The sequence below is a fragment of the Pseudomonas sp. 43NM1 genome (assembly GCF_002836905.1).
GTDB lineage: Bacteria > Pseudomonadota > Gammaproteobacteria > Pseudomonadales > Pseudomonadaceae > Aquipseudomonas > Aquipseudomonas prosekii.
This window is the reverse complement of sequence record NZ_MKGS01000140.1, coordinates 54680-112350: the sequence shown is the minus strand read 5'-3', so window position 1 is coordinate 112350 and position 57671 is coordinate 54680. Positions and strand designations below refer to the sequence as shown.

The following is a 57671-nucleotide window of genomic DNA, read 5'->3' as shown; positions in this document are numbered from 1 at the left end:
GGGCTACGATATCACAGCGACCGCTACGGAACAGCGGCGCCCACAGACCAGGGAGGTGTTATGAGTATTCGTGATTGGCCGGCGGCGGAACGGCCGCGGGAGAAGCTACTTGAGCAGGGTTCGGCGAGTCTTTCGGATGCTGAGCTGCTGGCCATTTTTCTGCGCACTGGCGTCTTGGGCAAAAGCGCGGTGGATCTGGCCAGGCACCTGTTGAGTCAATTTGGCAGTTTGCGCACTTTGCTGGAGGCTGATCTGCGTACCTTCAGTGGGCATCTCGGCCTCGGCCCGGCGAAATTTGCGCAGCTGCAAGCGGTGCTCGAAATGGCCCGGCGACATTTGGCCGAGCGTTTGCGGCGGGATTCGGTGCTGGAGAGCCCAGTGGCCGTGCGTGATTATCTGAAATCCATGCTGCGCCACGAACCCCACGAGGTGTTCGGCTGCCTGTTTCTGGACTCCAAGCACCGCGTGCTGGCATTCGAAACGCTGTTTCGCGGCTCCATCGACACCACCAGCGTCTACCCGCGACAAGTGGTCAAGCGCGCATTGGCGCACAACGCCGCCGCGCTGATCCTGTGCCACAACCACCCCTCCGGTAACCCCGAGCCGAGTCAGGCCGACCGAATGCTCACCAGACGCCTGCAAGAGGCGCTGGAATTGATCGACGTGCGCGTGCTCGACCATTTCATCGTCGGCGACGGGGAACCGCTGTCGATGGCTGAGTACGGCTGGATGTAACGCAGGGACACCCCTGTAGGAGCGAGCCTGCTCGCGATTGCATTCTTTCAGTCACTGGATCGTTGACTGACACGGCGCCATCGCGAGCAGGCTCACTCCCACATGAGCTCTGCGGTAAACACAAAATCTGTGCCCAACCCATAACCCTTGTAGGAGTAAGCCTGCTCGCGATTGCATTCTTTCAGTCACTGGATCGTTGACTGACACGGCGCCATCGCGAGCAAGCTCACTCCTACAATTGATCTGCGGTAAACCAAAATCTGCGCCCAACCCGTAACCCTTGTAGGAGCGAGCCTGCTCGCGATTGCATTCTTTCAGGCACTGGATCGTTGACTGACACGGCGCCATCGCGAGCAGGCTCACTCCTACAATTGATCTGCGGTAAACGCGAAATCTGCGGCCAACTCATGGGGGCGAGCAGGCTCGCTCCCACAGGTTTTGTGTCGGGTCGGACTATTTGATGCTGACCTTGGAATAATCCTGGCGGCCGAACGGGCTGACTTGATAACCCTGCACGTCCTTGCGCGTCAGCGCGAACGCGGTCGGGTGCGCCAGCGGCAGCCACAATGCCTGTTGCTGGATCTGCGTTTGCGCCTGTTCGTAGAGTTTGGTGCGCACGCCTTGTTCGCTGGTGGTTTTGCCGGCGCTGATCAGCTTGTCCAGGTCCTGATTGCAATAGCGCGCGAAGTTGGTGCCGGACTTGACCGCCGCGCAGGAAAACTGCGGCGTGAGGAAGTTGTCCGGGTCGCCGTTATCGCCAGCCCAGCCCATGAACAACAAGTCATGCTCGCCAGCCTTGGCGCGACGAATCAACTCGCCCCACTCAATCACGCGGATCTCCGCTTGAATGCCGATGGCGGCCAGATCCGACTGCAACATCTGCGCGCCGAGGCTTGGGTTCGGGTTCAGCAAACTGCCGGAAGGGCGGGTCCAGATAGTCGTCTGGAAACCTTCCTTGAGCCCGGCCTTGGCCATCAATGCCTTGGCTTTTTCCACGTCATGCGCGTAGCCGGGCAGGTTTTTCGCGTAGCTCCAGGTGTTCGGCGGGTAAGGGCCGTTCGCCGGTTGGGCGGTGTCTTCGAACACGGCTTTGATGTAATTGGCCTTGTCGAACGCGAGGTTGATCGCCTGGCGCACTTCCGGTTTGTCCAGCGGCGGATGCTGGGTATTGATGCCGACGAATGCGGTCATGAACGCGTCAGTCTTTTCGACTTTCAGCGTCGGCTCTTTCAGCGCGGCTTGTACGTCGAGCGGCTTGGGCGAGAGCGCAATCTGGCATTCGTTGCGGCGCAATTTCTGCAAGCGCACGTTGGCGTCCGGCGTAATGGCGAAGATCAGCGGGTCGACTGACGGCTTGCCGCCGAAGTAATCGGGGTTGGCCTTGTAGCGAATCACCGCGTCTTTCTGGAACCGCGTAAACACGAACGGGCCGCTGCCGATCGGCTGGCTGTTGAGCTTTTCCGGTGTGCCGGCCTTCAACAGTTTGTCGGCGTATTCGGCGGAATAGATCGAGGCGAAACCCATGCTCAACGTCGCGAGGAAGGTCGAATCCGGGTGATCGAGGGTGAAGCGCACGGTCAGCGGGTCAAGCGCGTCGATCTTCTTGATCAGCGCCGGCAACTGCATTGACTGCGCGTGCGGGAAGCCGCTCTGGGCGACTTTGTGCCACGGGTGCGCCGGGTCGAGCATGCGGTCGAAGCTGAATTTGACGTCTTCGGCGCTCAACTCGCGGGTCGGGCTGAAGTAGTCGGTTTTTTGGAATTTGACCTTCGGATGCAGTTTGAATACGTAGGTCAGGCCGTCCGGCGAGACTTCCCAGCTGTCGGCGAGGCTGGCGACCACTTTGCCGCTGGCGGTATCGAAATCCACCAGGCGGTTCATCAGCACATCGGCCGAAGCATTAGTGGTGGTCAGCGAGTTGTATTGCACTACGTCGAAGCCTTCGGGGCTGGCCTCGGTGCAAACGGTCAGGGCCGCAGCGTGGGCCAGCGGGCTCAGCAGCAGAGGGGCGAGCAGCAGCGGTAAGGCAGCGAGGCGCATGGTCAGATTCCTTCACAGATCGATTGCCCATCTGCAAGTGCAGTCTGGAAAAGGCCTACCCTAGAGGGCTCTTTTGCAAATGACTATCCCCTTTTTCATTTTGGGGCGACTATAGGCGCCAGATTTTTGTGTGTGAGGGTTGGCAAGGGTCTTGAGTTGAGGTGTTGGTGGAGGCTCTGCGACGAGCGGTCGCCATCGACGATAGCCTTTATCCAAGGCGCTCACAGCCCGGAAAATGGGCTTTTTGTGAATTCTTCGCACACTGAATGTTGTTGCTTCGAGGTCTTTCTGGTATAAAGCAGCGCTCTTTTCTAGGGGCCCGGTTCCTTCACTGTAGGTGTAGCCGGTAAGACCTCTAAAGAAACGCGGCGCCTGGCGCCAAATGACTGAGAGATTAAGCGGCCAACCCATGCCGGGTTGGGCATGTGGTTTTAGAGGGCTGAGGCATGTCGAGAGTATGTCAAGTTACCGGTAAGGGTCCGGTGACTGGGAATAACATTTCCCACGCAAACAACAAAACCCGTCGTCGTTTCCTGCCGAACCTGCAGCATCACCGCTTCTGGGTTGAAGAAGAGAAACGTTTCGTGCGTCTGCGCGTATCTGCCAAAGGCATGCGTATCATCGACAAGCGTGGCATCACTGTCGTGCTGGCCGAAATCCGCAAAGCTGGCAAGATCTAAGGGAGCTAATCATGCGTGAATTGATTCGTTTGATTTCGAGCGCCGGTACTGGTCACTTCTACACTACCGACAAGAACAAGCGCACTACGCCGGACAAAATCGAGATCAAGAAATTTGATCCGGTTGTTCGCAAGCACGTGATCTACAAAGAAGGCAAAATCAAGTAATTGATTTTTCCGACTTACGAAAAAGGCCCGTATCGCGAGATACGGGCCTTTTTTGTTGCCTACGGGTTAGTGTTGCCTGTCAGAACGCCTTCGCGGGCAAGCCTCGCTCTTACAGGGATCGCGTCCGTCCTGTAGGAGCGAGCCTTGCCCGCGAAGAGGCCGGCCCAGACAACCAAAATCCCCAAATCCTCAGCCCTTCTGCTCAAACGCCACATAAATCTTGCGGCACGCTTCCAGCACTTCCCACGTACCGCGAAAACCCGCCGGAATCACGAAGCGATCGCCCGCGCGCACGGTTTTACCGTTGCCGTCGTTATCGCGCAGCACCGAAACGCCCTGCACGATCTCGCAATATTCATGTTCGGTGAAGTTCACCAGCCACTGGCCCACCGCGCCTTCCCAGACGCCGGCATTCAACTGGCCGCAAGGGCTGTTGTAGTGGTTGTAAACCACTTGTTCGGGATCGCCCTTGAGAATTTTCGCCTCGTCCGGTCGATAACGTTCCGGTTCGGTTTTGGCTTGGCTGAAGTCGACCACGTTCTCGATATTCATTGTTGTAATCCCCCGTGATTGCGGCGCGATAGCTGGAAAGGCCAAAGTCTATGTTTATTAAAATGAACACCGCAAGGCCGTTTACCTGCCTTATGTCAAATATATTGAAACAACCCCGGTCACTGGTTTAGGGTGGCGGGTGCCCTGAGCCGAAAGTCGGCTGGCCGGGCGGAATTCCTGAAAGCACTCGCGAACAAACGCGGGGCACTCGTATTCAACAAGAGGAGGACACCCGAATGACCACCCTGACTCGTGCCGATTGGGAGCAACGCGCTCGCGATCTGAAGATCGAAGGCCGCGCCTACATCAATGGCGAATACACCGACGCCGTCTCCAGCGAGACCTTCGAGTGCATCAGCCCGGTCGATGGCCGTCTGCTCGGCAAGATTGCCAGCTGTGACGCCGCCGACGCCCAGCGCGCTGTGGAAAACGCCCGCGCTACTTTCAATTCCGGCGTCTGGTCGCGCCTCGCTCCGGCCAAACGCAAAGCCGCGATGATCCGTTTCGCCGGCCTGCTCAAGCAGCACGCCGAAGAACTGGCGCTGCTCGAAACCCTGGACATGGGCAAGCCGATCAGCGATTCGCTGTACATCGACATTCCCGGCGCGGCGCAAGCGCTGAGCTGGAGCGGTGAGGCGATCGACAAGATTTATGACGAAGTCGCCGCGACTCCGCACGATCAACTGGGCCTGGTGACCCGCGAGCCGGTGGGCGTGGTTGGCGCCATCGTGCCGTGGAACTTCCCGTTGATGATGGCCTGCTGGAAACTCGGGCCGGCGCTGTCCACCGGTAACTCGGTGATTCTCAAGCCGTCGGAAAAATCGCCGCTGACCGCCATCCGCATCGCCGCGCTGGCGGTTGAGGCCGGTATTCCGAAAGGCGTGCTCAACGTCCTGCCGGGCTACGGCCACACCGTCGGCAAGGCTTTGGCCCTGCACAACGACGTCGACACCTTGGTGTTCACCGGTTCGACCAAGATCGCCAAGCAATTGCTGATCTATTCCGGCGAATCGAACATGAAACGCGTCTGGCTCGAAGCCGGCGGCAAGAGCCCGAACATCGTCTTTGCCGATGCGCCGGACCTGCAAGCCGCCGCCGAATCCGCCGCCAGCGCCATCGCCTTCAACCAGGGCGAAGTCTGCACCGCCGGTTCGCGCCTGCTGGTCGAGCGTTCGATCAAGGACACCTTCCTGCCGATGGTGATCGAAGCACTGAAAACCTGGAAGCCGGGCAACCCGCTGGACCCGGCGACCAACGTCGGCGCGCTGGTGGACACGCAGCAGATGAACACCGTGCTGTCCTACATCGAATCCGGCCACACCGACGGCGCCAAACTGGTCGCGGGCGGCAAGCGCATCTTGCAGGAAACCGGTGGCACCTACGTTGAGCCGACGATTTTCGACGGCGTGAACAACGCGATGAAAATCGCTCAGGAAGAAATCTTCGGCCCAGTGCTGTCGGTGATTGCTTTCGACTCCGCCGAAGAAGCCATCCAGATCGCCAACGACACGCCGTATGGCCTGGCCGCAGCGGTGTGGACCAAGGACATCTCCAAGGCGCACCTGACCGCCAAGGCACTGCGCGCCGGTAGCGTTTGGGTCAACCAGTACGACGGCGGCGACATGACCGCACCGTTCGGTGGCTTCAAGCAGTCGGGCAACGGTCGCGATAAATCGCTGCACGCGTTCGACAAATACACCGAACTGAAGGCGACCTGGATCAAGTTGTAAGCACCACACAACGAAGATCCCTTGTGGGAGCGAGCTTGCTCGCGATAGCGGTGTAACAGTCGACATCAGTGTTGAATGTGCAACCGCCATCGCGAGCAAGCTCGCTCCCACATTGTTTTGTGCTGAATATAAAAATATCCACAGGAGCGTGGAACATGCGTTGGGCGACTTATTTCGCCGTGTTGGCGTCTGTCTTGAGCGTTGGCCTGGCCCTCGGCGTGAGCATGCCGCTGGTGTCGTTTCGCCTCGAGAGCTGGGGTTATGGCTCATTCGCGATTGGCGTCATGGCCGCCATGCCGGCGATTGGAGTGTTGGTCGGGGCGAAGATCTCCAGCCATCTGGCGGCGCGTTTCGGCACCGCTAACCTGATGCGTTTGTGCCTGTGGGCCGGGGCGGTGTCCATCGGTTTGCTGGCGCTGTTGCCGAGTTACCCGATCTGGCTGCTGCTGCGGCTGATGATCGGCGTGATCCTTACGTTGGTGTTTATCCTTGGCGAAAGCTGGATCAATCAGTTGGTGGTCGAGCAGTGGCGTGGCCGTTTGGTGGCGCTGTACGGCAGCAGTTACGCGTTGAGCCAACTCGGCGGGCCGTTGTTGCTGGGGGCCTTGGGCACTGATCACGATTACGGTTTCTGGGTCGGCGTCGGTTTGCTGATTTCTGCGCCATTGCTGTTGCTCGGGCGCAGCGGCGCGCCGGCCAGTGAAGCGAGCAGCGTGACGTTCGGTGATTTGTGGACGTTCTGCCGAGGCTTGCCGGCGATTGCCTGGGCGGTGTCGCTGTTCGCCGCGTTCGAGGCGATGATCCTGACGCTACTGCCGGTGTATTGCCTGCGCCAGGGCTTCACTGCCGAGATTGCTTTGGCGATGGTCAGCACGGTGGTGGTCGGCGATGCGTTGCTGCAATTGCCGATTGGCGCGCTGGCGGATCGGGTGTCGCGGCGCAGTCTGTTCACCGCTTGCGCAGTCGTGCTGCTGGTGTCGAGCCTGGCGATTCCGCTGCTGCTCGACACGTTGCTGATCTGGCCGCTGTGGGTGTTGTTCGGCGCGAGCGCTGGTGGGTTGTTTACCTTGTCGCTGATCTTGATCGGTGAGCGCTACCGCGACGACGCGCTGGTGCGGGCCAATGCGCACATCGCGCAGCTGTGGGGCATCGGTTGCCTGATCGGGCCGTTGGCGGCCGGGGCGGGCAGCCAGTGGATCAGCGGACACGCGTTGCCCTTGCTGATGGCGGCGGGGGCGTTTGGGTTGGTGATATTGCTGATGCGCCAAGGTGCGTTTGGCGCAGTGGCCGAACCTGCCTGAAACTGAACACAAAACCTGTGGGAGCGAGCTTGTGTGGCGAGGGGGCTTGCCCCCGTTCGGCTGCGCAGCAGTCGTAAAACCATCCAACGCGACATAACGGGTAGATTCGTGTCGTCAACGTTGGGGCTGGTTCGCAGCCCAGCGGGGGCAAGCTCCCTCGCTACAATTGATCAGTAAAGCTTGACTACAGCATCCGCTCCAAGCCTACGGTGGTGCTGAACCACGCATTGAACCGCCGCCACAGACTGCCCGGCTCTTTGCTCAACGTGTGCATTTTGCCGTCGTCCTCGGTCACCCAAACCACTTTTCCATCCTGCAGTTTCGCCTCGTAACTGAGCGGCGGCGCCATGCCTTGCAGTGCCAGTTCACGCACGTGCGCGGCGAGTTCCGGGCTGTCCACGAGCACCCCGACTTCGGTATTCCACAGCACCGAACGCGGGTCGAAATTGAACGAGCCGATAAACGATTTCTTCTGGTCGAAAATCATCGCTTTGCTGTGCAAACTCGAATCCGAGCCTTGATACGCCGAGCGCCGGAACAGGTTCGGGCCACTGCCGCCACCTTCACCCGGCTGGCGACGCAACTCGAACAACTTCACCCCGTGCTCCAGCAACGCTTTGCGATACGGCGCATACCCGCCGTGCACCGCCGGCACGTCGGTGGCTTCCAGCGAATTGGTGAGCAAACTCACGGTGACGCCCGCGTCGGCGCGCCCGGTGAGGTAAACCAGCCCCGGTTGCCCCGGAACGAAATACGCCGAAATCATGATCAGCTCTTTGCTGACCCCGGTCAGTTCCGGTGCCAGTTGCGTGGTCAGCAGCAACTGCGGATCGGGTTCGCCCTTGGACAACACCTTGCTCGGCGCGTCCCACAGTGCCTGGTTCCAGGCCCAGATCAACTCGCTGCGCCAGATATCCAGGCGCGGGTGTTTGTCGTAAATCATCAACTGCTGATACAGCGCGTGGTTCTGTTTGCGCGTCTCTTGCAGAGACTGCTCCAGCCGCGCGCGGGTCTCTTGCAGGTCCTTGGCGGTTGGTTTGCTGCTGAGGAAATCGTCGATCGGCTTGCTCAGCGCACTGTTCCAGTACTGGTCGAAACTGTGCCCGAGCTGCTCGGCGACCGGGCCGACGCTGAGCATGTCGATGTCGGTGAAATTCAGGTTCGGCTCGGCGTCGAAATACTCATCGCCCAAGTTGCGTCCGCCGACGATGGCGACGCTGTTGTCGGCCAGCCACAGCTTGTTGTGCATGCGTCGATGTTGCAGCGACAGGTCAAACAAACGGCCCATGGCCCGCGTCACGCCGGTGGCGCGGCCCAGGTGCAATGGGTTGAACAGGCGAATCTGAATCTGCGGATGCGCGGCCAGCGTCGCAATGATCTGGTCGAGGCCGTCGCTGGTGGTGTCGTCGAGCAGGATGCGCACGCGCACGCCACGGTCGGCAGCCTTGAGCAATTCCTCGACGAGCATCCGCGTGCTGATGCCGTCGTGGACGATGTAGTACTGCAAGTCGAGGCTGGTCTGGGCGTTGCGGATCAACTCGGCGCGGGCCATGAAGGCTTCGGTGCTGTTGGACAACAGGCGAAACCCGGATTGCCCTTGATGCGGCGCCGCTTGGGCCTGGATCGAGCGGCCAAACGCCGAATCGGCTGCTGGCAGCGCTGAGCTCGGCTCGCGCGGGGCGCTGATGCTGGCGCAACCGCCAAGGAGCGCGGTGAGTAACAAAAGCACGTACAGCGGTGGTCTGGCTCTCACGTAGGATCGTTCCGAGTGGCGGCGGTTGTCGGCATAGGATGCCGGTTTTCCGAGAAAGGTCAGTCGGTGGTGAAATCTGTTTCGGCCAGCAACTTGATCGCCGCCGCGCCGACCTTGCGCACGGCGTCTTCGATCTGCGGCGTCGGTTTGGCAGCGTAGTTCATTCGCAGGCAATTGCGGTACTTGCCCGAGGCGGAAAAAATGCTCCCGACGGCAATCTGTACGCCTTGATCGTGCAGCGCCCGATTCAGTTTCAAGGTGTCGAAACCTTCCGGCAATTCGACCCACAACATGAAGCTGCCCTGCGGGCGACTGGCGCGTGTGCCGGCCGGGAAATAACGGCTGACCCAATCGATCATCAAGTCACGATTGCGCTGATATTGGCTGCGCATCCGCCGCAGATGCGGCTCGAAGTGGCCGCCCTTGAGGAATTCGGCAATCGCGATCTGCGGTTGCGGCGCGGTGGAGCCGGTGCTGATGTATTTCATGTGCAGCACCCGTTCCAGATAGCGGCCCGGCGCTACCCAGCCAATCCGTAGCCCTGGGGCCAGGGTTTTGGAAAACGAGCTGCAAAGCAGGACGCGGCCGTCTTCGTCGAAGGATTTGATCGTCCGTGGACGCGGGTAGTTGTAGGCCAATTCGCCATACACATCGTCCTCGATGATCGCCACGTCAAAACGCTGCGCCAGGTTCAGCAACGCGCGTTTGCGCCCCTCGGGCATGATGTAGCCCAGCGGGTTGTTGCAGTTGGGCGTCAGTTGAATGGCTTTGATCGGCCATTGTTCGAGCGCCAGTTCCAGTGCGTCGAGGCTGATGCCGGTGAGCGGGTCGGTGGGAATTTCCAGGGCTTTCATGCCCAGGCCCTTGAGGGTTTGCATGGCGCCGTGAAAGCTCGGCGAGTCCACCGCGACGATGTCGCCCGGCGCGCAAATCGAGCGAATGCTGGTGGACAGCGCTTCGTGGCAACCGGTGGTGATCACCAGGTCGGCGGCGCTCAATTGGCAGCCGGAATCGAGCATCAGCCGGGCGATCTGTTCGCGCAGGTCGAGGTTGCCGTGGATGTTGTCGTAATACAGACCGGGCATGTCCTGGCGCCGACTGATCTGCGCCAGCCCGCGCAGCAACGGTTTCATGGTCGGCGTGGTGATGTCCGGCATGCCCCGGCCCAGTTGCACCACGTCTTTGCGCGGCACCGCGCGGATCAATTCCAGCACCTGATCCCACTGCGAAATATCCACCGGGCGTTGCGCCGGGCGACCGATGGCGGGCAGCTCCGGCAACTCGCGGCCAACCGGCACGAAGTAGCCGGACTTGGGTTTCGGCGTCGCCAAGCCACTGTCTTCGAGCACCCGATAAGCCTGTTGCACGGTGCTCAGGCTGACCCCGTGTTCCACGCTCAAGGCCCGCACCGACGGCAGCCGGTCGCCGGGACGATAGAAGCCCTGTTCGATACGTGTGCCGAGCAATTCGGCGAGATTGACGTAGAGAGTCATGGTGCAGCCTCGGCGCGGGTGATGCGGTTAACCAGTACAGATCAGCTTTAAATACGCGATTCAGAGCCTTGAATGGTCAATCTGTATGGAATTAATACAGTTGCTTTGAATCTGTAATGCTTTTCAACGTCCGCGCATCATGAAAGCTCTGGCTACCCAAGTAAACAGGAGCAATCAAAATGAACGGCTTGAGCGATGTGCGGCTGACGTTACACAGTCAGGAACTGGCGGCAGGGCAGGAAAACGGCACCCGCGCGGCGGCGATGCGCAATGCGCCGTCCTGCCTGAGTCGCTGGCATCTGTTCTGGCGGCGTTTGCATACACGCAAGGCGTTGCTGAACCTGACGACCGAACAGTTGCGCGATGTTGGCTTGAGCCGGGAGCAAGCGCTGGAGGAGGGGCTGAAGCCGTTTTGGCGGATTTGAAGTCTGTGGTGTTCTTCAGGTCCATTCGCGGGCAAGCCTCGCTCCTAAAGGTTATGCGCTGGATACCTGTAGGAGCGAGGCTTGCCCGCGAAGGCGTCCTTACAAACGCCAAAAATCTCTCAAACCAACTCTTTCAACCGATGCCACAACATCCCCAACGCCAGCAACGGTGAGCGCAAATGCTTGCCGCCGGGGAAGGTGATGTGCGGCACCTGCGCAAACAAATCAAAGCCGCCGCTGTGCTGGCCGCTGATTGCTTCGGCGAGCAACTTGCCGGCCAGGTGCGTGGCATTCACCCCGTGCCCGGAATAGGCCTGGGCGTAATACACATTCGGCTGATCCTTGAGCCGGCCGATCTGCGGCAAGCGATTGGCGCCGATGCCAATCATCCCGCCCCACTGATAATCGATTTTCACCCCGGCCAGTTGCGGGAATACCTCGAGCATCTTCGGCCGCATGTACGCGGCGATGTCTTTCGGGTCGCGCCCCGAGTAATGGCAGGCGCCGCCGAACAGCAAACGTCGGTCCGCCGAGAGCCGGTAATAATCCAGCGCGACCCGTTGATCACACACCGCCATGTTCTGCGGCAACAGGTTATGCGCCTGTTCCTCGCTCAACGGCTCGGTGGCGATGATGTAACTGCCGGCCGGCAGCACTTTGCCGCTGAGTTCGGGGTTGAGGTCTTGCAGGTAAGCGTTGCAACCGAGTACCAACGTTTTAGCGCGCACCGAACCCTGGGCGGTCTGCACCGTCACTTCGCGGCCGTAATCGATGCGGGTGACCGCCGAGTGTTCAAACAGTTTGACCCCCAGTTGCTGCGCGGCCGCCGCTTCGCCGAGCGCCAGGTTCAGCGGGTGCAAATGCCCGGAACCCATGTCGATCAAACCGCCGACGTAACGATCCGAGCCCACCACCGAGTGCATTTCATGGGCTTGCAGCAAGCGCGTTTCGTAGCGATATCCGAGGCTGCGCAGTGCTTCGGCGTCCTCGGCGAAACCTTCGAGATCGCGGGGTTTGTTCGCCAGATCGCAATAACCCCAGGTCAGGTCGCACGATATCTGGAAACGCTCGACGCGCTGGCGGACGATTTCCACCGCTTCCAGGCCCATGAGTTTCATCTGCCGCACGCCGTCGGCGCCGATGACGTTGGCGAACTGATCGAGGCCATGGCCGACGCCGCGAATCAGCTGCCCGCCGTTGCGGCCGCTGGCGCCCCAGCCGATCTTGTGCGCTTCGAGCAACACTACGCTGAGGCCACGCTCGGCCAGTTCGAGCGCCGTGTTCAACCCGGAGAACCCGCCGCCGACCACGCACACATCGGCAATCAACTCGCCTTGCAGCACCGGGTGATCGGGCTGCGGCAGGCTGCTGGCGGCGTAATAAGAGGCGGTGTGCCGGGCAGGGGCATTCATGCGTGGGTTCCTGATTATCGTGTTTGAAAAAGTCGACGGAGGATAAGCCGGACCTTCCGGCGCGGGCAACATTGGTCGGTTGCGGCTGTATGGATCGCAGCTTATGCGTCAGAATCGCGTTCTATTTCGTTTGAGTCACCGCTTCGATGAGCTGTAACAGTCAGAAAATTCGCACCTTGCGCCAGCAGATCCCCTCGTTCGAGTGCGTGCCTGGCTGCCATGACTGCTGCGGCCCGGTGACCACCTCGCCGGAAGAAATGTCGCGCCTGCCGCGCAAGACCCGCGCCGAGCAGGACGCGGCGATGGATGAGCTGAACTGCGTACACCTGGGGCCAAACGGCTGCACCGTGTACGACGAGCGGCCGCTGATCTGCCGGTTGTTCGGCACCACCAAAACCCTGCCATGCCCCAACGGGCGCGGGCCGGTGGAGCTGATCCATCCGCGGGTGGAGAAGCAGATTCATGAGTACATGGCGTCGACGCGGCAGGTGTTGGTCTAACGGTCGCGTTCCTGCGGATTGACCGGGTCGATCCCATCGCGAGCAAGCTCGCTCCCACAGGTACCGCGCTGTCCTTGTGGGAGCTTGCTTGCTCGCGATGGCGTCCGCCCAGCCGACTTGATCTCAATCCGGGATCGGCAGGCACAGGCTCTCTTTGACTTCTTCCATCACGATATAGCTCTTCGATTCGCGCACATGCGGCAGTTTCAGCAGGATGTCGCCGAGCAATTTGCGGTAAGACGCCATCTCGGAAATCCGCGCTTTCACCAGATAGTCGAAATCCCCTGACACTAGATGGCACTCCAGCACGTGCGGCAGCTTCAGCACCGCGCGTCGGAACTCTTCGAAAGTGTCGCCGGATTTGTAGTCGAGACTGATCTCGACGAACACCAGCAAGCTACCCTTCAAATGCTGCGGATTGAGCCGGGCGTTGTAGCCCATGATGATCCCTTCGCGTTCCAGCCGACGCACGCGCTCGGTGCACGGCGTCGTCGAGAGGCCGACCTTTTCCCCCAGCTCGGTAAAGGAAATGCGCCCGTCCGCTTGCAGGATCCGCAGGATGTTGCGGTCGATCTTGTCCAGCTCACGTTTGGTCTGAGTGTTGGTACGCATAGGGGATGCGCCTCCGTGAAAAGGGTTTTTGCCGAGAATTGTCGCCAAATATAGGCACTTATATAGTGAAAAGCACTGGCTGATCTTTTTTAAACTGCGCACATCATCGGTTTGCTCACATTGATCTGCACAACACACGTCAGCGGTCCGCCGCGATGAGGGAAATAAAAATGCGCGTTATGGTCTTGGGTAGCGGCGTCATCGGTACCGCCAGTGCTTACTATCTGGCCCGTGCCGGATTTGAAGTGGTGGTCGTGGACCGGCAGCCGGCCGCTGCCATGGAGACCAGTTTCGCCAACGCCGGGCAGGTCTCGCCGGGTTACGCCTCGCCGTGGGCCGCGCCGGGCGTGCCGCTCAAAGCGATCAAATGGCTGCTGCAACGCCACGCGCCATTGGCGATCAAGGCCACTGCCGACATCGACCAATACCTGTGGATGGCGCAAATGCTGCGTAACTGCACCGCCAACCGCTATGCGGTAAACAAGGAGCGCATGGTCCGTCTGTCCGAGTACAGCCGCGACTGCCTCGACGAATTGCGCGCCGAAACCGGCATCGCCTACGAAGGCCGCAGCCTGGGGACCACGCAACTGTTCCGCACCCAGGCGCAGCTCGACAACGCCGCCAAAGACATTGCTGTACTGAAAGCTTCCGGGGTGCCGTTCGAACTGCTCGACCGCGCCGGTATTGCTCGCGTTGAACCGGCGCTGGCCAGCGTCACCGATATCCTCGCCGGCGCCTTGCGTCTGCCGAACGACCAGACCGGCGACTGCCAGATCTTCACCACGCGCCTGGCCGAAATGGCCGTGAAACTCGGCGTGGAATTCCGTTTCGACCAAGACATTCAGAAACTCGACTACGCCGGCGACCGCATCAACGGTGTGTGGATCGACGGCAAGCTCGAAACCGCTGACCGCTACGTCCTCGCGCTCGGCAGTTATTCGCCGCAACTGCTCAAGCCGCTGGGCATCAAAGCGCCGGTTTACCCGCTCAAGGGTTACTCGCTGACCGTGCCGATCACCAACCCGGCGATGGCCCCGACTTCGACCATTCTCGACGAGACCTACAAAGTCGCGATCACCCGTTTCGACAACCGCATTCGCGTTGGCGGCATGGCCGAGATCGCCGGTTTTGACCTGTCGCTGAACCCGCGTCGGCGCGAAACCCTGGAGATGATCGTCAACGACCTTTATCCTCAGGGCGGCGATCTGGCCCAGGCGAGTTTCTGGACCGGCCTGCGCCCGACCACCCCGGACGGCACGCCGATCGTTGGCGCGACGCCGTTCAGCAACCTGTTCCTGAACACTGGCCACGGCACGCTCGGTTGGACCATGGCCTGTGGTTCCGGGCGTTTGCTGGCGGATTTGATGGCGAAGAAAACCCCGCAGATCAGCGCCGAAGGCCTCGATATTTCCCGTTACGGCAGCAAAATCCAGGAGTCCGCAAAACATGGCAATCCAGCGCCAGCTCACCAATGAACGCATGAGTCAGATCGTCGCCCACAACGGTACGGTGTACTTGGCTGGGCAGGTTGGCGATGACCTGAGCGCCGGAATTGAACAGCAGACCCGCGAAACCCTGAGCAACATCGAGCGTTTGCTTGATCTGGCCGGCACCGACAAAAACCATTTGCTGTCGGTGACGATTTACCTGAAAGACATCGATGCAGATTTCGCCGGCATGAACGCGGTGTGGGACCAGTGGCTGCCAAAAGGCGTCGCCCCGGCCCGTGCCACCGTCGAATCGAAGCTGTGCGAACCGGAAATTCTGGTTGAGCTGTCAGTGGTTGCCGCACTGCCTTAACCGCTTGTAACGATCCCTCTCCCGGTGCTGTTGGCGGTTCACGCCGTCAGCCAGCGCCGGTTTTTATTCCCATGACCGCCTAGAAGTCTGCCGCCATGCGTCCTGCCCGTGCCCTGATCGACCTTCAAGCCCTGCGTCACAACTACCAAATCGCCCGTGAAGTCACGGCGGGGGCCAAGGCCCTCGCGGTGATCAAGGCTGATGCCTACGGCCACGGCGCGGTGCGTTGCGCCCAAGCGCTGGAAGCCGAGGCCGACGGCTTTGCGGTGGCGTGCATTGAAGAGGCGCTGGAGCTGCGCGCGGCGGGGATTCGCGCGCCGGTGTTGTTGCTCGAAGGCTTTTTTGAAGCTGAAGAGTTGGCGCTGATCGTCGAGCACGACTTCTGGTGCGTGGTGCATTCGCTGTGGCAACTCGAAGCGATCGAGCAAGCGGCGCTGAGCAAACCGATCACGGTGTGGCTCAAGCTCGATTCGGGCATGCACCGGGTCGGTTTGCATCCCAAGGACTACCAGACGGCTTATCAACGGCTGCTGGCCAGCGGCAAAGTGGCGAAAATCGTCTTGATGAGCCACTTTGCCCGCGCCGATGAATTGCACGCCCAGGCCAGCGCCGAGCAGGTCACGGTGTTTGAAGCGGCGCGTCAGGGCTTGGCCGCTGAGGTCAGCCTGCGCAACTCGCCAGCCGTGCTCGGTTGGCCGCAGATCCCCAGCGATTGGGTGCGCCCGGGGATCATGCTCTACGGCGCCACGCCGTTCGAAGAAGCCAACGCCGTGGCCTCGCGCCTGCAACCGGTGATGACCCTCGAATCAAAAGTGATCTGCGTGCGTGAACTGCCGGCCGGCGAGCCGGTGGGCTACGGCGCGAGATTCATCACGCAGAAGCCGATGCGTATCGGTGTGGTCGCCATGGGTTATGCCGACGGTTACCCGCGCCATGCACCGACCGGCACGCCGGTAATGGTCGCCGGCCAGCGCAGCCAACTGCTCGGGCGGGTGTCGATGGACATGCTCTGCATCGATTTGACCGATGTGCCGCACGCCGGCCTTGGGTCGACCGTCGAGTTGTGGGGCAAAAACGTGCTGGCCAGCGAAGTGGCGTTGGCCGCCGACACGATTCCTTATCAGATCTTCTGCAACCTGCGCCGGGTGCCGCTGCTCTATTCCGGGGCTTGAGGCAAAACAGGCCGCGCCGGAAGTCGCCTCGCTGAACAGGATTCAGGCCAAAGTGTTGTAAATACTGAACGCTGTCGCCATGATAACGCTCAAATTTTCTACAACCTGAATCCCTGGAGGCTCCAGCATTGGACGTCGGTGAACGACTGCAATCCATCCGTAAGCTCAAAGGTCTTTCGCAGCGTGAGCTCGCCAAACGCGCGGGTGTCACCAACAGCACCATTTCGATGATCGAGAAAAACAGCGTCAGCCCCTCGATCAGCTCGCTGCGCAAAGTGTTGGGCGGGATTCCCATGTCCATGGTCGAGTTCTTTTCCGAAGAAATCCTGCAGGAAAAACCGACTCAGATCGTCTACAAAGCTAACGAGCTGATCGATATTTCCGATGGCGCCGTGACCATGAAACTGGTCGGCCGGGCCCACCCGAGCCGGGCCATCGCGTTCCTCAATGAAATTTACCCGCCGGGCGCCGATACCGGCGACGAAATGCTTACGCATGAGGGCGAGGAAACCGGGATTCTGGTCGAAGGTCGGCTGGAACTGGTGGTCGGCGGCGAAACTTTTGTGCTCGAAGCCGGCGACAGCTACTACTTTGAAAGTACCAAGCCGCACCGTTTCCGGAATCCGTTCGATGCGCCGGCGCGACTAATCAGCGCAGCCACTCCAGCGAATTTCTGACAGAAGAGGCGCCCGGCCAGCATCGCGAAGGCGCCCGAAGGGTTTTACCCCACACAACAAGACCCCTTCGACTTTGGGGTTGTTTCAGTGTGGCGGGCTTGCCGTTATACTTGCGCCCGCCTGCGAACCGTGGCCGCGGGCGTGAATAGCCACCATTGAGGGTGAACGCGTGAACCTAATTATGAAAATGCTGGCTGCACCAGCAACCGTACTGGCCCTATGGGCTGTCAGCGCACAAGCTGCGACTACCGATGACATTGCCAAACGCCTTGCGCCTGTCGGCCAGGTCTGTGTAACGGGTCAAGAGTGCAAAGGGATGGAAGTGGCCGTTGCGGCCGGTGGCGGCGGCGCCAAAACGCCGAAAGATGTTATTGCAAAACATTGCAATGCTTGCCACGGCACTGGCCTGTTGGGCGCACCGAAAATCGGTGACACAGCGGCCTGGAAAGAACGCGCCGATCACCAGGGCGGCCTCGACGGCATCCTGGCCAAAGCCATTACCGGCATCAACGCGATGCCGCCAAAAGGCACCTGCGCCGATTGCTCCGATGACGAGCTCAAAGGCGCAATCAAAGAGATGTCCGGCCTGTAACACGCCCGCATCTGTCACGAAAAAGCCGCTCACCAGCGGCTTTTTTGTGCCTGCGATTCTGTTCAAAGCGCTGGGTCAGGCAACTTTGCTGGCGCCTGACACGGCCTCTTCGCGAGAAAGCTCGCTCCCACAGAGGGCCTCAGTGCTTGCATGATTTGGCGGCTGAGACTGTTCATTGCAGCAATTCCCCGGCAAGCTCGGTCCAACCCCCATTCACGCAATTCAAGGGAGGATCCGATGGTGCAGCTGTGTTCTATCGAGCAGGCGGTCGATGAGGTGCTGGCGCGGTTGCCGGCGCACATTCACATGGGCCTGCCGCTGGGGTTGGGCAAACCCAACCACTTCGTCAACGCGCTGTACCAACGCATCGCGCAATTGCCCGAGCGGCGGCTGACGGTCTACACCGCGCTGTGCCTGGGCCGACCGGCGCTGGGCGATGGCTTGCAGAAGCGCTTCATCGAACCGTTCGTGGAGCGCGTGTTCGGTGATTACCCGGAGCTGGATTTCCTCGCCGACCTGCAACGTGACGACCTGCCGCCGAACATCCAGGTCCAGCAATTTTTCATGCAGCCCGGCAGCCTGCTGAACAGCGCGCAGGCCCAGCAGGATTACGTCAGCAGCAATTACAGCCACGCCGCCCGCGACATCAATGGCGCCGGTTTGAATCTGGTGGCGCAGATGGTCGCCAGCCATCCCGAGCATCCGGATCGCCTGAGCCTGAGTTGCAACCCGGACATCACCCTCGACCTGTTGCCGATGATCGCCAAGCGCCGCGATGCCGGGGAAACCATCCTCGTGGTCGGCCAGGTACACAACGATTTGCCCTACATGCCGGGCGATGCGGAAGTCGGCATGGACGCCTTCGATCTGCTGATCGACGCCAAGGACAGCAGCACGCTGTTCTCGACGCCGAACATGCCGGTGGGTTTTCAGGATCACTTCATCGGCCTGCACGCCAGCACGCTGGTGCGCGATGGCGGCACGCTGCAAATCGGCATCGGCTCGATGGGCGATGCGCTGACCGCCGCGTTGCTTGCGCGTCAGGCCGATAACGCCGGTTACAAAGCCTTGCTCGCCGATTTGAACCTCAGCCAGTGGGCGCAGTTGATCGAGCGCGAGGGCGGCACCGATGCGTTCGCCAAAGGCCTTTACGGTTGCAGCGAAATGTTCGTCAACGGCCTGCTGGTGCTGGCCGACGCCGGGATCATCCGGCGCAAGGTCTACCCGGACGTGCCGACCCAGCAACAGGCGAACGACGGCACCCTCGACGAAGCCGCGCAACCCGATGGCATCTCGGTGCACGGCGGGTTCTTCCTCGGCCCGCGCAGTTTTTATGAGCGCCTGCGCGAGTTGCCGCAGGAAAAACGCCTCGAATTCAACATGACCCGTATCAGCTACATCAACGAGCTCTACGGTCAGGAAGAGCTCAAGCGTTTGCAGCGTCTGGACGCGCGGTTCATCAACACCGTGTTCACCATGACCTTGCTCGGCGCCGGCGTCGCCGACCAACTGGAAGACGGGCGCGTGCTCAGCGGTGTCGGCGGGCAATACAACTTTGTCGCGCAGGGGCATGCGCTGGAAGGCGCGCGTTCGGTGCTGATCCTGCGCAGTTGGCGCGAGTCGGGCGGCGAGGTCAGTTCGAATATTGTCTGGGAATACGGGCATTGCACGATTCCACGGCACTTGCGCGACATCGTCGTCACCGAATATGGCATCGCCGATTTGCGCGGCAAGACCGATGCGGCGGTGATCGAGGCGTTGTTGAATGTCAGCGATTCACGCTTTCAGCCGGGGCTGATCGAACAGGCGCAAGCGGTCGGCAAGTTGCCGAAGAATTTCCGCATGGATCCGCGTTTTGCCGATAACCATCCGCAGCGTTTGCAGACGATTCAGGCGCGGCACCCGAACCTGTTTCCGGAGTATCCGCTGGGCTGCGATTTCACTGAGGTCGAGCGCGATGTATTGCGCGCGTTGAACTGGCTGAAGAGCAAGTTCAAACTCACCGAGATTCTGGAATTGGGCAAGGCTGCGCTGGATGCGCCCGAGGCGACGCAATACCCCGAGCATCTGCAGCGCATGCAGCTGGAGAAGCCGGAAGGGCTGAAAGAAGACTTGTTTCAGCGACTGCTGCTCACCGGCCTGAAAGCCACCGCGCAACAGTGAGGACGCCTTCGCGGGCAAGCCTCGCTCCTACAGGATTCGCGCGTTATTTGCGGTCGCGTATGACCTGTAGGAGCGAGGCTTGCCCGCGAAGAGCGATACCCGGTTCATCTGGAACACCGCATCGCCTGCATCGCGAGCAAGCTTTGCTCCTACAGGGTTAGTCGATGAAGGTGACTACGCCATCCTTCAGCGATTGCACGCGGGCCAGCGATTCAACGCGATAACCCTGCGCATCCAGTTCCGCGCGGCCGCCCTGGAACGATTTCTCGATCACGATCCCCAAACCGGCGACGGTGGCGCCCGCCTGTTTGATGATCGAAATCAGCGCTTGCGACGCCTTACCGTTGGCCAGGAAGTCATCGATGATCAGCACGCGGTCGCTGCTGGTCAGGTGGCGCGGGGAAATCGCCACGGTGCTTTCGGTCTTCTTGGTGAACGAGTAAACGGTCGCCGACAGCAGGTTTTCAGTCAGGGTCAGCGACTGTTGCTTGCGGGCGAAAATCACCGGCACGCCGAGGTTCAGACCGGTCATGATCGCCGGGGCGATGCCCGAGGCTTCGATGGTGACGATCTTGGTGATCCCCGAATCCTTGAACAGCGTGGCGAATTCGTCGCCGATCAGCTTCATCAGGGCCGGGTCGATCTGGTGGTTCAAAAAGGCGTCAACCTTCAGGACCTGGTCGGAAAGCACGATGCCTTCTTCGCGGATTTTCTTGTGCAGTGCTTCCATGAAGCTTTCCTCTAAGGACGCCTGTGCGTCCAGGGCTGATTAAAAAGTAGTCGATTCTAGCGCTTTAACATCGCGCGTATGTCTGCCAAAGCGGTATTGCCGCGAACGGCTTTCACTTCGACGGGGGTGTCGTCGTTGCCTTCCCAGGCCAGGTCGTCCGGCGGCAGCTCATCGAGGAAGCGGCTCGGCGCGCAATCGATGATCTCGCCGTACTGCTTGCGCTTGGCGGCGAAGGTGAAGGCCAGCGTCTGCCGCGCGCGGGTAATCCCGACGTAGGCCAAGCGGCGTTCTTCTTCGATGGTGTCGGCTTCGATGCTGGAACGGTGCGGGAGGATTTCCTCTTCCATGCCCATGATGAACACGTAGGGGAATTCCAGGCCTTTGGAGGCGTGCAACGTCATCATCTGCACACCTTCGGCGCCGTCCTCTTCTTCCTGCTGACGTTCGAGCATGTCGCGCAAAACCAGTTTGCCGATTGCATCCTCGACGGTCATCTCGCCTTCTTCGTCCTTCTCCAAGGTGTTTTTCAACGCCTCGATCAGGAACCAGACGTTACCCATGCGGTAATCGGCAGCCTTGTCGCTGGAGCTGTTGGTGCGCAGCCAGTTCTCGTAGTCGATGTCCATGACCATGCTGCGCAGCGCCGAGATCGGGTCTTCGCCGGCGCATTGCTCGCGGACCTTGTCCATGAAGCGCTTGAAGCGCGACAGGCGATCGGTGAAGCGCGTGTCCAGATGCTCGCCCAGACCGATTTCGTCGGTCGCGGCGTACATCGAGATTTTTCGCTCGGTGGCGTAGTTGCCGAGTTTTTCCAGGGTCGTCGAACCGATCTCGCGGCGCGGCACGTTGATCACGCGCAGGAAGGCGTTGTCGTCGTCCGGGTTCACAATCAGGCGGAAATAGGCCATCAGGTCTTTCACTTCCTGGCGGCCGAAGAAGCTGTTGCCGCCGGACAAACGATACGGAATCTGGTGGTGCTGCAGCTTCAGCTCGATCAGTTTGGCCTGATAGTTACCGCGGTACAGAATCGCGAAATCGCTGTACGGCCGGTCGGTGCGCAAGTGCAGGGTCAGCAACTCGACGGCGACGCGCTCGGCTTCGGCGTCTTCGTTGCGGCAGCGGATCACGCGGATCTCGTCGCCGTGGCCCATCTCGCTCCACAGTTGTTTTTCAAACTCGTGCGGGTTGTTCGAGATCAGCACGTTGGCGCACCGCAGGATGCGGCTGGTGGAGCGATAGTTCTGCTCCAGCATCACCACTTTCAGCGATGGGTAATCGTCCTTGAGCAACATCAGGTTTTCCGGGCGCGCGCCGCGCCAGGCGTAGATCGACTGGTCGTCGTCGCCGACCACGGTGAACTGGTTACGCGTGCCGATCAGCAACTTCACCAGCAAATACTGGCTGGCGTTGGTGTCCTGATATTCGTCCACCAACAGGTAACGAACTTTGTTCTGCCACTTTTCGAGGATGTCGGCGTGTTCCTGGAACAGTTTTACCGGCAGCAGGATCAGGTCGTCGAAGTCCACCGCGTTGAACGCCTTGAGCGTGCGCTGATAGTGGGTGTAGACGATGGCGGCGGTCTGTTCCTTGGGATTGCGCGCGTTTTCCAGGGCTTCGGGCGGCAGGATCAGGTCGTTTTTCCACGAGCCGATCATGTTCTTGATCTCGTCGACGCCGTCGTCGCCCGCGTATTCCTTTTGCATGATGTCGGTCATCAGGGCTTTGACGTCGGTCTCGTCGAAGATCGAGAAGCCCGGTTTGTAGCCCAGCCGCACGTGTTCCTTGCGGATGATGTTCAGGCCCAGGTTGTGGAAGGTGCACACGGTCAAGCCACGGCCTTCGCCGCCCTTGAGCAGGGTGCCGACCCGTTCCTTCATCTCGCGCGCTGCCTTGTTGGTGAAGGTCATGGCGACGATGTACTGGGCGCGGATGCCACAGTTCTGGATCAAGTGCGCGATCTTGCGGGTGATCACGCTGGTCTTGCCGGAGCCTGCACCGGCGAGCACCAATAGAGGGCCGCCGACGTAGTTCACGGCTTCTTGCTGCCGGGGATTGAGTCGGGACATACGGAATCAGGGAGTCATTTGCGAAATGGGCCGGCATTTTAACAGGCTCAGCGAATTGTGCTGCTCTGTCCGACTTGTGACGCAGCACGCGATCTCCATTTGCCGGTTTTGTTACTTTCACGCAGGATGCGCAGGGAATTTGCGGCTAATGTTCGTATTCCAGCGACAAAGCCGCGTTTGCACACTCAGGTCAGTTGGTCATTGGTTTTGTGCGCGGCATAATGCTGCCGCCTACATCTATTGCAGAGTCTAGGGAGCTAGCTTGTCTACGCCTGTCGAACCCTTGCGTTTGCTGCTACTGGCCGAAGAGCCAGCGTGGACAGCGTTGTTGCGCGAGTGTCTGGCTCCGATGGGGAGCTCGGCAGTGCTGATCAGCGCGCCGAGCTGGGAGTCGGTCAGCAGTCTGTTCGATGACAACCGCAGCGCGGTGCTGTTGACGATCCCGGCACTGCAGCCGGCGCCCGGGCGCTGCAACCTGCCGACCGTGTTGTTGCTCGAACACGAACCGTCGGCGCCGCCCGACGGTGTCAGTGACTGGCTGGTGCGCGACGTGCTCGACCCCGGCATGCTGCGCCGCTGCCTGCGCCATGTGCGCGAGCGCGGCGTACTCGAAAACACCCTGCAACGCCTCGCCGAGCAAGATCCGCTGACCGGCATCGCCAATCGCCAGGGGTTCCAGACCTTGCTCGCCGCGCGCCTGGCGGAAAACGACGGGCGCGGCCTCGCGCTCGGCCACCTCGACCTCGACAACTTTCGCCATGCCAACGACGCCCTCGGCCATCAGGCCGGCGACCGCTTGATCCTGCAAGTGGTCTCGCGGCTGAAAAGTCAGCTGGAGGTCGGCGATCAACTGGCGCGCCTCGGCAGCGACGAATTTGCCTTGCTGATCGACACCCGCCGCGCACCGCAACGCGCCGAATGGATGGCTGAACGCATCACCGAAGCACTGGCCGAGCCGTATTGGGTTGACGGCGAAAGCCTGTTGATCGGCTCCAGCCTGGGCATCGCCCACGCCCGCGCGCAGGCCGGCGCCGACCCGCTGATGTGGCACGCGCACATCGCCATGCAGCAAGCGAAAAGCACCCAGGGCTGCACCTTTCATATCTTCAACGAACGCATCAACCGCAATGCCCGGAGCATCGCCGACCTCGAAAGCGAACTGCGCCGGGCCTTGCGCCGCGATGAGCTGGAGCTGCATTACCAGCCACGCCTGAACCTCGAAGACGGGCAGATCGTCGGCCTCGAAGCCTTGGTGCGCTGGCGCCACGCCGAACGCGGTTTGCTGCCGCCGAGCGAGTTCGTGCCGCTGGCCGAGCAGAGCGGTTTGATTGTGCCGCTGGGTTACTGGGTCATTTCCCGGGCGCTGCGTGACATGCAGGCGTTGCGCGAACGCGGTCTGCCGGCGCTGCACATGGCGATCAACTTGTCGTTCCGCCAGTTTCAGGACAGTCAGTTGCTTTCGACGCTGAGTCGCTTGATCACCGAGCGTGGCGTCGAGGCGCAATGGCTGGAATTCGAACTGACCGAAACCGCGGTGATGCGCCGCAGCGATCTGGTCAAGCAAACCATGGACGCGCTGGGCCGTTTGGGCGTGCGCTTCTCACTGGATGACTTCGGCACCGGGTTCTCGTCGTTTGTGCACCTCAACAGCCTGCCGATCACCTTGCTGAAGATCGACAAGAGCTTCGTCGGCGGCATGGAGCAACGCGAAGAGAATCGCAAACTGGTGCACGCGATGATCAACCTGGCGCACAACCTCAATCTGGAAGTGGTGGCCGAAGGCGTGGAAACCCCGGCACAGCTGGATTTGCTGCGCGGGTTCGGTTGCGATCAGGTGCAAGGGTATTTGATCAGCCGACCGCTGCCGCTGGCGGAATTGGTCGAATACCTGACGTTCGGCAGCAGCCAGCAGACCGCCATAGAAGTGATGAGCTAACGCAAAATCCCCTGTAGGAGCGAGGCTTGCCCGCGAAGGCGTCGTATCAGTCGACATCTTTGTTAACTGACACGAAGCCTTCGCGGGCAAGCCTCGCTCCTACACGGGATCTCACTCTGGCTGAGGAACTTCGAAACGCTGCTGCACCGCAGGCTCGCGCCGGATCATCCGTTTCATCTTCCACTCAAACGCCAAGGTCAAACTCACCGCCGCGCACGCCAGGCCCAGCGCCAGGCCCCACCAGACGCCCGTCGGCCCCCAGTTCAGATTGAACGCCATCAGCCACGCGGCCGGTGCGCCGATCAGCCAGTAGCAGCCCAAACCCACCAGAAAGGTCGTCTTGGCATCTTTGAGCCCACGGATGCAGCCCATGGCAATCGTCTGCGTACCGTCGAATAACTCAAACCACGCCGCTACCGCCAGCAGGCTCACCGCCAGATCAATCACCGGCCGGAATGCCGGGTCGTTGTGGTCGAGAAACAGCCCGATCAACTGATTCGGCAACAACCAGAAGACCATCGCAAACGCGAGCATCGAGGCGCCGCCGAACACGATCCCGACCCGACCCGCCAGCCGCGCATCGAGCAATTGCCCGGCGCCGTAATGCTTGCCGATGCGCATGGTGATCGCATACGAAAGCCCCGCCGGCACCATGAACGCCACCGAAACAATCTGCAGCGCAATCTGATGCGCGGCCAATTGCGTGCTGCCCATGGTGCCCATGCACAGCGCGGCGAACGCGAACAAACCGACTTCCACCGCGTAGGTGCCGCCAATCGGCAACCCCAGGCGCCAGAGTTCTTTGAGGTACTGCCGGTTCGGCCGCGACAGGCCCTGACGCAACGGATAAGCGTCGTAAGCCGGGTGCCGGCGAATGTGCAGCGCCAGCGCCACGGCCATCAGGTTGGCAACAATTGCCGTCACCAGGCCAATGCCGACCAGACCCATTTTCGGCAAGCCGAACATGCCGGTGATCAACGCATAGTTGAGGACGAAGTTGGCCACCGTGCCGCACAGGCTGATCACCATCACCGGTGTCGCCCGGCCAATCGCGCTGGTGAACCCGCGCAGGGCCATGAAACTCAGGTAGCCGGGGAGGGCGAACGGCAGGATCAGCAGGAATTGCCCGGCGGCCTGAACATTGGTTTCGGTCTGGCCAAACAGCAGCAGCACCGGTTTCAGGTTCCACAGCAGCAACCCGGCCACCAACGCCATCAGCCACGCCAGCCACAACCCGGCCTGCGTCAGCCGCGCCGCGCCGACGATATCGCCAGCGCCTTGGAGGATCGCCACCAACGTGCCGACCGCCGCAATCACGCCAATGCAGAAAATCGACACGAACGAATAGGTCGCCGCGCCCAGACCGCCGCCGGCCAGCGCCTCGGGACTCAGGCGCGCCATCATCAGGGTGTCGGTGAGGACCATCAACATGTGCGCCAACTGCGAGGCAATCAACGGCCCCGCCAGCCGCATGATGGCCCAGAGTTCGGTACGTGCTGGATGCTGCATGGTCATCACGCTCCTACGGCAGATTGAACAGGGAAAGGCTCGATTCTCGGCGCTCTGCGGGGTTTTCACAAAGGGATAAAAAGGATGGGTGGCATGATTAAAACTCATCCAGCGGACTTTCTGATAAGTTTGCCCGATCCCGCTTTTGCCCCCATCCGCGATAGGAGCTTTGCGCATGTCTCGTCGGCTTCCTCCCCTGTATGCCCTGCGCGCATTTGAAGCGGCGGCGCGGCACAGCTCGTTTACCCGTGCGGCAGAAGAGCTGTCGATTACCCAAAGTGCAGTCAGTCGGCATATTCGTACGCTCGAAGAGCACTTTGCCTGTCGGCTGTTTCATCGCAGTGGGCGCAACCTGCAATTGACCGAGTCGGCGCGGCTGATTCTGCCGGGCATTCGTGAAGGTTTTACCGCGCTGGAACGCGCCTGCAATACCTTGCGCGCCGAGGACGACATCCTGCGCATGAAAGCTCCGTCGACCCTGACCATGCGCTGGTTGCTGGCGCGGCTCAGCCGTTTCCGGCATGTGCAGCCGGGCAACGAAGTGCAATTGACCAGCGCCTGGATGGACATCGACGCGGTGGATTTCAACCACGAACCGTTCGACTGCGCGGTGATCCTCAGCCGTGGCAACTTCCCCCCGGATTGGGAGACAACGTTGCTGTTTCCGGAAGAACTGATCCCGGTCGGTGCGCCGAACCTGCTCGACGATCAACCGTGGGATGTCGCGCGACTGGCCAGCACCGAGCTGCTGCACCCGGCGCCGGACCGGCGTGACTGGCGCAATTGGCTGGAACGCATGGGGCTCGCCGACAAGGTTTCGCTGAAGGGCGGGCAGGTGTTCGACACGCTGGAGCTGGGCATGATCGCCGCCGCTCGCGGTTATGGCGTGTCGATGGGCGACCTGCTGATGGTCGCCGAAGATGTCGCGCAAGGTCGCCTGAGTCTGCCGTGGCCGACCGCCGTCGCCAGCGGGGAAAAATATTACCTGGTGTGGCCGAAAACCCGTCCCGGCGGTGAGCGCATGCGCAGGCTCAGCGACTTTTTGCAGGGCGAAGTCCGCGCCATGGAATTGCCCCCGGTTGAACACCTGAGCTGACCAAAACCGCACCCGGCAAACACGCTCTATGTAGCAGCTGCCGAGCACCGCGAGGCTGCGTCCGGCGGCAAAGCCGTCGTAAAACCTGCGCCCACGCTGAACCTGAAACACCGCGCTGGCTGATTTCACGACGGCTACGCCGCCGAACGCAGGCTGCGCCAGCTGCTACATAACGGCTACGCCGCCGAACGCAGGCTGCGCCAGCTGCTACCGAACGGGTGGCGGCATCACGGACTGTCATCAGTTCTGCGCTATAACCGGGTTAATAACTCAAGTATTCAGATTTGCCGCCGAATATCTGCTGGTGGAACCTTCGTGCAGGTTCTGCGCTACGCCTACACGCGTTATCCAATTATTAGAAATTTTGCTGAGCGCCCAACCGGATCAAGGAGGATCCGGTCGCTTGGCCAGGAGCTGTCATGTCTCAACCCCGTGCCCGGATCGCCTCACAGCTAGGTCTTGCGCTTGCCGTGATACTGGCGATTGTCATCAGCGGCAGCACCGTGTTCGCCTTGCGTTCGCTGGACACTGCCAACCTCGCCACCCGCGAAGAGCATTTGGCCAGTGAAGCGCGCTTGCTCGCCGATCAGTTGAGCACCTTCCACGGCACGTTGCGTGAAAGCACCCAGCGCCTCAGCGGCTTGTTCGAAAAGCGCTTCAGCGCGGGCCTGAGCGTGCACCCGGACGAACCTGTGAGCGTGGCCGGCGTGCAGACGCCGGGGCTGCATCTGGGCAGCGAAGTGTTGAACAACAACTTCCAGGAAGTCGACGAGTTCAAGCAAATGACCGCCGGCGTAGCCACGGTGTTTGTGCGCAGCGGCGAAGACTTCATTCGCGTCAGCACCTCCCTGAGCAAGCAGGACGGCACCCGCGCTATCGGCACCTTGCTGGATCACGCTCACCCGGCTTACGCACGGTTGATCGCCGGGCAGAGTTACGTCGGCCGCGCCTTGTTGTTCGAACGCTCCTATATGACCCAATACACGCCGGTCAGAGACACCAGCGGTAAGGTCATTGCCGTGTTGTTTGTAGGTTTCGATTACACCGACGCGCAGAACGCGCAGTTCGCCAACCTGCAGCGCTTTCGCATCGGCCAGACTGGCTCGCTGGCGTTGCTCGACGAACAAAGCAAATGGCTGGTGCCGATTGCCGGCGTGCAAGCGCTGGATCAGGCGATCCCGGCCATCGTCGACCTGGCCAAAACCCCGGGCAAAGGCGAGTTCTGGAGCGACAAGTCGCAAGCGTTCTACAGCGTTGCCGTACCGTTCGACGGCGGCCCGTGGTCGGTGGTGGCGAGCATGCCGAAAACCGAAATCAGCGCCGTGACCTGGAGCGTCGGCATCCAATTGGCCATCGGCAGTCTGTTGGCGATGTTGATTGCGGTGGGCTCGGCAGTCTGGTTGCTGCGCAGCAAACTGGCGCCGCTGGGGGATCTGGTGCGTCAGGCCGAAGCCTTGGGCGCGGGTGATTTGAGCGTGCGCCTGAACGTCTCGAGCAACGACGAAATCGGTCAGTTGGCGCGCGCCTTCAACCAGATGAGCCAAGCGCTGTCGACCATGGTCGAGCACATCCGCAAGGCCTCTGCCGAGGTCAACAGCCGCGCCCAGGCCTTGTCCGGTTTGTCCGGCGGCGCTTATGAAGGCATGGAGCAGCAGTCCGGCGAAATCACCAGCATGGCCGGCGCCGTGGAAGAATTCAGCGCCACCTCGCTGAACATCGCCGACAACATGAGCAACACCCAGCGCATGGCGCAGGAAAACGCACAGCAAACGCAGATCGGTCGTACATCGATGACCGAAGCGTCCTCTTCCCTCGAGCAAATTGCCGGCGCACTGAACAGCACCGCGACGGTGATCAATACCCTCGGCCAGCGCTCCCAGGAAATCGGCGGCATCGTCGGCGTCATTACCGCGATTGCCGACCAGACCAACCTGCTGGCGCTCAACGCCGCCATCGAGGCCGCGCGTGCCGGCGAGCAGGGCCGTGGTTTTGCCGTGGTCGCCGACGAGGTGCGCAACCTCGCGTCGCGCACTCGTGAAGCGACTGACGAAATTTCCAGCATGATCCAGAGCATCCAGCAGGAAACCGGCAACGCCGTGAGCACCATGGAGCAAGGCAACGTGCTGATGCAGGAAGGCTTGTCGCGCAACGCCAACGTCGCCTCGGCACTCGAGCGCATCGACGAACAGAGCCGCTCCGCAGGCCAGCAATTCGCCGCCATCACCACCGCCACCCAAGAGCAGAGCAGCACCGCGACGTTGCTCAGCAGCAACCTGCAAAGCATCGCGCTGGCGAACAGCGAGCAGCGTGAAGTGGTGTCAAACCTGGCGATCACCGCCAAGGAACTGGAAAGCCTGGCGGCAGACTTGCGCCAAGAGGTTGATCGGTTTCGTTGAGACGCCTGTGCAATAGCTATCGCGAGCAAGCTCGCTCCCACAAGGTCAATACCGGCCTTGTAGGAGTGAGCCTGCTCGCGATGGCAGCAGCGCAATTTCCTGCCTAGTCACACTTGGCGTTACTCGCCACTTCCTTGCTCGCCAGTTTCAGCTGTTTGCCCAGTTCCGCAGCGTTGTTGCTGGAGTAGACGCGGCCGCCGGTGTTTTCGGCGATGCAGCGCGAGGGGCCGCCGGTGCCGATGTTGACCACGTTGACCCGCAGGCGCGGCTGGTTCTGGGCGATTTGGCGGGATACGGCGCAGACGTCTTTCTGGCAGTTGTCCTCGCCGTCGACGAACATCACGATCACCGCATCGTTGTTGCGCCCATCGACGGTGCTGGCGGCTTTGGCCAGGCTGTCGGCCAGCGGCGTGCCGTCGTTCGGGCGCAAGCCGCGGATGCCGTTGATCAGGCGCTGACGATCGCCAAACTTGAAAACCCCTTGATCCGGCGTGCTGTTGCAGCCTTCGTAGGTGATCAGCCGTGTGTCGATCTTCGGGTCGAGGCCGTTGATCATGCCGGCCAGCGAATCCTTGGCGACGTCCATGCGCGTCGGTTTGGCGAAGATTTGCATCGTGCGATTGGCGTCGAGGTAGCGGTTGTACTCGTTGCTGAAGAACCAGTCTTCGTCGGCCTTCACTGACTTGATGTTCATGTCCATCGAGCCTGACGTGTCGAGCACCACGACGAATTGCGGAATCTTGGTGTCCGGGGATTTCTTGCGGCAGGCGAAGTTGTCCAGCGTCGGCGCCGGTGGCGGGGCGACGACCACCGGTTTTGGCGGCGGCACGGGTTTCGGCGCGGGGACCGGGATCGGTTCTGGTTCTGGCACGGGTTGCGGTTCTGGCTCCGGTTCAGGCACAGGTTCGACGACAGGCTCGGGAACCGGCTCCACTGGTGTCACCACGGGCGCGACCGGCACCACCACCGGCGCGACTGGCGCCACCGGAACGATCGGCACCACCGGCTCGCGGTGCAGGAACCAGTACAACCACAGCGCCAACAGCAACAACAGCAACGCCAGCAATGCCGCCGCGACCCACCAGCCAAGGCGCGATTGCCGCGCAACCACCGGCGCAACGACTGGCGCAATCACCGGCGCAACAGGAATCACCGGTGGCGGAATCGGTCGCGGTGGCCGCTGGTTCCAGCGCACCGCCAAGGGCTCGCCATTCAGGCTGTAGAGCTTGTCCAGCTCGGGCGCGCCCAACAGGCTGCGCAGCTCATCGGCGACGCTCGGCTGACCGCGTTTTTGCAGTTCGTCCGCCAGCAGTTCGAGGGACGCCTGGCGCGCATCCCAGGTTTGCAGCAATCGTCGTTGCGCGTCTTCGTTGAGCTCGGCATAGGGCGTCGGTTGGCCACCCAGTTCGGTCCACCATTCCAGCACGTCGCCGCTGCCCATGCGCGGGATGGCGAAGAGGCTGGCGACGTTCGGCGGAAAGTGTTTCTGGATAAGGGCGACTTTCGCTTGCAGCGCACTCATCCCCTCCGGTGTGGCTTGCGCATCCCTGATAACCCGCTGCATGACGACGATTCCTGGACAAAGGTGCAGGCCTCCAACGGAAGCCTGCCGGGTGAAAAGTTACTCTTCGTAACCGAGGCTGAATTGCAGCTGATTGACTTTCTTCTGCAGGGTTTTCAGCTGTTCCTGCTTGGCTGCCAGCGTTGCCGGCGAGGCCTTGGTTGTGGGGGTTGCCTGGGACGCCTTGAGTTGCTGTTCCAACCCGGCAATCTGCTTTTGCACCTGGCTCTGATTACCGTGACGGGCCTTGAGCGAGCTCAGCAACTGGCCCAGCGACTGGTTCAGCGCAGCCTGGGATTTCTGCTGGCTGGCGAGGTCGGTTTTGGTGCTCAGTTGCTGGGCCTGAATGTTCTCGTAGACCTGACGGAACATGGCGTTTTCCTGACGGGACGCCGCCAGGGCGGTTTCCTTTTGCTTGACCTGATCGCTGTAACCGCCGGAGTAGTCGCAGTTCATCTTGGTCAGCATGCTGCTGTCGCGATTGGTCGCATCGCATTCGCCCGGCTTGGTCGCGCAACCGCTCAAGCTCAGGACGGCGGTGAGAATCGCCAGTTGTTTTAGCGTCATGTGCTTAACCCAGAGTGATCGCGGAACGTTGGCTGTACAGACCGTCGACTTCCTTTTGCAGGGCGGCGACTTTCTCGTTCATTTTCAGGATGCTCACGTCCACTTGCTTGATCTCGGCACTGCTGCCCTGAGCGCGCTCGGCATTCGCCACTTTGGTGTATTCGGTGACCTTGGTGCGCATGTTGCCGAGGTCTTTGCGCAGGCGCGCGATGTTCTGGTCAATCTCGGCGATATCGGTTTGCGCCTTGGCCTTGTCGACTTTCTTGTTGGCGATGTCTTTTTTGATCTGGGCGATGCGCGCCTGGTCGTCGTTGATCACCTGCTGCGCGGTCGCGGTACGGGCGATGACGTTCTGCGTGTCTTGCTCGACATCGCTGTTCATCTTCGCCAGACGCGTGGTGGTGTCGGAGTATTCGCTGCGACGCTGATCCAGATAATAGTTGGCGCCCATGGCCACGCCACACGCGGTAATCCCGGCGGCAATTGCGCACACAGCCTTGTTGCTGCTGTTGGACAGTGCACAGCTGAGAATGCCGACACCGGCGCCGACGGCGCAGGCCTGGTAGCCGGATTTGCTGAAGAACTGCGCGTCACTGCCCTGGGTCAGGCGCGGGTCGGCGCCGTCGCTGCCGCCGAGCATCGAACTGCCGGTGTTGGCACAACCGGTCAGCAACAGACTGCCGGTGAGGACGAAAGCGATCTGTAGCTTGAAGCGAGTCCAAAGGCTGCGCGACATGATGAAACTCCTTGGTGACGATGTTGGCGTGGCGTTCTTTTGATTGAGTAGCTGATCAGCTAGCCAATTGCGTTATTGCGTGACGGTCTTGCAACTGGTCAGCCAGGCCTCAGTGTCGATTTTCTGCTTTTGCAGGAAGGTCTTCTGATTGGCCCAGTGAGTGCGCAGGTACGGCTTGAGGTCTTGCAGCTGTTTGTTGCGGGTGATGATTTCTTCCATCACCGGCACTTGCGCTTCCAGCAGTGGCTGGCCGTACAACGTCGCCGATTCCACCAGGCTGCTGGCGTAGTAGCGGCTGAGTTTGTGCAGGCGATCCTTTTGCTCGTCGAGCTTGCCTTTGCGCATGTCGCAACTGGCGTCCTTGTCGGTGCCTTCGCAATTGAGCTTGTAGTTCTTCTGCAGGAAATCCACGTACTGGCCGTCGTCGAGCATCTTGGTGCACAGGAACGCACCGAGGTTGAGGCTGGCGCGGATCGCCTGATCGCGGGTTTCTTCCTGCTGCTGATTGCTGGCGCGCAACTGGTTTTCCAGCGCCTGGAGTTTCTCCTTGAGCGCTTTGTCTTCGACGCCGGACGCCAAGCTGTTCAGCGATTGCACGGTGCCCTTGTCCGCCGACTCGGTGTCCTTGGCGCCGGTGCCGAGTTTCTTCCAGCTGCTTTCGATCCCGGCCACCCGCTCGCGCGAAGTCAGGGTTGGCGAGACCAGCACCAGGCGCAGACCGGTGGTTTTGTTTTTCACCTGACCGTCGGCGTTGTAATACGGCTCTTCCTTGCGCAACGCGGTGCGCAGGTCGGCCTGGGCCGTTAAGTAGTTGCCGCCGCGCACCACGTAGCCGCCGGCCTGACCGTGCTGGCGGTCGAGTTTGTTCAGGCGAAACGGTTCGAACATCATTTCGTCGGCGTTACCGAGCATGTCGTGCAGGCCCAGCGGATTGGGTTTTTGCAGTCCGGACAATTGCAGTTTGCCGTTGGACGACTGCGCCCCGGCGAACCATTCGTAGGCGTTGATGCCGTCGGCCATCGGATAGCGCGTATCGCGGAATTCCGCGGCACCGACTTCCAGGCCACCGCGCGCGGCGAACTCCCACTCGACTTCAGTCGGCAAGCGCAGGAAACCCAGCGCGCCGTCTTCTTTGGGCAACTTGGCGGCGGCGTTCTTGCGCAGCCACAGGTTGTATTTGTCCGCCGCGTCCACGGCTTGCACCCAGCTCACCGAGACCTGCGGCAAGCGCATTTTGGTCGCGGCGGTGGGGCAGGTTTCTTCGGTGAGCGCGGCGTATTGCAGCTGGCTCATCTCGTACTTGGCCATCAGGTAATAACGCGATTTGTCGTTTTTCGCGCCGGTGAAACTGCCGGCGATAAACGCCGGTCGAGTCTGCTCGACGTAGCCGTATTCGGCGCCGTCCTGGCCGATGTTGATCGGGTAATCGTCGAGCGGTCCGGCGACCGGAATGAACACCTTGCGAAACACCATCGAGCCTTCACACGGCATCGGCAGCACGACATCGCTGGCCTCGGGCATCGGGTTGTAATACTTCTCTTCCCAGCCCGCCGCCGAGGCGTCGAGCAAATAGCCCAGGCTCAGGGGCAACAGCAAGCCAAAACGTTTATAGCTCACGCAGACTCTCCGCAGGTTGGATGCTGATGGCGCGCACGGCGCCGATCACGGCGACCAGTGCAGCGACCAGAAAGGTCAGGAGCAGGGCGGCGAGGCCATGCCAGAGGGTAATGTGGCAAACGAAGGTGCCGGTGGCCTGGCTGCTGCCGAGCAAGTAGTCGAACAAATGGCTGCCGACCGCGTAAAACATCAGCCCGCCAAGGTAACCGGCGAGGCTCAGCAGCAGCGCTTGCAGCACCACAAAACCAGCGACCGCCGTACGCTTGAAACCGAGCAGACGCAGGACCGCGAGGCTTTTGCGTTTGCGGTCGATATTGGCCAGGAACGCGCCGACCATCGACGCCACGCAACCGATCAACGCCGCCAGGGCAATAACGCCGAAGATCAGCCCCAGCACATGATTGATCGCTTTGACGTTATCGATATCGGCCAGTCGGCTTGAAGTTTCAATGTGTTGTTCGTTGAGCCAGCGCTCCAGCGGCGCGACTTGGTCGATGTCGCGCGCGTAGACACGGGCGCGCGCGTACAGCGGTTGCAGGTCGCCGAGCGGTTTGCCGGTGGTGACGCCGAACGCGGCGACCTGATAACCGTCGCGAAAGCGTTCCAAATCCAGCAACAGCGGCGGCGCGACAAACCCCGCCGCGCGGCCGAACCGGGCGCCGTCGAGTATCGCCAGCACGGTCAGGTTCAGCTCGCCGCGCTCATTGACCCCTTCGAGCCGGCGCAGCACGCGCATTTGCACAGTGTCGCCGACCTTGGCTTGCAAGCGTTGCGCGGCGCGGGCGCTGAGGATCACTTGCTGGCCGACAGGATTGAATTGCGCCAGGTTCAACTGCGGATCGCCGGGTTCGGTGGCGATGATTTCGGCACTCTCAACAAACCGCGTCATGCCGATCAACAAATCCGCCTGAGTGTTCAACGAGCGGGTCTGGCCGAGGGCAAAACCTGTTTCCGGGCGCAGGCGCAGACGCTCGATCCAGGCAGTGTCGTAGTTGCCGTTGCTGAGCATTTTCACTTCGAGGTTGCGCGGGTCGCGCAGCAATTCGTCCTGCAACTGGCTGACCACGCCGTGCTTGAGGCCGAACAGCAGCAACAGCGGCGCGATCACCGCCACCAGCGAGGCGGCGATGCACAACGACACTTTGCGGTCGTGCCAGAGGTCTTGCAGCGCCAGTGAGCCGAGCAGGCGCATGCGGTCAGTCCATCGGTTCAAACAGAGTCTCTCCCTGACGGCTGACCGCACCGAGGCGCGGCAAGCCAAAATCTTTCAGCAACGCCCAATCGTGTGACACCACCAACGCACTCAGGCCCATGCTCGACACCAGACTCAGGAGCAATTCGAACAGGCGCCGGGCACTGTGCGGATCGAGCGCGGCAGTCGGTTCGTCGGCCAGCAACAGCAGCGGTTCATGGGCAATCGCGCGCACGCAGGCGACCCGCTGGCGTTCGCCGATCGACAGCGCTTGCGGGTGCTTGTCGAGCAAACCCTGCAGACGCAACACCTCGACCGCGTGGTCGATGTGCGCGCTGTGCGTCGACATGCCGAGCAAGCGCCGGGGCAGGCTGATGTTGTCGCGCACGCTCAAGAACGGCAGCAACCCGCCGCTCTGCAAAATAAACCCCAAGTGCTGCGAACGCACCGCTGCCAGCGCCGGTTGGTCATCACTGGCGAGCAGCCGCGCGATGTCCTGCGCGGGTAGCACGCCTGTGCGCGCCGGGGGCTCTTGGCGTCCAGGGCCCAGCTGAAAACGTTCTAGCTCGACCGGCGCGAGCAACAGGCCGATGGCTTCGAGCAAGGTGCTTTTGCCGCTGCCACTCTCGCCGGTGATGGCGAGGATTTCCCCGGCACGCACGTGCAAGTGCGGCAGGCGCACGTGATGGGCCAGCGCGCCTTCACCACGGCGCACCAGCAGGTTTTTGATATCGAGCATCGGTGTCTCGTTAAGGCATCATTTCCAGGGGCACGGGATAAACGTTGTCCCGTGCATCGCTGTCCTTGGCCAAAGCCACCCAACGGTCGACGTCAGCGTTGTAACGCTGGTAGTGCCGCAGTTTGGTGTTGAGCGTGCGGATGAATTTCTCCTGCGCCAGGCCGTCCCAGCTCTTCCAGGTTTCTTCGTCGAGGTTCAGCACTTCGCTCTGGTAGGGCAGGTCTTCGAGGTATTCGCCGAGCACGCCCATGTCTGCCAGTTTGGCGTTGCTGTTCTGCTTGAGCTGGTTGGGATCGGCGCCCATGGTCGCGGCCACCGAGCGCAGGCGTTCGAACATTTCCGTCGGCGAGATCAGGCCTTCGTTGGCGGCATCGAGAATCTGCTTCATGACGTCGCTCAAATCACTGAGCTGGGACTTGGTCAGCAACACCCGCACGTCGGTGGTGGGGATGTTCTGCTTGATCAGGTCACGGTCGGTGATCCACGCCTTGAACACCGGCGGCGCCTTGCTGTTGGTCTTCTCGCCGAGATAGGCGAGCTGCATGGCGTGGCCGATCAGCGCGGCGTCTTCGAGCATTTTCTTCTCGGCCGGATCCTGCTTGGCGTTGATCGCGCTGCCGATTGCGTCTTCACCCAGGTAAGCGGCTTTCACCTGCGAGGTGATGGCGGTGGCCAGCGCGTCGACCTTGCGCCCGAACTCCTGAACGTCGCCGGCGTTCACCGGGTAATACAGCGAAGTATTGGTGCCCGGATAGGTCGACAGGTTCTGGTACTGCGCTTCAGCCTTGCTGTGGTCTTTGATGCCTGCCGGGGTTTTCAGGTGCAAGGTGTAAATCGCCACGCCGGGGTTGGTGGCTTCGAGGCGAACCTGCGAGGCACTCAAACCGGTCTGCGAGAGTTTGTCGTCACCTTCGATGGCGCCGGCATCGGTGATCAGCACCACGTAGCGCGCGCCGAATTGGGTCCAGTCGACCTTGTCGATGCTGTGCATCACACCGGCAAACGCGTCTTCATCAAAACTGCTGCTCGAGACTTTGGCCTGCTTGAGGTCAGCGACCTTGGCGAGGAAGTCGGAGCTGTCCTTCACTTGGGTCGGGTCGGCGTACATTTTCGTGGTGTATTCCAGGCCCGGCACCGCTTGCGTGCTGGAACGGAACGCGACGAGGCCGAACTTGACCTGCTTGCCGAGGTTCTGCGATTCGATCTGCTGATAGACCTTGCGGATCGCTTCGCGAGTGCGGTCGATGTACGGGTCCATGGAAATCGTCGAGTCGATGACAAACACCACCGCCGCGCTGAATTCCTTCAACTGGCTGGCAGCCTTGTCGTCGGCTTCCTTGCCAGCGGCGGCGCCGGTTTTGGCAGCGCCACCCTTGGCGTCCTTGTCATCCGGTTTGCTCACCGAAGCGACGTTCAGCAGGCGCGTGCGGAAGCCGCCTTCGGTCATCACTTCTTCGCCGCTGAGCACCGGCAGCAAGTAGAACTGCTTTTGCAGGTCGACGAAATATTCAGGTTCTTCGGCCAGCACGCCGGGTGCCTGCTGGCCTTTTTTCAGGGTCGCGCGCAGCGGTGCGACTTTGCTCACCGGGTCCGGCGCATCGAGGATGCCTTCGACCGTGGCGCGTTCCTTGAAGAACAACAGGCGGTCGCGGTTGGCCGGGTTGGTGAAGGCCAGTGTCAGCTGCATCTTCCACTCGGTGGTGCAACTGGCGGGCAACCAGCCGATGGTTTTGCCGTAGCTGTCCGGGCCGACTTTCAGCCATTCGGCGTTGGCGGCCTGGGCGCGCTCATACACGTAGAAACGGCTGAAGGTCGGTTGCGCCTCGCCGGCAGCGCCGCCAGCAGTCGGGCTGATCTGGCAGCCCGGCGTGGTCAGCACGCGTTGGAACAGGGTTTTTTTACCGGCCTGGATCAGCGGTTTGTCATCGGCCTGGGACCACGGGCTGATGCACAGCGCCAGCAACGCAGCGCCGCTCAACAGGAATCGACTTAAGGGCGAGCGCATCACTTCTGCAACTCCTCGAAGCGCTGTTTGGCCTCGGCGTTGTTCGGGTCCTGAGTCAGGATGGTTTCGTACCAATAAGCGGCAGTGGCGTTATCGGCGGCCGGGAAGCACTCGCTGGCCTTGAGGTATTTCGGGTCGTACTCGCGGGCGTAGGCATTGGCGATCAGCGGATCACCGGCCTGCGCGCGGTTGGCGTACAGACGCTGGGCGACGCCGCAGTGTTTGCCGGCCTTGGCCTGGTTGATGATTTCGAGCAATTTGGCGCTGTCCGGCGCAGCCTTGATGCAGGTCTGGACGAAGGTCAGCTCGGGCACGCTGTTCATGCTGTCGAGGGTGCAGGCTTCAGCGTTCGTCGCGGTCGGTGCGGGCGCCGCAACTGTCGGTGCCGGTGCCGGCGTGCGTTGGTAAAACCAGTAACCGATGCCTGCGGCCAGCAGCAACAGCACCACGATCAACAGCGCGATCAGGCCTTTTTTGCTTTTCTTCACCGGCGCCGGTGGCGGGGTGTACAGCGGTTCGGCGGGGGCCGGTTCTGGTTCTGGTTCCGGCTCGGCGACCGGCAGGATCAGCTCCGGCAGTTCCGGGATTTCCGGTTCCGGCTCGGGCACCACTGGCGCGCTCAGGTCGGCGCCGCCGTACGTCGAACGCGTCTGGCCGCCCGCCGTCGAGGGCAGCAAACCGACGCCCGGGCGCACCACGCCTTTGTCGGCGTGGCCCTGATTCTGCTCGCGCAGCTCAATCTGGAATTGCGAGTTGGCGCCGCCCTCCAGCAAGGGATCGACCACTTCCGGGCCAACCTGCGCCTCAAGTGCATCGCCGCTGGCCGCGAGGGCAAAACGCGAGACCTTGAACCAGAACGGATTATTGCTCCAGGCCTTCTGGTCCTGGAGGTAAAAACCGTCCTGGTTGCGCTGGATGGAGAATTCCAGCTGTTCTTCGCCACCCTGCCATTTCTTCACAGTGAGGCACGCCCGGCCAGGCACATTGGGCTCTAACGCGAGCAGGTCGACACGAATTGGCATTGCTTATCTCGCTGCGAAGGCGGTGAGCACTTGGCCCAGCCGTTCGTTCTGTTCAGGGGTGATTTCGCGACCGGCACCATGGCCGGCGTTGTCCATCGTGATGTAGGCCAGGCCCGAGAGCCAGTCGCCGAGGAAACGCTGCGCCTGGTTCGCCGGTTGCGCCGGCAGTTCCGGCACTTGCCCCGGACCGATGTCGGTGTAGAACGCAAACAGCGGCGCCTTGGCCCCGGCGCGGCTGTTCGGGCGCTCGCTCACGGGTTTCTGGATGTAGCCGAACCAGGAAACGAAATCGCGCAGCACGCGTTGCACTTCCAGCACTTGGCGCTCGACCAGTTGGTCGCGCCGCGCGCCGCTTTGCGCACGTTTAAGCACCGCGCGGCTCAACTGGCCCGGCAGGTCCTGGCGATAACCGGCGGTGATCAATTCGTCGACCACCGCTTCGAGCAGGGATTTCTCCAGGCCCAGCAGGTTGAGCAGGCTTTGCCGTGTCGTCAGTTCACGCAGGTGCGCGATCCACGCTTTGAATGCGGCTTTGGCAAAGCGATGCTCGTTACTTTGCAGTTCCGGCGCCGGGGCAGCGGTCTTGCTGCTGGACGGCGCGTCGTGGCTCAAGTCGTCGCCGAAATCAAAGTCGAAACCGGCGTCGTTGCCGTACAGGCTGTGGCTCGGCGTCGCGGCGACGGGTTCGTCACTCTCGGCCGGCTCGTCATCGGTTTCATACACGCCGCTGAGGTACAGGTCGCGCACCTCTTCGCTGGGCATGTCGAGTTGATCAATAAACTCGCCCAGCACTGCCGGACGTCGACCCAGCCCCGACAAAATCATCTGCGCCTGGGCTTTCTTGGCGGCGGCGGCGCCATCACCATCAGCGTGATACCAAGTGCTCAAACCATGCGTGGTCAAGCCTTCGAGGCATTCGCCCAACTGCTCGCGGATCCGCTGCAGTTTGAATTCGATGTTCGCCACACCTTTGAAACTGCCGCTGAAGTGGCTGATGCCACCGTCATCGTTGCGCAGCATTTCTTTCCAGGTGTTGGCCGGGTTGTTGATGTGTTTGCACACCAGCGCGTTGGCGGCAAAGCTGCTGCCCAGCGCGTCGATACGTTCCTGGTAAGCGCTGTTGATCCCGGTTTCGGCGCCGCTGGCGTCCTGGCCGATAAACGCCGCGTCCATTCGCGGTTTGCGCACCAGGAAGGTGTTCTGGAACGGCGTGCCGGCCCAGTCGTTCATCCAGCTGAGGCTGCCGAAGCGTTCGAGCATGGTCAGCTTGACCATGCCGTTCCAGCTCTCGTCGTACTGATCGGCTGTCAGGCTCAGGGAGTTGGTGATGCGCAGGTCGAGCATGGTCAGCGCCCAGATCAGGCCGGTATCGCGCTTGCTGCGCGCGGCGGCGTCGGCGCCCTGGGTTTTTTCGATCCAACGCGTCAGCACCGGGCCAACGTCGTTGACGTCGCTCTGTTTGGTCGAGCCGGTGCAGACCACCAGCGCGTTCATTTCCTGATTGTCGGTGTAGCGTTCAAACAGGTAAGCGACCTTGCCACGCAGGATCAACTGCGAGACGGAGTTGTCCTTGGTCGCGGATTCCGGGTCGTTGGAATCGGCGATTTCGTGGAGCTTCTTGCGTCCGCGGTAGCCGGGGAAGTCGAGCAAATCGACCTGATTGACGATGTCATCGGCCGGCGCTTCGATCAGGCAAAAAGTCATTTCGGCGGTCAGCGCGGCGAGTTGCGCCACGGCAATGCCCTGACTGTTTTGCAGGCGGCCATCAACCTTGGGTCGCACGTCGATCGGCAAGTCGCGCGGGCTGCCGAAGCGTTCGAGAATGTCGACGTTCATGATGCTGTCGCGCTGGCTGTAGGTGTCGTTTTCGAAACTCACCAGGGCCTTCAACGGCGCGAACACGGTTTCGGGCAAACCGAGCTTGTGCAGGGCGCCGGCCAGTTGCTGGTAGACGCGCGTCAGTTCGCCTTGCTCGCCCCAGAGAATCGCAAACAGCTCGGCGCGTTCCTGGAAGTTCAGGCGTGGCGCCAGTTGCAGCGCTTTCGGCCAGTACAGGTGTTCGAGTTTCTTCACCGAATTGCGGAAGTTGTCGCGCAGGTAATCCCACAGCGACACCAGATCATCGGCCGTCACGCCCGGCTGGATCGGCCCGTTCTCGCGGCCCTCGAACGGTTTCAGCACACGCTGGATGCGCTCTTCGTCGATCTCGTAGGAGATGCGTTCGAGGTCGAAATCCTTGAACCACGAGTTGGCGAGAATCTTCGCCAGTTCGATTTCCTTGAACAGCGTCAGCTCCACCGGAAACTGATCGTCCGGGCTCGGCGTCGCCCGACGGCTGAAGCGCGTCACCAGGCCGGTGGCTTCCTTGCCGCCACCCACCGGGTTGATGTGCTTGATGAAGTCCAGGCGCTGGCCGCCGTAATTGGTTTCGAGCTTGCCGTTGTGCCCGGCCGCGAGCGCCGAAATCAGGTAGGACTTGCCGGCCTGGGACAAACCGAAAAAGCCGATGGTCATCGGCGTGCAGGCCACGCGACCGAGGCTGTGCGCCAGGTTGCGGGCGCGGTGCAGGCGGATGTTGAGGTTATCGGCTTCGCTGTCCAGGCGCGGGGCGTTGACGCGCGTCTGGCCAATCCATTCCAGCGCCTGACCGGCACCTTCATAAACAGCGGCCCAGCTGGCAGCGAGCTGATGTTGATCGGGGGTCAGATCATTCATTTGCGTTTCACACTTCCACTGTCGAGCCAGTACTTGGTCTCGCTCAGGCCGGCGTCGAGCATGGTGTTGAGTTCCAGTTCGAGGTCGCTGCGCGGGTTGAAGTTGACGTTGTTGCTGTTGGATTCGATATCACGCACCGAGAGGCGATCGCTGACCAGATCCTGTTTTTTCGTGTACTTGTCCGCGGCTTTCACCTCGAACCGCACCTTGAGCAACGGCGCGCTGCCGTTCTCGCCGACCGCACGCGAGAACTTCTCGCGGCCAGCCTTGGTGAAGCGCAGGGTGTACAGCGGCGACGCGGCCCATCGATCAGCGGCCAACTGGCGGAAGCCGAGGCGCAGATCGCCGCGCATTTCCAGTTGCGGCGTGTCGGCCGCATCGCCGACGCCGATTTCCGGCAGCTTGATTTTGTAGTCTTCGGACTGGATGTCGCGGTACAGCACGTCGGCATCCTTGATCACGTTGTTCAGGTCGATGACGCCGATGTGCTTGACCGTCGAATACGGCTTGAGCGCCGAAGAGCGGAAATAGAAGTTCGGCACGCTGTGGTTGGCGCACAGCAGACAGAGCATGGCGCCGACCGAAGCGGTACTTTTCGGGTCGTCGATGCGGCCATTCTTGTGGAACGGATACCAGCCACCGGTGCGGTAGTTTTGCAGTGCCAGAATGCGCCCCGGCGGCAGCGGCAGGACTTTGCGAATAAACGCCTGAATCCCCGGCAGGCGCGAAGGACGGCCGGTCAGCAACAGCACGTCACACGGGTAATGCGACACCACTTCACACAGCGCGCCGAGGATCTTGGTGATGTTGATCTGGTCGTTGAGGAACGCGGCGTGAAGCTTTTGCAGGTCGAAGCTGATCAGCGCTTCATACAGGTCGAACGCGCTCTGGCCACCGACATCGCGGCGCACCGCAGCGTTGACGTAATCGAGCACGGTCTGGCTGATGGCGTTGTCGCCGAGCAACTGGCGATAACTCTGCGGCGTCACTTCCTGCGGCTCTTGCGGGTCGTAATGTTCGTAGGCCTTGAGCAGCGCCAGGCCCAGCGGCGAAAACACCTGCAGGTTCAATTGCTGGCGCAGGATCATGTCCTGGGCGCTCACGGACTCGTCACCGCACAAGCGCGACATCAATGAATCCGGGGCTCTGACGCCAGCGTTCTGCAAGGCTTTGTCGAAGCTTGGCAGGATGAAATCCTGAATCACGTCGAGCAGGATGTCATCGCCGGCCACTTTGAATCCGTCGCGGAAACGCTGTTCCGGGACAATGTGCACGTTGCTGCCACTGCCGGTGTTGCCGGCGCGGTCGAGGCGATAGTCGGTGATCACCAGGTCAGTGGTGCCGCCGCCAATGTCGATGGTCGCCAGCGTAATGCGTTCGCGGTCGGTCTTGTCCGGGCGGGCGATGGTGTCGAAAAACTCTTCCGGGTGACCGGCGAAGTTCTCGTTGACCTCGGTGTACAGGTAGACCAACTGGCCGCAGGAGGCTTCGTCCCATTCCACGCGAATGCTCGGGATCGGCGTGCGCGGGCTGACGGCCTGATCCTGATGCGGATCTTCTTCGCCGGCGTGCCAACCGAGGCTTTTCCACACCAGGCCGATGGCTTGCAACATGCGTTCGTTGAGAATGCTGCGCTCGGCTTGTGGCATGCCCGGCGGCACGGTCAACGTGATGCTGTTGAGCTGGCGCGGCACGCGGGTGTGACCCTGGCGCGAGCGCTGGGCCGGGCTGTTGATTTGCGACAGCGCCTGGGCCAGCACTTCGGCGAGCATGAAGGTCATCAGCGAGCTGCGCGAATAACGCGGCATGAACACCGGCAGGCGATCGTCTTCTTCGAGGCTGTAAAGCGCCTCGCCGGTTTCGTTGATCAGGTGCGAGAACGGTGCGGCGGTGGCGTACGGTTCGTTATCGGTCTTGATGTACGAACAGTTGAAACGCCAGCCGTGGCCGTAGGCGTTTTCGTCCCACAGATAACGTTTCGGGCTGGACAGGCCGGTCGAGCCTTCGGTGCCGCGACGACGGCTGGCCAAGCGGCTGGCTTCGTTGCCGACGCGGGCGATGGTCGCCCACTGGAACGCGTCGTGGCGACCGCTTTTGACCGAGCAATGGTCCTTGCCGAAATTCGCCTGGGCAAATTCCACGCGGCTTTCGAACGGCAGGTTGTAGGTGTGTTCCGGGGTGATCAGGTCGCGCAGTTCGAGCACGTAATTATGTTTCAGCCCGGAGCCGGCCTGACCGTGGTTCTCGATGAGGATGCCGCAAGTGCGCGAGTTGCCGACGTCCAGCACCAGGTCCACAAGGATCGGTTTGACCAGGCCATTGCTGTCGTTGGCGACTACTTTCAGTTCCGGGATATCGACTTTCGGCCGCGCTGTGGACTGCGTTGCCACCGACGGCGTGCTTAACAGGCTCAGCAGGTTGAGGAAGTGCGCGAGGTGATGGTTGGCGCGAATGTCGATGTCCAGCTCTTCGCGCGAACGGTGCGAATTGCCTTCATTGAACACTTCCAGCAGCCATTCATTGACCCACGCCTGCGCCAGGAACCAGCGGGTTTCGCTGGCCTTGGTCGCCAGTTTGAAAGACACGCCGGAGCTGATGTCTTCTTCGTTCGGCGCCAGGTACGCGGTGCCGTCACGCTTGGGCATGACGCGGCTGTCGAAGGCCATCGTCAGGCGATGGGTGTTGCCGTCGATGTCCGGCGTGGCCAGTTTCACCAGGCGCATGCGCGACCAGTTGCTCGGGCCTTCGTCGAAACGATGCGGCGGCATGAAACGGAAAAACGGGATCGGCAGCCAGACGCCGTTGAGCAGGTCGAGGCTGCTTTTCATGTCGACGCTGAACGCCGGTTTGGCTTTCTCGATTTTTTCCGGTTCAGGCTCGTAGAAGTAGAAGTCTTTCTCTTCGTTGTACTGCAAGCGGCAGATCAGCCCGCTGATCATCGGCGCGAACTCGCCCGCCGGTTCCTTGCGCGGATCCAGGCGCAGGGCGAAATCCATGAACTGGATACCGGTGTCGCTGACGAGCGTGACGGTATCTTCGAATTGGGTGACTTCAGGCAACATGTCAGGTTATTCCGTGTTTATTCGCCCGTCTGCCGCATGGACATGGGGAATTGATCTTTTCCGTAACCACCGGTGCAGTCCGCGACGGTGGTCGCGCCTTTGCGGCAGTTGACCTTGGGCATGTCGTAAGTGCTGCCATCGCCGCACACGGCCTGGCCCTGACTGTCGATGGCGAGGCTGCCGCCCTTCATGGCGGCGGTGACCGGGCCGCTGCATTTCGAGCCGTCGGCCTGGTGCACGGTGACTTCGCCCTTGCCATCCTTGAACTGGTATTCCAGACGCAGCGGTTTGCCGGTGCGCCGATCCTGAATGCCGGCGCCCGCGCGGTATTGGCCGTCGAGGAAATCAGCGGCGCCGTCGGCGGCGTCCGCTGGAATGCTCAGCGCCGGGCCCGGTTTGCCAGCGGCGGCTTTTTCCGCTGCGGGCGGCGTGACGGCGGGTGGCGCGGTCGGGTTTTGCGGTGGCGCAGTCGGCGCTTCGACGGCCGGGTCCTGCGTTATGTCGGCGGGCGCAGCGTCAGCCTCCGGGCCTTCGACGGCGGGCGCTTCCACGGCATGTGTGCCTTCGATGGCAGGCTCGTTGGCGGCGCCCGGCACAGTGCCGGTGACCGGCACACCGTTGAGCGTCGCGGCGTTGCCGGTCAGTTGTGGTTCTTCGGTTTGGTGGTCGATCGGCACCACGCCGCTTGGCAGCAGATCAACCGCCACCAGCGGGATCGGCACGCAGCCGCGCATGCCGAGCAACAGCCACAGCAGCAGCAACAAAAACGGCAGCAGCAACAGCCACCACCACCAGCGACGCCACCACGGGCGAACGACCACGGGAACCACCGGCGCGACTGGCGCAATCACTGGTTCTTCAACCACTGGCGGCAGCGTGAACACCAGCGGCACGGAATAAAGGCAATGCAAAGGGTCGCGATTGCGGTCGGCGCCGGCATGCTCGAAACCCCAAAAGGTCAGCACCGGTTTGCCTTGCACCAGATAAACAAAGTTTTCGTCGGGGAAATGAATGACGCGCTTGAGCAACTTGCCGAACACGGCTTTGTCGCCCTGTTGCTGCTCGGCCGGGTCGGTGCCGAGGAAGCGCTGGCTCAATTCATCGAGCGCAGTTTTCAGCGCTTCAAGTTGCCGGCGGGCCGGCGCGCGTTCTTCTTCGGTGGCGCTGCTCCACGGGATCACATCGCCGTCGAGGCCGCTGTACCAATCGATCTGGTTGCCGAGTTCATCGCTTTGAGGAATGGCCAGGTGATCGACCATCTCGGGATTCTTGCGGCGAATCGCTTCGCGCAATTGCAGCGCCGCCCGGTAGACCGGTTGGCCTGTTTCGCCCAAGGCAGTGAATGACCCGCTCTTACCGCTGCGTAATAGTGCCCCGCGCATCCAAACTCCATATGATCCGTTGCGCAAATGACAGACAAAATTGCCTGTGCTTGCTCCTGCAATTAGCCGGCGACCTTAATGTCATTATGATGTCGCCGTCAATCAGCCGTTGGTCCAAAACCGTATGAGACTAGCGCAAGACGAAGCGCGCCGCTCATGCTGTTTCGGTATTTGTTGAGGAAGGTCTGGACGGCTGAATTTTTTAATCTTGCTGAATCGATTCATCAGCGCTATAAAAAATGCACAAATCCAAGAAAGGCTTGCCTCATGACTCCGCTAAAATTTGCCATCACCCTCGGCGCACTCACCGCTGCCTCCCACGCCATGGCTTGGGATTACGTGTTGCTCGACACCGACAAAGCCGCGCAGAACTGGCAGATCACCAGCCAGCAACTGGGCGTGAAGACCGACAAACCCTTCTCCGTGACCCTGCGCACCTTGCACGGCGGCCGGCAGGAAGGCGTGAGCATCGTCGACATCGATAACGGCACGCTGAAACTGTCGGTGGTGCCGATCCGCGGAATGAACGTGTTGCAAGCGTCTGTCGGCAACGTGCGCATGGGCTGGGATTCGCCGGTCAAGGACGTGGTCAATCCGTCCTTTATAGAGCTCAACGGTCGCGGCGGGCTGGGTTGGCTCGAAGGCTTCAACGAACTGGTCGCCCGTTGCGGCTATGAGTGGGTCGGCCACCCCGGCATCGACAACGGCGAGCTGCTGACCCTGCACGGTCGCGCCGCCAACATCCCGGCCAGCAAAGTCACCCTGCACATCGACGAAAAACCGCCTTACGCCATCAGCCTGCGCGGCGAGCTGAAAGAGCAGGCCTTCAAGAAAGTCGACTTCTCGGTACTCACCGAACTGGTCACCGAGCCCGGCAGCGTGGCGTTTTCGCTCAACGACACGCTGACCAATAACGGTGATTACCCGAAGGAATACCAGGCGCTGTACCACAGCAATTTCAGCACCCCGTTCCTCGAGCAGGGCGCCCGTTTCGTGGCGCCGGTAAAACAGGTTTCGCCGTTCAACGACAAGGCTAAAGCTGACCTGCCGGACTGGCAGACCTACCGCGCGCCGACCAAGGATTACGACGAAACCGTCTACAACGTCGTGCCCTATGCCGACGCCAAGGGCGACACATTGACCGTGCTGCATAACAAGGCCGGCAGCCTCGGTGTTTCCGTTGGTTTCAATACTCAGCAACTGCCAGTGTTCTCCTTGTGGAAAAACACCGATACGCAAGGGCATGGCTACGTTACCGGGCTAGAGCCTGGGACGAGTTTTTCCTACAACCGTCGGTATCAACGGCCACTTGGTTTAGTGCCGACGATTGGGGTTAAAGAGCAGAAGCAGTTCCAGATTCACTACAGTTTGTTGGCGGATAAAGGCGCGGTGGATAAGGCGCTGAAGCAAGTGAGTGATATTCAGGCTGGGCGCGAGACTGAGGTGCGGCAGGTGCCGTTGGTGGATTTGTCCAAGGAATGATCACGGTCAGTTCGCCGTCGGCCGATATTGCAGAGCTTCCGCCAGATGCTCGCGGGTGATGCCATCGACTTGTTCAAGGTCTGCCAAGGTGCGGGCAACCTTGAGCAATCGGTGTGCTGCCCTCAACGATAAGGTCAGTCGTTCGCAAGCCGATTCCAACCAGTTCTCGTCAGCTGTGGATAACTTGCAGTGGCGGCGCAAGCCCGGCAGATCGAGGAAGGCGTTGGCGCAACCCTGACGTTTGTGTTGGCACTCTCTTGCGTCGGCGACCAGTGCGGCAGCGGTGGCGGTGTCGTCTCCGGGTTTGGGCGATGGATTGAGTGCCGTGGCTTCGCGGGCGACGGTCAGGTGCAGGTCGATGCGATCCAGCAACGGCCCCGAGAGTTTGTTGCGATAACGCTGGACCATGTCCGACGAGCAGCTGCAACGCCCGCTCGGTTCGCCAAGATATCCACAGGGACACGGGTTCATCGCCGCCACCAATTGAAAGCGGGCCGGGAAGCGAACACGGTCCTTGGCGCGGGAAATCACGATGTGGCCGGACTCCATCGGCTCGCGTAATACCTCTAGAACTTTGCGATCGAATTCCGGGAGTTCATCGAGGAATAGAACGCCATGATGGGCGAGGGTGATTTCGCCGGGTTGCGGCTTCGAGCCGCCGCCGACCAGCGCCGGGCCGGAGGCGGAATGGTGCGGCTGGCGGAACGGCCGTTGCGGCCAGTGGCTCAACGCTACACAACTGGACACCGATTGAATCGCTGCCACCTCCAGCGCTTCATGCTCGGCCAGCGGTGGCAACAGGCCCGGCAAACGACTGGCGAGCAGGGTTTTGCCCGTGCCTGGCGGGCCGCTGAACAGCAAATTGTGCGCGCCTGCCGCCGCAATCAGCAGCGCACGCTTGGCTGACATCTGGCCTTGCACCTCATTCAAATCGGGGTACGGCATGCTGGCGTAGAGCAAACCGTTGGAGACATAAGGCTCAATCGGCGTGTGCCCGTTGAAGTGCGCCACTGCTTGCAGCAAATGATCCACCGCAATCACCTTCAGCCCCGACGCCAGACACGCCTCTTCGGCATTCGCGCGCGGCACCACCAGCGTTCGCCCGGCCTTGCGCGCCGCCAGCGCCGCCGGCAGCACACCACGAACTGCGCGCACCGCGCCTGAAAGGGCCAATTCGCCCAGGCATTCCACATCGTCCAGGGTCAGCGTCGGCACCTGCACGCTGGCCGATAAAATCCCCAGGGCAATCGCCAGATCAAAGCGCCCACCGTCCTTGGGTAAGTCCGCCGGCGCGAGATTCAGCGTGATCCGTCGCGCTGGAAATTGCAGCCCGGAATTGATGATCGCGCTGCGTACCCGGTCCTTGCTTTCCTTCACCGCCGCTTCCGGCAAACCGACCATCGTCAGCGACGGCAAGCCGTTGGCCAAATGCACTTCTACGGTAACGGCGGGCGCATCCACGCCAATCTGGGCGCGGCTGTGGACGATGGAGAGGGCCATGATCGTTCCTTGAGCTTTTTGGGAACCGCTTCCTGCGGTTTCAGAAGGGTAGTCGGATGGCGTGACGTCGCAGGTGCCAAACTTTCGCAGGATGTTGCGAGCTTCTTTTTGCAGCCTGCAGCTTAAGCGTGCCAGTTCGCCGACGTAATCAGTCGCGGGACGAGGTTGTTGTAGGACGTTGCCTGGATCGATGAAGGATGTTGGCGAAAGCTGAATTGGAGGCGAAAAAAAACCGCCTTGAGTTGGCGGTTTTTTATTTGCAGGCTTCGGTGAGGCCGAGGCCTACGTCTCGTCAACGGGAGCTATTCAGAGTGTTATCCAGATCGGGCAGCTGAAGTGATGAGCGAGGCAGTGGCGCAATGAGAATTGGAGCGTCTATTCGTAGGAAACGGCTGTATTTCAAAGGTGCTCTGAAGGCCTGCGTAGTCTCTTTCCTAAAGTTCTGAGGGGACTAACAGAAACAACCCTGGCGCCTTTGCATAAGTGAATTCAGGTCATACACTCAAGATTAATGCATAACGTTAAGCTTTAAATTATGATCGTTAGCTTTAAGTGTTCTGAGACCGAGTACCTGTTTCGCAACGGTAAGACCCGTATGTGGTCAGCCATTCTGAGCGTCGTGGAACGGAAGCTGACGATGCTTGATGCTGCTGCCGTTCTGATGGACCTTCGATCACCACCGGGCAATCGCTTGGAGACGTTGGAGGGAAATCGAAAAGGGCAGTACAGCATCCGCATCAACGCTCAATGGCGAATTTGCTTTGTTTGGGGTCCTAACGGACCAGAGAATGTCGAAATCGTCGATTATCACTGAGGTGAGTAATGACTAAAAACGGTATGCGCCCGGTCCACCCCGGCGAGATCCTCAAAGAGGAATACCTGGAGCCTCTGAACCTTACAGCTGCGGCTTTGGCCAGGGCATTGAGCGTTTCGACGCCTACGGTGAATGACATCGTGCTTCAGCGTCGTGGGGTCAGTGCTGATATGGCTATCAGGCTCTCTATCTGCCTGGACACGACCCCTGAGTTTTGGCTGAACCTGCAATTGACTTACGATTTACGCAAAGCCGAGCTCGAACGAGGCGCTGCGATCCGTGATCAGGTTGAGCGTCTTGCGCACTGCGCTTGATTCTCTAATTTAAGAACGAACCCCACGCTGCAAACGTGGGGTTTTTCTTTGTCGTTCAGAATGCTTGGAGCATTCGCGAAGCACGCTTCCACCACGGCGCATTCCCCGCGCGCTGTGGCCGATCACCCTCCGGTAGCATCTGCGGCACATCCTGCAACCGAATCCACGGCTGGTTATTCCAGTGCAGCAAGCTCAATGACATGTCTGGCCAGCTCAGCAGGCTCAAGATCGGGCGTTCGGTTGAGGTGGGTTGTTGCGCGTCTCGTAGGGCGGGCACTACGTCGTGGGTCAGCCATTCGCGCAGGCTTCGGTGTTCGGGGCAGTAGTGGTAGATCAGCAGTGCGTAGACGCCGGATTCGCTGATGAGCAGGGTGTTTTCGACGCTGCCGTGGCTGAGCATTCGCACCGATTGATGTTGGTCGGGGTCGAGTTTTCGGACGGCGCGTTCGTCGAGGAACAGGCGTAGCAGACGCCCGAGGTCGCGGGCGCTGAACCAGGGTTGATTCTGGATGAGCAGGGCATGGAGGTGGAGTTTGTGGCGGGTGAAGGTGTTTGGGATCAGATAGGTTTCGTCGCTATTCATTGATACAACTCCTTTTGCTTGAAGGGCTGCTCTCAATCGTCGCCAAACAATTGGTGGCAGCTGTACGCGGGTTGGCGAACCGGAGCAAAAGGAACCCGGCAGACCCGAAGGTCTCCCACGCACAGCCACCATGACTCGATGTGGCTCAAACTAGCCGCCATCGAACAGAAGTAGCCTCCTTAAGCTTCCAGGTCGCCAAACCCAGTGCTGAATAATCAGCTGCTGGGAGCTTAGAAGTTGGAGCACTACGACGCTATCGGACGGCGGGGATGTTCTTTGTAGGACGTTGCCGAGATTGTTGCGGGGCGCAAGATCAAAAGATCGCAGCCCTCGGCAGCTCCTACAGGGGGGTAGTCGTTACAGTGTGGGAGGGCTGGGCGACCGAGGCGACTCTTTCGCGGGCAAGCCTTGCTCCTACAGGGAACGCATTGTCAGCGGCGTTACTCGGTCGGCGGATTCAGCTTCGCTTCCATCTCTGCGACTTTCGCTTCCAGGCTTTCCAGCCGTGCCCGCGTGCGCGCCAACACGACCATCTGGCTATCAAACTCTTCCCGGCTGACCAGGTCCAGTTTGCTGAAGCCGCTCTGCAACAGGGCCTTGAACTGGCTTTCGATTTCGCTTTTCGGCAAAGGGTTGTCGCCGCTGAAAAGGCGGGAGGCGGTGCCGCTCAGGGCGTCGAGGAAGTCTTTGGGCGCGAGCATGGGAAAGGTCCTGGAAACAATGGCGGGCAGTGTATCACGCAGTGTCTATAGTCAACTCCGCAGGCACGGATGCACGCTTTTCGCGCAGGCGGACGGACGGCAGCGCACCGTTGTTGTGCGTTATCTCTGCAGCGTTAACGGGAAGCGGCTTGCAGCAGCGACCAAGGGATTGAATTCAGGGGTTTTTGGCGAGATGGCAAGCTTTCTGCTTAGTCGCTAATGACCCATGCACTGATGCAGTCGCTGTGACGAATGCAGTGCGCCACGTGGAACGGGGAAGTTCTGCACGGAGCGGTTAGCTGGCGTCGGACGGGCAGGTTGGGCCGACGATGCGTTACAAAGCCAGGCACTGCGCTTAGACTTGCGACGGGTTTGTTTTCCTGGGGCAAGTCCACCAATTCGGGAGAGAGTTTTCATGAAGCTAGTCACTGCCATCATCAAGCCGTTCAAGCTGGACGATGTACGCGAGTCGTTGTCCGAGATCGGCGTGCAGGGCATTACCGTTACTGAGGTCAAAGGCTTCGGTCGGCAGAAGGGTCACACCGAGCTGTATCGCGGCGCGGAGTACGTGGTCGATTTCCTGCCAAAGGTGAAGATCGATGTCGCCATTGACGACAAGGATCTTGACCGGGTTATCGAGGCGATAACCAAGGCAGCCAACACCGGCAAGATCGGTGACGGCAAGATTTTCGTGGTCAATCTGGAACAGGCGATTCGCATCCGTACCGGCGAAACCGATACCGACGCGATCTAAGCCGCCACAAACCCAACGCCCCAGGAGAAAACAATATGACTCTGCGTAAATTCGCAGGGCTAGGAGCCCTGTTGTCCCTCGTAATGCCCAGCCTGGCTATGGCGGCAGACGAAGTGGCGGCCCCAGTCCTCAATTCCGGCGATACCGCCTGGATGCTGACCTCGACAGCCCTCGTGCTGTTCATGACCATTCCCGGCCTCGCGCTGTTCTACGGCGGCATGGTTCGCTCCAAAAACATTCTTTCCGTGATGATGCAGTGCTTCGCCATTACCGGTCTGATCAGCATCCTGTGGGTCATTTATGGCTACAGCATTGCGTTCGACACCACCGGCATGGAGCAGGGCGTCGTCAACTTCAACTCGTTCTTCGGCGGCATGGGCAAGGCGTTCCTCGCCGGCATCACGCCAGCGAGCATCACCGGTCCTGCGGCGTTGTTCCCGGAAGCGGTGTTCGTGACCTTCCAGATGACCTTCGCGATCATCACCCCGGCGCTGATTGTCGGTGCGTTCGCCGAGCGCATGAAGTTCTCCGCGATGCTGATCTTCATGGGCATCTGGTTCACTCTGGTTTACGCACCGATTGCGCACATGGTCTGGTCCGGCAACGGCGGCCTGATGTGGGATTGGGGCGTGCTCGACTTCGCTGGCGGCACCGTGGTGCACATCAACGCCGGTGTTGCCGGTCTGATCTGCTGCCTGGTACTGGGCAAGCGCAAAGGCTTCCCGACCACCCCGATGGCTCCGCATAACCTCGGTTACACGCTGATGGGCGCGGCCATGCTGTGGGTTGGCTGGTTCGGTTTCAACGCCGGTTCCGCCGCCGCCGCCAACGGCACTGCCGGCATGGCGATGCTGGTCACGCAGATCGCCACCGCTGCTGCCGCATTGGGCTGGATGTTCGCCGAGTGGGTCACGCACGGCAAACCAAGTGCACTGGGTATCGCTTCGGGTGTAGTCGCCGGTCTGGTGGCAATCACTCCGGCCGCTGGCACCGTGGGCCCAATGGGCGCGCTGGTGATCGGCCTGGCCGCTGGCGTGGTGTGCTTCTTCTGCGCCACTACGCTGAAACGCAAACTCGGTTATGACGATTCCCTGGATGCCTTCGGCGTGCACGGCATCGGCGGTATTCTCGGCGCAATCCTCACCGGTGTGTTCGCTGCACCGTCGCTGGGTGGCTTCGGCACCGTCACCGACATCGCCGCACAAGTGTGGATTCAATGCAAAGGCGTGGGCTTCACGGTGATCTACACCGCGATCGTCACCTTCATCATTCTCAAGGTACTGGACGCGGTCATGGGCCTGCGGGTTACCGAGGAAGAAGAAGCGGTCGGCCTCGATCTGGCACAACACAACGAACGCGGCTACAACTTGTAAGACGCGCAGAAAAAAACTTGCCCGGTTCGCCGGGCATTTTTTTGTCCGGGATTTGTCATTTAAGAGGCTGCTGAAAGGTTTTTTCCTACGCCTTATGTCGTGTTTACGACGAGGGTTTTTTACAAGCGAAAAACTTACAGCAATGCGGGAATATTAGGGCCTTTGTTTTTTCCCAGAGCGCGCTAGAATGCGCCCCGAACGTGCGGAGAACTGTATGTGGCAACAGACGCTGATTACCCTGCGGGCGCGGCCCCGGGGCTTTCATCTGGTAACGGACGAGTTACTCGCCGGCCTGCCTGAACTCAAGGCGTGCCGGGTCGGTCTGTTGCACTTGTGGCTGCAGCATACCTCGGCGTCGTTGACCATCAACGAGAACGCCGATCCGGCGGTACGTCGCGACTTCGAACGATTTTTCAATCGGCTGATCCCACAAGGAACAGACGGCTTTGAGCATAACGACGAAGGCTTGGACGACCTCCCGGCGCACTTCAAGGCCAGCGTCCTTGGCTGTCAGATCAGTCTGCCGATTGCGGCAGGTCGGCTGGCGTTGGGCACCTGGCAAGGCGTTTATCTGGGCGAGCACCGCGATTTCGGCGGTGCCCGTAAAGTCCTCGCCACCCTGCACGGTGAAGGGGCGTAACCGCTGGTTACAAGCGGTTGTAGAATTTTTTCCGGCAGCCTTCGACAGACGGCGTAGCTGGGCTATAACTAATCTGCTTTTCGCAAGTCATGAGGTAGAACATGAGCGACGATGATCTGGAAAACGACGACCTCGAAGTAGGCGACGAAGACGAGGCCGAAGAAGGCCTGGAAGCAGCGGCGGAAGACGTTGCTGAAGACGATGGCGGCGAAGCGCCGGCCCCGACCGCCAAAGGTAAAGCCAAGGCTGCGGTGTCGGTCGATGAGTTGCCAAGCGTCGAAGCCAAAAACAAGGAACGCGACGCCCTGGCCAAGGCCATGGAAGAGTTCCTGGCCAAAGGTGGCAAGGTGCAGGAAGTGGAGGCCAACGTGGTCGCCGATCCGCCCAAAAAGCCTGACAACAAGTACGGCAGCCGGCCTATCTAAACGCCTGTCACCTGCTTGCTTGCTGAAAAAGCCCGCCGTCGCTGCGGGCTTTTTCATGGGCGCTACAAAAGGCGTGGCACCACCCCCGTAGGAGCAAAGCTTGCTCGCGATAGCGTTAGGTCAGCTGATATCTGTGTTGGCTGACCTGCCGCTATCGCGAGCAGGCTCACTCCTACAATTGATCGCGGCGGGCGCGAAATCTGCGTCTGAAGCAGATCCCCTGTAGGAGTGAGCCTGCTCGCGATGGGGGCCTAACATTCAGAATTGATGTTGGCTGACCCACCGCTATCGCGAGCTAGCTCGCTCCCACAATTGATCGCGGTGGGCACGAAATCTGTGCCCGACGCAGATCACCTGTAGGAGTGAGCCTGCTCGCGATGGGGGCTTAACATTCAGAATTGATGTTGGCAGACCCACCGCTATCGCGAGCAAGCTCTGCTCCCACAGGTTTTGTGGTCAGGCCGAAGCTGCGTTCCAGCGTGCCAGCAGCGCTGGCAAATCACTGAGGCGGCGGATTTCGGCGTCGGGCAAGCGGTCCGCTTCCCATGGCTTGCCGGTCGGGTTGAACCAGATTGCGCGCAACCCTGCCTGTTGGGCGCCGGCGATGTCGTCGCCGGGATGATCGCCGATGTGCACCGCGGTTTCGGCCACCGCACCGCCACGTTGCAATGCCTCATGAAACAGGCGCGCATCCGGCTTGGCGATGCCGATGTCTTCGGCGCACAGCGCGAATTTGAAGTAATCCGCCAGCCCCAATCGGCGCACGTCGGCGTTGCCGTTGGTGACCACGCCGAGGGCGTAATGGTTGGCCAGAATCTCCAGCGTCGGCTCCACTTCGGGGAACACTTCAATCTGGTGCCGCGCATGCAGAAACACTTCGAAACCCTTGTCGGCCAATGTCGACGCCTCGTCGTGGGCGTAACCGGCATCTTCCATGGCATGAAACAGCACGCGGCGGCGCAGGGCGCTGATGCGGTGTTTCAGGCCCGGCTCATTGCTCAACACGCGCTCACGAATCGCCCACAAATGCTCGACCGGCACCGCGCCGAGGTGCGGTGCGTGCTCGGTTAGCCATTCACGCAGAATGGCTTCGGCGCTGACGATCACCGGGGCGGTGTCCCACAAAGTGTCGTCGAGGTCGAAGGTGATCAACTGGATTGTCATGACTCATCGCCCTTGATTCGTTTGGCCCGTGGATGGGCACTGTCGTAGACCGTCGCCAGATGCTGGAAGTCCAGGTGGGTATAAATCTGCGTGGTTTTGATGTCCGAGTGACCGAGCAATTCCTGGACGGCGCGCAGGTCTTGCGAGGATTCCAGCAAGTGGCTGGCGAAGGAATGTCGCAACATGTGCGGGTGCAGATTTTGCCCCAGTTCACGTTCGCCGGCCGCCTTGACCCGCACCTGAATCGCCCGTGGGCCGAGGCGCCGGCCCTGCTGGCTGACAAACACCGCGTCGTCCGCCGGGTTGGTCAGCGCCCGCAGCGGCAACCACAGTTCCAATGCTTCGCGGGCCTTTTTACCGACCGGCAACAAACGCGTTTTGCTGCCCTTGCCGAGCACTTGAACCATGCCATCGGCCAAGTCCAGCTGATCCAGATTAAGCCCGGTCAGCTCGGAAAGGCGCAATCCCGAGGAATAGAACAATTCCATGATTGCCTGATCGCGACGGGCCAAAAAGTCATCCTCGACCGCGCCTTCCAGCAGTTGCAGCGCGCGGTCAGTGTCGAGGGTTTTCGGCAAGCGCCGTTCACCTTTCGGCGGCGCCAGGCCATTGGCCGGGTCGTGATCGCACAGGCCTTCGCGGTTCAGATAGTGATAGAGCCCGCGCACCGCCGACAACAACCGCGCCAGGCTACGGGACGATTGCCCTTGGGAATGCAGGCGCGCGATCAGGCTGCGCAGGCGTTGGATGTCCAGCGCGGCCCAGCTGTCGATGTTCTGTTTACTGCACCAGCTGAGCACTTTATCGAGGTCGCGGCGGTAGGCGTAAAGCGTGTGCGGCGACACCTGCCGCTCACTGCGCAAGTGTTCGCAGTAAGCGTCCAGTTGTCGTTCCACGATCAGCGTACCGAGCGTAGCGAGTTGTTGACCCGTGGCAGCACGCGGCCCATGACTTCGGCGATGTAGCTCAAAAACAGCGTGCCGACCGAGCTTTTGTAGTGCTGCGGATCGCGGCTGGCTATGGCCAGGATGCCGTGGATGCCTTGATGGCTGATCGCGACGACGGCGGTCGAACCGATCTGCTTGCGCTGTTCTTCGCCGAACAAAAAGTCCAGCTCATGCTCGCGCAGGCTGCCGCTGACGCTTTTGTCTTCCGAGAGCAGCCCGCCGATCGCGGTTTGCGCTTCGGCGTGGGTGACCCAGCGGCCGACCGGCATCGGGTTGTCGCCGAGCAGAATCAGGCTGACAAAAGGCACCTGGAAGTCCTGGCGCAAGCTGTCTTCGACGCTGATGACCACGTCTTCGAGGCTGGCGGCGTCCATCAGCGAAAGGATCAGGCGTCGGGTTTTGTCGAAGAGGCGGTCGTTGTCGCGCGCAACGTCCATCAGGTGCGAAAGACGATGGCGCAGCTCGATATTGCGGTCGCGCAGGATGGTCATCTGGCGTTCCACCAGCGACACGGTGTCGCCGCGCTGGTGGGGAATGCGCAACGCCGGGAGCAGTTCTTCGTGCTCGACGAAGAAATCCGGATGAGCCTCCAGGTACGCGGCAATCGCCGCCGCCTCAAGGCTTTCGGAAGAGGATTCGTCGGGCTGTCGGGCGGGAACCTGGGGCTTATCTTTCATGGATTTGGCTCTCTCAAAGACGTACTTGTCCTTCGTATACACGCACTGCCGGCCCGGTCATCACGACCGGGTGGCCTGGGCCTGCCCATTCAATGGACAGACGCCCGCCGGGCAGGTCGATCAAAAGCGGCGAATCCATCCACCCCTGGCTGATCGCAGCCA

50 protein-coding genes (1 of these 50 cut by a window edge) are annotated in these 57671 nt (G+C 60.9%); 23 read left to right on the top strand and 27 right to left on the bottom strand.

Going from position 1 to position 57671, the window contains the following annotated elements; genetic code table 11:
• Positions 1-60: 60 nt before the first annotated feature.
• Positions 61-735 (top strand): DNA repair protein RadC, encoded by a 675-nt coding sequence (radC, locus tag BI292_RS14605; RefSeq protein WP_101208263.1) that lies wholly within the window; start codon positions 61-63, stop codon positions 733-735.
• A gap of 453 nt (positions 736-1188) precedes the next feature.
• Here the strand turns inward: radC and BI292_RS14600 are convergent, their stop codons facing one another.
• Complete coding sequence (locus BI292_RS14600) at positions 1189-2775, bottom strand: ABC transporter substrate-binding protein (protein ID WP_101208262.1); 1587 nt, start codon at positions 2773-2775, stop codon at positions 1189-1191.
• A gap of 446 nt (positions 2776-3221) precedes the next feature.
• Between BI292_RS14600 and rpmB the strand changes: the two genes are divergently transcribed.
• Both rpmB and rpmG read left to right on the top strand, forming a co-directional pair.
• On the top strand, positions 3222-3455 hold the full coding sequence (gene rpmB, locus BI292_RS14595; protein ID WP_007894701.1) for a 50S ribosomal protein L28: 234 nt from the start codon (positions 3222-3224) through the stop codon (positions 3453-3455).
• An 11-nt stretch (positions 3456-3466) separates the two neighbouring features.
• Positions 3467-3622 (top strand): 50S ribosomal protein L33, encoded by a 156-nt coding sequence (gene rpmG, locus BI292_RS14590; RefSeq protein WP_007894709.1) that lies wholly within the window; start codon positions 3467-3469, stop codon positions 3620-3622.
• 189 nt (positions 3623-3811) lie between these two features.
• Here the strand turns inward: rpmG and BI292_RS14585 are convergent, their stop codons facing one another.
• On the bottom strand, positions 3812-4174 hold the full coding sequence (locus tag BI292_RS14585) for a cupin domain-containing protein (RefSeq protein WP_101208261.1): 363 nt from the start codon (positions 4172-4174) through the stop codon (positions 3812-3814).
• Between the two features lie 236 nt (positions 4175-4410).
• Here BI292_RS14585 and BI292_RS14580 point away from each other — a divergent pair, with 236 nt between their 5' ends.
• Both BI292_RS14580 and BI292_RS14570 read left to right on the top strand, forming a co-directional pair.
• Complete coding sequence (locus BI292_RS14580) at positions 4411-5904, top strand: aldehyde dehydrogenase (RefSeq protein WP_101208260.1); 1494 nt, start codon at positions 4411-4413, stop codon at positions 5902-5904.
• A gap of 155 nt (positions 5905-6059) precedes the next feature.
• The gene (locus BI292_RS14570) at positions 6060-7205 is read left to right on the top strand and encodes an MFS transporter (protein ID WP_101208259.1); all 1146 of its coding nucleotides are present in this window, start codon (positions 6060-6062) and stop codon (positions 7203-7205) included.
• 184 nt (positions 7206-7389) lie between these two features.
• Here the strand turns inward: BI292_RS14570 and BI292_RS14565 are convergent, their stop codons facing one another.
• Positions 7390-8958, bottom strand: coding sequence for a phospholipase D family protein (locus BI292_RS14565; protein WP_101208258.1), 1569 nt, complete (start codon positions 8956-8958; stop codon positions 7390-7392).
• A 59-nt stretch (positions 8959-9017) separates the two neighbouring features.
• Complete coding sequence (locus BI292_RS14560) at positions 9018-10451, bottom strand: PLP-dependent aminotransferase family protein (protein ID WP_101208257.1); 1434 nt, start codon at positions 10449-10451, stop codon at positions 9018-9020.
• Between the two features lie 179 nt (positions 10452-10630).
• On the opposite strand from BI292_RS14560, the gene BI292_RS14555 reads away from it, so the two are divergent.
• Positions 10631-10876, top strand: coding sequence for a DUF1127 domain-containing protein (locus tag BI292_RS14555; RefSeq protein WP_101208256.1), 246 nt, complete (start codon positions 10631-10633; stop codon positions 10874-10876).
• Positions 10877-10995: 119 nt separating this feature from the next.
• Here the strand turns inward: BI292_RS14555 and BI292_RS14550 are convergent, their stop codons facing one another.
• Positions 10996-12288 (bottom strand): FAD-binding oxidoreductase, encoded by a 1293-nt coding sequence (locus BI292_RS14550; protein ID WP_101208255.1) that lies wholly within the window; start codon positions 12286-12288, stop codon positions 10996-10998.
• Between the two features lie 146 nt (positions 12289-12434).
• Between BI292_RS14550 and BI292_RS14545 the strand changes: the two genes are divergently transcribed.
• Complete coding sequence (locus tag BI292_RS14545) at positions 12435-12788, top strand: YkgJ family cysteine cluster protein (RefSeq protein ID WP_007947437.1); 354 nt, start codon at positions 12435-12437, stop codon at positions 12786-12788.
• A gap of 123 nt (positions 12789-12911) precedes the next feature.
• On the opposite strand, the gene BI292_RS14540 is transcribed toward BI292_RS14545, so the two are convergent.
• Positions 12912-13400, bottom strand: coding sequence for an Lrp/AsnC ligand binding domain-containing protein (locus tag BI292_RS14540; RefSeq protein ID WP_010465173.1), 489 nt, complete (start codon positions 13398-13400; stop codon positions 12912-12914).
• A 170-nt stretch (positions 13401-13570) separates the two neighbouring features.
• Here BI292_RS14540 and dadA point away from each other — a divergent pair, with 170 nt between their 5' ends.
• From dadA to BI292_RS14510, 6 genes are all read left to right on the top strand, one after another.
• The gene (gene dadA / locus BI292_RS14535; protein WP_092276220.1) at positions 13571-14875 is read left to right on the top strand and encodes a D-amino acid dehydrogenase; all 1305 of its coding nucleotides are present in this window, start codon (positions 13571-13573) and stop codon (positions 14873-14875) included.
• A complete protein-coding gene (locus tag BI292_RS14530; protein ID WP_101208254.1) occupies positions 14847-15200 on the top strand; it encodes a RidA family protein in 354 nt (117 codons plus the stop codon). The genes dadA and BI292_RS14530 overlap by 29 nt, the downstream gene beginning before the upstream one ends.
• A 95-nt stretch (positions 15201-15295) precedes the next feature.
• A complete protein-coding gene (gene alr, locus BI292_RS14525) occupies positions 15296-16372 on the top strand; it encodes an alanine racemase (RefSeq protein WP_101208253.1) in 1077 nt (358 codons plus the stop codon).
• A 128-nt stretch (positions 16373-16500) separates the two neighbouring features.
• Positions 16501-17049, top strand: a complete 549-nt coding sequence (locus BI292_RS14520) for a cupin domain-containing protein (protein ID WP_092276228.1) — start codon at positions 16501-16503, stop codon at positions 17047-17049.
• Between the two features lie 181 nt (positions 17050-17230).
• A complete protein-coding gene (locus BI292_RS14515; RefSeq protein WP_092276231.1) occupies positions 17231-17641 on the top strand; it encodes a cytochrome c5 family protein in 411 nt (136 codons plus the stop codon).
• Positions 17642-17878: 237 nt separating this feature from the next.
• Complete coding sequence (locus BI292_RS14510; RefSeq protein WP_101208252.1) at positions 17879-19804, top strand: acetyl-CoA hydrolase/transferase C-terminal domain-containing protein; 1926 nt, start codon at positions 17879-17881, stop codon at positions 19802-19804.
• Between the two features lie 157 nt (positions 19805-19961).
• Here BI292_RS14510 and BI292_RS14505 read toward each other — a convergent pair whose 3' ends face one another.
• Entirely contained in the window at positions 19962-20534 is a 573-nt protein-coding gene (locus tag BI292_RS14505; RefSeq protein WP_101208251.1) for a xanthine phosphoribosyltransferase, read from the bottom strand.
• Positions 20535-20590: 56 nt separating this feature from the next.
• Positions 20591-22600 carry a DNA helicase Rep gene (rep, locus tag BI292_RS14500; RefSeq protein ID WP_092276241.1) on the bottom strand — a complete coding sequence of 670 codons (2010 nt, stop codon included), beginning with the start codon at positions 22598-22600 and terminating at the stop codon, positions 20591-20593.
• A gap of 262 nt (positions 22601-22862) precedes the next feature.
• On the opposite strand from rep, the gene BI292_RS14495 reads away from it, so the two are divergent.
• A complete protein-coding gene (locus BI292_RS14495) occupies positions 22863-24536 on the top strand; it encodes a bifunctional diguanylate cyclase/phosphodiesterase (RefSeq protein WP_092276244.1) in 1674 nt (557 codons plus the stop codon).
• Positions 24537-24647: 111 nt separating this feature from the next.
• Here BI292_RS14495 and BI292_RS14490 read toward each other — a convergent pair whose 3' ends face one another.
• Positions 24648-26045 carry a NorM family multidrug efflux MATE transporter gene (locus BI292_RS14490; protein ID WP_101208272.1) on the bottom strand — a complete coding sequence of 466 codons (1398 nt, stop codon included), beginning with the start codon at positions 26043-26045 and terminating at the stop codon, positions 24648-24650.
• A gap of 175 nt (positions 26046-26220) precedes the next feature.
• On the opposite strand from BI292_RS14490, the gene BI292_RS14485 reads away from it, so the two are divergent.
• Together BI292_RS14485 and BI292_RS14480 are read left to right on the top strand one after the other, a co-directional pair.
• Positions 26221-27141 (top strand): LysR substrate-binding domain-containing protein, encoded by a 921-nt coding sequence (locus BI292_RS14485; RefSeq protein ID WP_101208250.1) that lies wholly within the window; start codon positions 26221-26223, stop codon positions 27139-27141.
• Between the two features lie 419 nt (positions 27142-27560).
• On the top strand, positions 27561-29537 hold the full coding sequence (locus tag BI292_RS14480; protein ID WP_092276252.1) for a methyl-accepting chemotaxis protein: 1977 nt from the start codon (positions 27561-27563) through the stop codon (positions 29535-29537).
• Between the two features lie 103 nt (positions 29538-29640).
• Here the strand turns inward: BI292_RS14480 and BI292_RS14475 are convergent, their stop codons facing one another.
• From BI292_RS14475 to BI292_RS14425, 11 genes are all read right to left on the bottom strand, one after another.
• A complete protein-coding gene (locus tag BI292_RS14475; RefSeq protein WP_101208249.1) occupies positions 29641-31101 on the bottom strand; it encodes a VWA domain-containing protein in 1461 nt (486 codons plus the stop codon).
• A gap of 57 nt (positions 31102-31158) precedes the next feature.
• A complete protein-coding gene (locus BI292_RS14470; RefSeq protein ID WP_101208248.1) occupies positions 31159-31665 on the bottom strand; it encodes a hypothetical protein in 507 nt (168 codons plus the stop codon).
• A 4-nt stretch (positions 31666-31669) separates the two neighbouring features.
• The gene (locus BI292_RS14465) at positions 31670-32401 is read right to left on the bottom strand and encodes a hypothetical protein (protein WP_092276261.1); all 732 of its coding nucleotides are present in this window, start codon (positions 32399-32401) and stop codon (positions 31670-31672) included.
• Between the two features lie 72 nt (positions 32402-32473).
• Positions 32474-34018, bottom strand: a complete 1545-nt coding sequence (locus BI292_RS14460; RefSeq protein ID WP_092276264.1) for an SUMF1/EgtB/PvdO family nonheme iron enzyme — start codon at positions 34016-34018, stop codon at positions 32474-32476.
• Entirely contained in the window at positions 34008-35231 is a 1224-nt protein-coding gene (locus BI292_RS14455; RefSeq protein ID WP_178076583.1) for an ABC transporter permease, read from the bottom strand. Before BI292_RS14455 ends, BI292_RS14460 begins: the two co-directional genes overlap by 11 nt.
• A complete protein-coding gene (locus tag BI292_RS14450; RefSeq protein WP_092276269.1) occupies positions 35215-35949 on the bottom strand; it encodes an ABC transporter ATP-binding protein in 735 nt (244 codons plus the stop codon). The genes BI292_RS14455 and BI292_RS14450 overlap by 17 nt, the downstream gene beginning before the upstream one ends.
• 10 nt (positions 35950-35959) lie before the next feature.
• On the bottom strand, positions 35960-37954 hold the full coding sequence (locus tag BI292_RS14445) for a vWA domain-containing protein (protein ID WP_101208246.1): 1995 nt from the start codon (positions 37952-37954) through the stop codon (positions 35960-35962).
• Positions 37954-38976, bottom strand: a complete 1023-nt coding sequence (locus tag BI292_RS14440) for a hypothetical protein (RefSeq protein ID WP_101208245.1) — start codon at positions 38974-38976, stop codon at positions 37954-37956. The genes BI292_RS14445 and BI292_RS14440 overlap by 1 nt, the downstream gene beginning before the upstream one ends.
• A gap of 3 nt (positions 38977-38979) precedes the next feature.
• A complete protein-coding gene (locus BI292_RS14435) occupies positions 38980-41691 on the bottom strand; it encodes a putative virulence factor (RefSeq protein WP_101208244.1) in 2712 nt (903 codons plus the stop codon).
• Positions 41688-44753 carry a virulence factor SrfB gene (locus tag BI292_RS14430; RefSeq protein WP_092276280.1) on the bottom strand — a complete coding sequence of 1022 codons (3066 nt, stop codon included), beginning with the start codon at positions 44751-44753 and terminating at the stop codon, positions 41688-41690. The genes BI292_RS14435 and BI292_RS14430 overlap by 4 nt, the downstream gene beginning before the upstream one ends.
• Before the next feature lie 17 nt (positions 44754-44770).
• Positions 44771-46135 (bottom strand): SrfA family protein, encoded by a 1365-nt coding sequence (locus BI292_RS14425; RefSeq protein WP_101208243.1) that lies wholly within the window; start codon positions 46133-46135, stop codon positions 44771-44773.
• A 267-nt stretch (positions 46136-46402) separates the two neighbouring features.
• Between BI292_RS14425 and BI292_RS14420 the strand changes: the two genes are divergently transcribed.
• Positions 46403-47617, top strand: a complete 1215-nt coding sequence (locus BI292_RS14420) for an aldose 1-epimerase family protein (RefSeq protein ID WP_101208242.1) — start codon at positions 46403-46405, stop codon at positions 47615-47617.
• Positions 47618-47623: 6 nt separating this feature from the next.
• Here the strand turns inward: BI292_RS14420 and BI292_RS14415 are convergent, their stop codons facing one another.
• A complete protein-coding gene (locus BI292_RS14415) occupies positions 47624-49117 on the bottom strand; it encodes a YifB family Mg chelatase-like AAA ATPase (RefSeq protein ID WP_101208241.1) in 1494 nt (497 codons plus the stop codon).
• Positions 49118-49652: 535 nt separating this feature from the next.
• Between BI292_RS14415 and BI292_RS14410 the strand changes: the two genes are divergently transcribed.
• Entirely contained in the window at positions 49653-49931 is a 279-nt protein-coding gene (locus BI292_RS14410) for a type II toxin-antitoxin system RelE/ParE family toxin (protein WP_101208240.1), read from the top strand.
• An 8-nt stretch (positions 49932-49939) separates the two neighbouring features.
• Entirely contained in the window at positions 49940-50245 is a 306-nt protein-coding gene (locus BI292_RS14405; RefSeq protein WP_101208239.1) for a HigA family addiction module antitoxin, read from the top strand.
• 55 nt (positions 50246-50300) lie between these two features.
• Here BI292_RS14405 and BI292_RS14400 read toward each other — a convergent pair whose 3' ends face one another.
• The gene (locus tag BI292_RS14400) at positions 50301-50828 is read right to left on the bottom strand and encodes a Bro-N domain-containing protein (RefSeq protein WP_101208238.1); all 528 of its coding nucleotides are present in this window, start codon (positions 50826-50828) and stop codon (positions 50301-50303) included.
• Positions 50829-51268: 440 nt separating this feature from the next.
• Positions 51269-51529 (bottom strand): accessory factor UbiK family protein, encoded by a 261-nt coding sequence (locus tag BI292_RS14395; protein ID WP_101208237.1) that lies wholly within the window; start codon positions 51527-51529, stop codon positions 51269-51271.
• A 415-nt stretch (positions 51530-51944) separates the two neighbouring features.
• Here BI292_RS14395 and glnK point away from each other — a divergent pair, with 415 nt between their 5' ends.
• From glnK to sutA, 4 genes are all read left to right on the top strand, one after another.
• Positions 51945-52283: a P-II family nitrogen regulator gene (gene glnK / locus BI292_RS14390; protein WP_002555808.1), complete on the top strand. Its 339-nt coding sequence runs from the start codon at positions 51945-51947 to the stop codon at positions 52281-52283.
• Between the two features lie 35 nt (positions 52284-52318).
• The gene (locus BI292_RS14385) at positions 52319-53656 is read left to right on the top strand and encodes an ammonium transporter (RefSeq protein WP_092276304.1); all 1338 of its coding nucleotides are present in this window, start codon (positions 52319-52321) and stop codon (positions 53654-53656) included.
• Positions 53657-53870: 214 nt separating this feature from the next.
• Positions 53871-54296 carry a secondary thiamine-phosphate synthase enzyme YjbQ gene (locus BI292_RS14380; protein WP_092276307.1) on the top strand — a complete coding sequence of 142 codons (426 nt, stop codon included), beginning with the start codon at positions 53871-53873 and terminating at the stop codon, positions 54294-54296.
• 101 nt (positions 54297-54397) lie between these two features.
• The gene (gene sutA / locus BI292_RS14375; protein ID WP_101208236.1) at positions 54398-54721 is read left to right on the top strand and encodes a transcriptional regulator SutA; all 324 of its coding nucleotides are present in this window, start codon (positions 54398-54400) and stop codon (positions 54719-54721) included.
• A gap of 456 nt (positions 54722-55177) precedes the next feature.
• Here sutA and BI292_RS14370 read toward each other — a convergent pair whose 3' ends face one another.
• The 4 genes in view from BI292_RS14370 to dapF are tightly spaced (at most 13 nt apart) and all read right to left on the bottom strand, a layout consistent with a single transcriptional unit that may run on beyond the window.
• Complete coding sequence (locus BI292_RS14370; protein ID WP_101208235.1) at positions 55178-55885, bottom strand: HAD family hydrolase; 708 nt, start codon at positions 55883-55885, stop codon at positions 55178-55180.
• Complete coding sequence (gene xerC / locus BI292_RS14365; protein WP_101208234.1) at positions 55882-56781, bottom strand: tyrosine recombinase XerC; 900 nt, start codon at positions 56779-56781, stop codon at positions 55882-55884. Before xerC ends, BI292_RS14370 begins: the two co-directional genes overlap by 4 nt.
• A gap of 2 nt (positions 56782-56783) precedes the next feature.
• On the bottom strand, positions 56784-57509 hold the full coding sequence (locus BI292_RS14360) for a DUF484 family protein (protein ID WP_101208233.1): 726 nt from the start codon (positions 57507-57509) through the stop codon (positions 56784-56786).
• 13 nt (positions 57510-57522) lie between these two features.
• Positions 57523-57671, bottom strand: the final stretch of a protein-coding gene (dapF, locus tag BI292_RS14355) for a diaminopimelate epimerase (protein ID WP_092276322.1). The gene runs 682 nt beyond the window's last position; 149 of the gene's 831 nt are visible here — the last part of the coding sequence; its start codon lies off the right edge, out of view; it ends in the stop codon at positions 57523-57525.

What these genes read in the sequence shown, in the direction of transcription:
- rpmB (WP_007894701.1), top strand. Translation starts at nt 3,222, where the DNA reads ATGTCGAGAGTATGTCAAGTTACCGGTAAGGGTCCGGTGACTGGGAAT.
- BI292_RS14470 (WP_101208248.1), bottom strand. Translation starts at nt 31,665, where the DNA reads ATGACGCTAAAACAACTGGCGATTCTCACCGCCGTCCTGAGCTTGAGC.
- BI292_RS14405 (WP_101208239.1), top strand. Translation starts at nt 49,940, where the DNA reads ATGACTAAAAACGGTATGCGCCCGGTCCACCCCGGCGAGATCCTCAAA.
- BI292_RS14505 (WP_101208251.1), bottom strand. Translation starts at nt 20,534, where the DNA reads ATGGAAGCACTGCACAAGAAAATCCGCGAAGAAGGCATCGTGCTTTCC.
- BI292_RS14425 (WP_101208243.1), bottom strand. Translation starts at nt 46,135, where the DNA reads ATGCGCGGGGCACTATTACGCAGCGGTAAGAGCGGGTCATTCACTGCC.
- BI292_RS14560 (WP_101208257.1), bottom strand. Translation starts at nt 10,451, where the DNA reads ATGACTCTCTACGTCAATCTCGCCGAATTGCTCGGCACACGTATCGAA.
- BI292_RS14360 (WP_101208233.1), bottom strand. Translation starts at nt 57,509, where the DNA reads ATGAAAGATAAGCCCCAGGTTCCCGCCCGACAGCCCGACGAATCCTCT.
- BI292_RS14380 (WP_092276307.1), top strand. Translation starts at nt 53,871, where the DNA reads ATGTGGCAACAGACGCTGATTACCCTGCGGGCGCGGCCCCGGGGCTTT.
- BI292_RS14555 (WP_101208256.1), top strand. Translation starts at nt 10,631, where the DNA reads ATGAACGGCTTGAGCGATGTGCGGCTGACGTTACACAGTCAGGAACTG.
- BI292_RS14510 (WP_101208252.1), top strand. Translation starts at nt 17,879, where the DNA reads ATGGTGCAGCTGTGTTCTATCGAGCAGGCGGTCGATGAGGTGCTGGCG.
- BI292_RS14385 (WP_092276304.1), top strand. Translation starts at nt 52,319, where the DNA reads ATGACTCTGCGTAAATTCGCAGGGCTAGGAGCCCTGTTGTCCCTCGTA.
- BI292_RS14420 (WP_101208242.1), top strand. Translation starts at nt 46,403, where the DNA reads ATGACTCCGCTAAAATTTGCCATCACCCTCGGCGCACTCACCGCTGCC.
- BI292_RS14410 (WP_101208240.1), top strand. Translation starts at nt 49,653, where the DNA reads ATGATCGTTAGCTTTAAGTGTTCTGAGACCGAGTACCTGTTTCGCAAC.
- BI292_RS14445 (WP_101208246.1), bottom strand. Translation starts at nt 37,954, where the DNA reads ATGCGCTCGCCCTTAAGTCGATTCCTGTTGAGCGGCGCTGCGTTGCTG.
- BI292_RS14415 (WP_101208241.1), bottom strand. Translation starts at nt 49,117, where the DNA reads ATGGCCCTCTCCATCGTCCACAGCCGCGCCCAGATTGGCGTGGATGCG.
- BI292_RS14440 (WP_101208245.1), bottom strand. Translation starts at nt 38,976, where the DNA reads ATGCCAATTCGTGTCGACCTGCTCGCGTTAGAGCCCAATGTGCCTGGC.
- BI292_RS14545 (WP_007947437.1), top strand. Translation starts at nt 12,435, where the DNA reads ATGAGCTGTAACAGTCAGAAAATTCGCACCTTGCGCCAGCAGATCCCC.
- BI292_RS14585 (WP_101208261.1), bottom strand. Translation starts at nt 4,174, where the DNA reads ATGAATATCGAGAACGTGGTCGACTTCAGCCAAGCCAAAACCGAACCG.
- BI292_RS14475 (WP_101208249.1), bottom strand. Translation starts at nt 31,101, where the DNA reads ATGCAGCGGGTTATCAGGGATGCGCAAGCCACACCGGAGGGGATGAGT.
- BI292_RS14435 (WP_101208244.1), bottom strand. Translation starts at nt 41,691, where the DNA reads ATGAATGATCTGACCCCCGATCAACATCAGCTCGCTGCCAGCTGGGCC.
- BI292_RS14430 (WP_092276280.1), bottom strand. Translation starts at nt 44,753, where the DNA reads ATGTTGCCTGAAGTCACCCAATTCGAAGATACCGTCACGCTCGTCAGC.
- BI292_RS14400 (WP_101208238.1), bottom strand. Translation starts at nt 50,828, where the DNA reads ATGAATAGCGACGAAACCTATCTGATCCCAAACACCTTCACCCGCCAC.
- dadA (WP_092276220.1), top strand. Translation starts at nt 13,571, where the DNA reads ATGCGCGTTATGGTCTTGGGTAGCGGCGTCATCGGTACCGCCAGTGCT.
- BI292_RS14515 (WP_092276231.1), top strand. Translation starts at nt 17,231, where the DNA reads ATGAAAATGCTGGCTGCACCAGCAACCGTACTGGCCCTATGGGCTGTC.
- rpmG (WP_007894709.1), top strand. Translation starts at nt 3,467, where the DNA reads ATGCGTGAATTGATTCGTTTGATTTCGAGCGCCGGTACTGGTCACTTC.
- BI292_RS14370 (WP_101208235.1), bottom strand. Translation starts at nt 55,885, where the DNA reads ATGACAATCCAGTTGATCACCTTCGACCTCGACGACACTTTGTGGGAC.
- BI292_RS14530 (WP_101208254.1), top strand. Translation starts at nt 14,847, where the DNA reads ATGGCAATCCAGCGCCAGCTCACCAATGAACGCATGAGTCAGATCGTC.
- BI292_RS14480 (WP_092276252.1), top strand. Translation starts at nt 27,561, where the DNA reads ATGTCTCAACCCCGTGCCCGGATCGCCTCACAGCTAGGTCTTGCGCTT.
- sutA (WP_101208236.1), top strand. Translation starts at nt 54,398, where the DNA reads ATGAGCGACGATGATCTGGAAAACGACGACCTCGAAGTAGGCGACGAA.
- BI292_RS14570 (WP_101208259.1), top strand. Translation starts at nt 6,060, where the DNA reads ATGCGTTGGGCGACTTATTTCGCCGTGTTGGCGTCTGTCTTGAGCGTT.
- BI292_RS14580 (WP_101208260.1), top strand. Translation starts at nt 4,411, where the DNA reads ATGACCACCCTGACTCGTGCCGATTGGGAGCAACGCGCTCGCGATCTG.
- BI292_RS14540 (WP_010465173.1), bottom strand. Translation starts at nt 13,400, where the DNA reads ATGCGTACCAACACTCAGACCAAACGTGAGCTGGACAAGATCGACCGC.
- rep (WP_092276241.1), bottom strand. Translation starts at nt 22,600, where the DNA reads ATGTCCCGACTCAATCCCCGGCAGCAAGAAGCCGTGAACTACGTCGGC.
- BI292_RS14550 (WP_101208255.1), bottom strand. Translation starts at nt 12,288, where the DNA reads ATGAATGCCCCTGCCCGGCACACCGCCTCTTATTACGCCGCCAGCAGC.
- BI292_RS14450 (WP_092276269.1), bottom strand. Translation starts at nt 35,949, where the DNA reads ATGCTCGATATCAAAAACCTGCTGGTGCGCCGTGGTGAAGGCGCGCTG.
- BI292_RS14600 (WP_101208262.1), bottom strand. Translation starts at nt 2,775, where the DNA reads ATGCGCCTCGCTGCCTTACCGCTGCTGCTCGCCCCTCTGCTGCTGAGC.
- BI292_RS14490 (WP_101208272.1), bottom strand. Translation starts at nt 26,045, where the DNA reads ATGCAGCATCCAGCACGTACCGAACTCTGGGCCATCATGCGGCTGGCG.
- BI292_RS14485 (WP_101208250.1), top strand. Translation starts at nt 26,221, where the DNA reads ATGTCTCGTCGGCTTCCTCCCCTGTATGCCCTGCGCGCATTTGAAGCG.
- glnK (WP_002555808.1), top strand. Translation starts at nt 51,945, where the DNA reads ATGAAGCTAGTCACTGCCATCATCAAGCCGTTCAAGCTGGACGATGTA.
- radC (WP_101208263.1), top strand. Translation starts at nt 61, where the DNA reads ATGAGTATTCGTGATTGGCCGGCGGCGGAACGGCCGCGGGAGAAGCTA.
- BI292_RS14465 (WP_092276261.1), bottom strand. Translation starts at nt 32,401, where the DNA reads ATGTCGCGCAGCCTTTGGACTCGCTTCAAGCTACAGATCGCTTTCGTC.
- alr (WP_101208253.1), top strand. Translation starts at nt 15,296, where the DNA reads ATGCGTCCTGCCCGTGCCCTGATCGACCTTCAAGCCCTGCGTCACAAC.
- BI292_RS14395 (WP_101208237.1), bottom strand. Translation starts at nt 51,529, where the DNA reads ATGCTCGCGCCCAAAGACTTCCTCGACGCCCTGAGCGGCACCGCCTCC.